Genomic DNA, 57,671 nt, shown 5'->3' with positions numbered 1-57,671 from the left:
ATGTTGCATGATAGTAAGGATATGCCAAAATTTCAAATTATCATAGACCAGAAAAGTATTGAGAAATATGGTGGAAACAAAATGTATTTTGCTCCCCCGATTGACTATGACAAAGTAATGAAAAAAGTTCCGTATGGTAAAGTGATTACGGTTGGAAAAATACGAGAACACTTTGCAAAATTGAGTGGTGCAGATTTTACAGAGCCGATTACAGCGGGTATATTTGTTTCTATTGTAGCGTGGGCGAGTTATCAGCGTTCCGAAGATGAAACACCCTATTGGAGAACATTAAAAGCAAACGGAGAATTAAATGCTAAATATCCAAATGGTATTGAAGCACAGAAAGAAAAATTAGAAGCAGAGGGACATACCATTATTCAAAAGGGGCGTAAAAATATACGATACTATGTAAAGGACTATGAAAATTCTCTTTTTGATTTGAAATAGGCAAATTCTATTTCACAATTTCATATCTCTATACACAAAGCAGTTAGTCTTAGGATTGACTGCTTTTTTCATACCTAAATTTCAGATTGGAGTGATGAAATGGTGTTTGTTAGAGCTGTTCAATAAGATTATCGGTGCATAAAATTTTATTGTAGTGCTGATATAGGAATGGTATAATTTTCAAGAAAGGTAATCAAATAATGATTATCTAAAATGACAAAGATAAAAACGCAAAGCATTTTATTATGTGAGAGCTGGTAGGTAGCCCAGCCGTCCTATGTTTATAGGGTAAGTAACCTGCCCCTCCGGGTTGTCCGTTCTTTGTTTGGAAATAAACAAGGAGGGATTGATATGAAGACAATAAAATGTAAATTGACTGTGTATTTTGCAGAACCTTTTTGGGTTGGAGTTTTTGAAAGAATTTGTGATGGAAAACTTTCCGTAGCAAAGGTAACATTTGGTGCAGAGCCAAAAGATTACGATATTCAAGAATTTGTGTTGAAACATTATTATGATTTACAATTTAGTCCAGCAGTTGAAACGATTGTAAAAAAGGATAAGAAAAATCCTAAAAGAGTTCTTAGAGATGTAAAGAAACAATTACAGAACAATGGAATTGGGACAAAATCGCAACAAGCTTTAAAATTACAACATGAATTAAAAAAAGAAGAATATAAATCTAATTCCAAACATAAAAAGCAAATGGACGCAGAACAAAAGTTTAAGTTGAAGCAACAAAAGAAAAAAGCAAAACACAGAGGACATTAAATGATGTTGCAATATCATAAACTAAATATTTTATAAGTTCATATCTACACAAAGCAGTTAGTCTTATGATTGACTGCTTTTTTCTTGCCAAAATTTCAGATTGGAGTGATGACATGGTGTCTGTTAGAGCTGTTCAATAAGATTATCGGAGCATAAAATTTTATTGTAGTGCTGATATGAGAATGTTATAATGTGGATATGAAAAAACGATAAACGGTAATTTAAAAAGGGGTTTATGAAACCTTTTGTAAAAACCTATTTGAAAAAACAACAAAAGCAATTTGTTCTGGACTTAAAGAAAGCATTGGAATAATAAAATTCAAGATTGGAGATTTAGAAATGGCTTCAAGTAAAGATTATTTACAATTTGTTTTAGAACAATTATCAGAATTACAAGAAATAACGTATCGTGCAATGATGGGAGAATTTATTATCTATTATCGTGGAAAAATCGTTGGCGGTATATATGATGATAGGTTACTGGTAAAACCAACAAAGTCTGCAATTTCTTATATGCCAACAGTTACTTATGAAATTCCATACGAAAACGCCAAAGAAATGTTATTGGTGGAAGAAGTTGATAATAAAGATTTTCTGACGGGGTTATTTGATGTGATGTATGATGAACTACCAACGCCAAAGCCTAAAAAGAAAAAATAAACAGCTTCTAGTTTACAATTTCATATCCATATACACAAAGCAGTTAGTTTTAGGATTGACTGCTTTTTAAAAAGACACCATTTAGGTGTAATGATGTCTTTTGGGTGTTATTTTATAGGTCATATCAAGGCTCATTCAATCGTGGTAAATTCGTGGTAAAATGAGTTTTTTCTATACTTCAAAATACTTGAAAGTATAGTGTTTATGCGGATAATCGAAAATTAAATATAAAATTTTAATTAAAATAATAAATTGAATCTAAAATTTCTTCAAAGCTTGTGACTCCTTCTAGAACTTTTTTTATTCCATTGTAGGTCATGGACTTGAAATTTTTTTCTTTATTTAAAATATCCAAATCATTTTTGCTGAAATTTTTATTTTCAAAGAAAAGATTTTTGTAGTCATCATCAAAATCTACAATTTCTTCAACGGCTTCTCTTCCTAGGTAGCCATCGTGACATTTATCACAAGATGACGCTTCATAAATATAAGTGTTTTCATCTATATCAAAATAATTTTTTACAAAATTATATTCTTTTTTGGAAATTTTTCTTTTTTCTTGCATGAACAAAGTTTTCTAACAAGCCTTTGGCTTGCTAGGGTATTTACAGATTGTTTTATTAGATAATCTTCAACTCCCAAATCACGAAGTCTATTTATTGATGCAAAACTATTGTTTGTGTGAAGAGTTGTTAAAACTAAATGACCGGTTATGGCAGCCCTTACTGCCATTTTTGCAGTTTCTTTATCCCTAATTTCTCCAAGCATAATAATATCTGGATCTTGCCTTAAAATTGACCTGAGAGCATTTTGAAAAGTTAGACCGATTTTTTCATTAATTGAAATTTGATTAATTCCCAAAATATTTATTTCAACTGGATTTTCAATGCTAATAATATTTCTTTTTTCATCATTTAATTTATTTAATAAAGAATAAAGGGAAGTAGATTTTCCAGAACCAGTTGGACCAGAAAAAATTATCATTCCTGATTTATTTTTGATTGAATTTTCCAAAATTTTTTTTGAATCATCAGAAAATCCCAATAAATTTTGAGATTTTTTAAAATTTTCAATCGATAAAATTCTTAGAACCAATTTTTCTCCGACTATAGTATTTAAAGTGGAGATTCTAAAATCAATTTCTGGAAATTTTTCTAATTTTAAATAACCGTCTTGAGGTCTTCTTTTTTCTGAAATATCTAATTTGGAAGATAATTTAATTCTAGTTAAAAGTTTAATATAAGAAGGATAGTCCATCTCACTTATTATCCTAAGTTTTCCATCTATTCTAAATCTTATTCTTGAAAATTTTTCATCCATTGGCTCAATGTGTATATCACTTGCATTTAATTTTAAAGCTTTTTCTACAAGCTCATTTATATACAAATCTATATTTGAATTTATCAAATTATTATCCATCACACACTCCAATATTTATCATCCAAAGACCTATATCTTACAGCTTCAAGGAGATGTCTTGCCTCGATTTTTTCGCTACCATCAAGATCTGCTATTGTCCTACTCATTTTAATAATTTTATTGTAAGATCTTACAGAAAAATTATATTTTTCAAAGGCTTTTTGTCCGATTTCCTTTACATTTTTATCAAGTTTTATATATTTTTTCATAAGTCTTGTAGACAAAGAGCCGTTTGTTGAAATTTTTTCATTTTCATATCTTTTTATTTGAATCTCTCTTGCTCTTTGTACTTCTTCTCTCATTTCTTTTGAAGATTTTGTTTTTATATTATCGTCCAAATCTTTGTATTTTACAGGTTTTATTTCTATATGAATATCAATCCTATCAAGAATTGGGGAAGATAATTTTGATAAATATCTTCTTATTTCATTTTGAGTGCAAGTGCATTCTTTTAAAGGGTTTCCAAAATTGCCGCAAGGGCAAGGGTTCATGGCAGCAATTAAAATAAAATCAGACGGATATTTTATACTTGCCATTGACCTTGAAATATTTATTTCCTTATTTTCCAAAGGCTCTCTCAAAGCTTCTATGGTTTTTTTGGAAAATTCTGGAAATTCATCTAAAAATAAAACTCCCTTGTGGGCGAGAGTTATTTCTCCTGCTTTTGGAATATTTGCTCCTCCTCCAATCAAAGAAACTTCACTTGCTGAATGGTGGGGAGATCTAAATGGTCTATTATTTATCAATTTTCCGCTTTCAAGAAGTCCCATCACTGAATAAATTTTTGTAACTTCAATTTTTTCTTCAAAATCCATATCTGGTAAAATTGATGGTAAATGTTTGGCAGAAAAAGTTTTTCCACTTCCAGGTGGTCCAATCATCAATAAATTATGGCCGCCAGCTGCTGCAATTTGTAGGGCCCTTTTTAATGAATCTTGTCCCTTTATATCAGAAAAATCAAAAGGATATGTAATTTTTTCATTTGTATTTGATAATTTTATTTTATAGGGAGATTTTTTTGTATTTTCGTTAAGGTATGAAACTAATTCTTCTAAATTTAAAAATGGAAAAATATTGCAATCTTTTATTATTGCACATTCGTCCTTATTTTCATTTGAAATTATAAAATTTTTAAAGCCTTTTTCTCTCATAGAAATTACCATGGCAAGAGCGCCTTTTATAGGAACAATTCTCCCATCAAGAGAAAGCTCTCCTATAAAAATAAAATCATCTTTTGAATTTTCGATCACTCCCATACTTTTTAAAAGAGAAATTGCAATTGGCAAATCTAGTTGAGTTCCTTCTTTTTTTATATCTGCTGGAGATAAATTTATGGTAATTCTTCCTTGGGGAAATTTAAAACCAGAATTTATAAGAGCGACCCTAATTCTATCTTTGGATTCTTTTATAGATGAATCGGGAAGACCGACAATATTAAAAGCTGGCATGCCAGAAGTTATATCAGATTCAACTTCAATTGCCTTTCCATCAAGTCCCAATAGACTTACTGTATTTGTTTTTGAATACATTTTATTCTCCTAAACCCAAAATTTTTTGATATTTTTTAAAATCTTCGTGACAATCTGCACAAAATTCTCTATAAATTCCATTTTTATCAGTAAATCCTAATTTGTGACAATGAAGTAGTTGATGGTCTAAATTAAATTTGTGTTTTACATTTCCATAAACAGGATCTCCCAAAAGTGGATGATTAATGTGGGTCATGTGAACCCTAATTTGGTGAGTTCTTCCAGTTAAAATTTTTATTTTCACCAAGGAATATCCATTATTTTCTGAAATAACCTCATATTTACTAATAGCATCACGACCAGAATTTCTTACTGCCATTTTTCTGCGATTATTTGGATCACGATCCATAAAAGTTTGAATTGTTCCAGATTTTTTTTGAAAAATTCCATTGCAAATTGCCAAATATTCCTTGTCAATTTTTCTTGTTTCAAAAAGATTTTTCAAATATTTGTAAGATGAATTATTTTTTGCAATTACCATAAGACCCGTTGTATCCTTATCAAGTCTGTGAACAATTCCTGGTCTGTCATCGCCTCCGATATGTGATAAATTATCGTAGCCAAAATAATCCAAAAGCCCATTTACCAAAGTTCCACTTACAATTGAACCTGCTGGATGAACAATTACATTTTCATCCTTATCAATAATTGCATAGTCTTCATTTTCATAAATGATTTTTAAATTCATTTTTTCAGCTTCGATTTTTTCTTTTTCAAATAATTTGTCAGAAATTTCTATTTCATCTTCTAAAATTAATTTGTAGGAAGGTTTTATTTTTTTATTATTTACTTTTATTTTTTCATCCTTGATAAAATCTTTTACCTTTTCTCTTGGAATTTCTTCAAAAATATCTGAAAGATATTTATCAATTCTAATTTCTTTATTTGCTTTAATTTTCATAATTAAATTATAGCATTATGAAAAAATATATACAAAATCCTAATTTATTTACAAAGAAAAAATCATTTTAGCTTTTTATATTTAAGAATAATTCTTATGGTATAATCATATAGAGATAAAATTAGAAAGAAGGGTGTATGAAAGAGAAAGAACTTAATCATCTTGCCATTATTCTTGATGGAAATGGTAGGTGGGCTAAAAAAAGAAATTTGCCAAGATCTATGGGCCACAAGGAAGGTTCTGAAAATGTTGTGGATATTGCGCTATATGCTAAAGAAAAAGGCATAAAATATCTAACTCTTTATGCTTTTTCTACAGAAAATTGGAAAAGACCACAAGTAGAAGTCAATTATTTAATGAAATTATTGGCAAAATTTATAAAAGATAAGACAAAATTACTCATGGAAAATGAAGTAAAATTAAATATTATTGGAGATATATCAAAACTTCCAGAAAAAACTATAAAAGCTTGCCTTGATGTTTGTGAGCTTACAAAAAATAATGACAAGCTCGTTTTAAATATGGCTATAAATTATGGGGGCAGAATGGAAATTGTAAAAGCCTTCAAAGATATGGCAAAAGATGGAATAGATTTTGAAAATATAAATGAGGATGATATTTCAAATTATTTGTATACGGCAAATATGCCAGATCCTGATCTTTTGATTAGGACAGGAGGAGATCTTAGGATTTCAAATTTTTTAATTTATCAAATGGCCTACACAGAATATTATTTTACAGATATTTTGTGGCCAGATTTTTCAAAAAAAGATTTGGATGTGGCAGTTGATTCATATTTTGGACGAGATAGAAGGTACGGTGGATTAAATGAACTTAGCTAAAAGATTATTTGGTGGAGGAATAATTCTTTTTATATTAATTGCAATTACTTATCTTGGTGGAATTTATTTTGCAATTGGTTTTGGGATTTTTTCGTGTATTGCTGTAAAAGAATTGGTAAATGCATTAAAAAATTTGTCATACAATGTTCCTTTAAAATTTGCTATGGTAATAAATTTATTTTTTGTTATAAATGCCTTTAGCAATCATCAAAATTTATTTATGTTTGGTTTTACATCTATACTCATAGCAATTTTTGTATATATGATTTTTAATAAAAAATATAGGATGGAAGACTTTTTTGCACTTTTATTTGTAGTAACCTATGTTTCTATTTTTATGTCAAGTGCGATAAGAATTAATAATAAAATATATCTTTATATGCTTTATATAATTGCTTGGGGCTCAGATACTTTTGCTTATCTTACAGGCTCAACTATTGGCAAACACAAAATCAAATCATTAGAATCTATTTCTCCTCACAAAACCATAGAGGGATTTATTGGTGGAGTTTGTGGAGCTGTGATTTTAAATTTGATTTATGTAAATTATGTAAAGCTTGACAAAAATATATTATTAGTAATTATTTTTACAATAATTGCTGCATTTTTGTCAGAAACTGGAGATTTGGTAGCATCATTTATAAAAAGAAAATGTAATATAAAAGATTATGGAAATTTAATTCCAGGTCATGGAGGGATTTTGGATAGATTTGATTCAATCTTATTTATCAGCCCTTGCCTTTATTTATTTACATTAATATAAGTTAGGAGAAAAATGAAATCAGTTATTATATCGATTATAATGTTCTTATTTTTGATTTTAATTCATGAATTTGGACATTTTATTATAGCAAAAAAAAGTGGAATTAGGGTTAATGAATTTGCCATTGGCATGGGCCCTAAAATTTTTTCAAAACAAAAAGGAGAAACTCTTTATTCTGTAAATCTTTTTCCAATTGGTGGATATTGTGCTATGGAAGGAGAAGATAGCGAAAGTGATGACGAAAGATCATTTGACAAGGCACCAGCCTACAAAAGATTTTTTACAATTCTTGCAGGACCATTGACAAATTTGATTTTTGCAGGATTAATATTTGCTTTTGTATCTTTTAATACAGGAACTGCATCAACAAGTATTGGAAATTTTACAAAAAATTCGCCAATAAAAGCTCAAGGCTTTAAAGTCAATGACGAAATTGTAGAAATTGACGGAAATAAAATAAATAATTTTAATGATATTTCAAAAAATTTAGAAAATTATTATCAAAAACATGGGAAAAATGACAAAATATCATTAAAAGTAAAAAGAGATAATAAATATATAGAAAAAAATGTCAAAGTAAAATTTGAAAACAAAAGACCTCTTCTTGGTTTTATTCCAAAAAATAAAGACGTAGGATTTTTTGAATCAATTAAAATTGGTTTTAAAGAAGTTGGCTCAATGATTGTTTTGATGATAAATGTTCTTAAAAGTTTATTTACAGGAAAATTAGGATTTTCTGCTTTGTCAGGGCCTGTTGGTGTTGTAAAAGAAATGGGAAGACAAGCAAATCTTGGAATTATGAATTTATTATTCTTTTTGGGATATATAAGTGTAAATTTGGGATTTTTTAATTTGCTTCCAATACCAGCTCTTGATGGGTCAAAAATATTTACTTCCTTATTCGAAATGATTACAAAAAAGACAGTAAATAAAAAAATTGAAGAAAAATTTACAATTGGAGGATTTGTTCTCTTGTTAGGACTAATTCTTTTGGTTACGATTAAGGATTTAATTAGCTTATTTTAAAGGAGTAAAAATTGAAAAAAACTAGAAAAGTTTATGTAGGAGATGTTGCCATAGGAGGAGGATCTCCTATTTCTATCCAATCAATGACAACAAAAGAAACGAAAAATATTAAAGAAGTCGTAAAACAAATTAATGATTTTGAAAAGGCAGGTTGTGATATTTCAAGATCTGCTATAAATTCTCTTGAAGATGCAAGGGCAATTTCTGAAATTAAAAAGAAAACCAATCTTCCTTTTGTCGCAGATATACAATTTGATTATAAACTTGCTCTTGCGGCTGTAGAAAATGGCTGTGATTGTTTAAGAATAAATCCAGGAAATATTGGAGGAAGTGACAAGGTAAAAATTTTGGTTGAAAAATGTAAGGAAAAAAATATTCCAATAAGAATTGGTGTAAATTCTGGTTCTGTGCATAAGGATATGATTGAAAAATATAAGGGAGTAAATGTTGATAGCCTTGTTTATTCTGCCCTTGATGAAGTAAAAGTGTTAGAAGATTTAGACTTTCACGACATAGTTATTTCTATAAAATCATCAGATGTAAATACAATGATTGATGTAAATAGAAAAATTTCTTACCTTTGCGATTATCCACTTCATTTGGGAGTTACAGAAGCAGGTCCTCTTTATCAAGCTTTGGTTAAATCATCAATTGGCATGGGATCACTTTTAAAAGATGGAATTGGAGATACAATTAGGGTTTCAATAACTGGAGATCCACTCCAAGAAGTAAAGGCTGGAAAAACAATTTTAAAATCTCTAGGACTTAGACGAGATGGAGTAGATTTGGTTTCTTGCCCAACTTGTTCAAGAACAAGTGTAAATTTAGATGAAATTGTAAACGAGGCAAGCGAAAGACTTGATAAATTGAATTTAAATTTAAAAGTTGCCATAATGGGTTGTCCTGTTAATGGACCAGGAGAGGCAAAAGAAGCAGATTATGGAATAGCTTGTGCAAAAGGCTATGGATTTTTATTTAAAAAAGGAATTACAATAAAAAAAGTAAAACAAGAAGAAATAGTTGACAGTTTGATTGAAGAAATTTTGAAAGATGAAAAAAATGAAAATTAATCTAAAATCTATTATTGAAATTGACAAAGATTATTATATAAACAAGGCGATTTATTCAAAAAAATTAAATAAATTGAAATTAAATATTCTAGGAGAATATGATGAAAATATTGAAAAAAAACTTGAATCATATTTTTCTTATGTTAATTTGTCATTGCAATTTGAAAAGGAAAATAAAAAAGAAACAAATTCCATAGATGATTTTTATGAAAGCCAACCTCTTCCAGATTATTATGAAACAGGTTATGAAAATCCAGAAAATTTGGGCGAAAATAATGAAGAAAAAAATCAAGAAAGTAAAGAGTCTTCATTAAACAATCAAGATATATTTGATTTGCCAAAAATTAAAGAAGAAAAGAAAGAACCTTCAAAAAATCAAGAAGAAGAAAAAGCATCAAGCCTTAGAGATTTAAAAAAAATCGAGCTTGAAAATATGATTGAAAATGCTAGAAATAATAAGAAAAATTCTGAAAAAAAAGAAATAAATCAAGCAGAAATTTTAAAATATGGCAGAAATATAAATGGAGATTTATTTAAAATTGAAGAAATTTATGACAAAAAAGGCATGAATCTTTCTATAAAGGGAGAAATATTTGGCATTGATGTTTTTGAATCAAAAAGAGGAAACTTTATTTATTCTTTTGACCTTGAAGATGAATCTGATGCCATAGCTTGCAAGATGTTTGTTCAACCAAGAAATAAATCAAAACTTGAAAATTTTAAAGAAAATATGATAGTTCAAGTTCAAGGTGTTCTAAACTATGATAGCTTTTCACATGAAGATGTTTTTACTGTAAACTCTATGGTGGAATGTGAAAAAAAAGAAAGACTTGACACTTATCCTAAAAAAAGAGTTGAGCTTGAAATTCATACGAAAATGACAAACCTTGATGGATTTGTTGATATGGATGAGCTAGCAAAAAAATTAAAAGCTTGGGGCCATAGTGCTTGTGGAATTACAGATACAGAAACCCTACAAGCTCTTCCAGATATGTATGATAAGCTTGGAAAAAATGATATAAAAATGCTAGCAGGTGCAGAGCTTTTGTTGGTTGATAAAAATTTAAGAATTTTAACTAACAACTACAATAAAAAAATAAATGATATAAGCGATTTAAAAAATCAAAGATTTATTGTATTTGACTTGGAGACGACTGGACTTTCAAAATATATAGATAAAATCACAGAAATTGGTGCGGTAAAAATTGAAAATGGAGAAATTGTTGAAGTTTTTAATGAGCTTGTAAATCCAGAAAAAATGATTCCTCAAAAGGTTGTAGAGCTTACAGGAATTACAAACGAAATGGTAATGGATAAGCCAAAAATTGATAAAGTTTTGCCAAGATTTTTAGAATTTTCAAAAGATTCATATTTTGTAGGACAAAATACAGATTTTGATATTGGTTTTATAACAGAAGCTTGTCAAAAATTATCTTATAAATTTGAGCCAGTTTATTTGGATACTTTGCCAATGGCAAGAGCAGTTTTTCCATATATGGGAAGATTTTCTCTTGATAAACTTGCAAAAAAATTAGGAGTTGGACCTTTTAACCATCACAGAGCAAGCGATGATGCAATGACAACTGCCAAAATTTTTATTAAATTATTTGAAAAAATTAAGGACAAAAATAAAGACCTTAGCCTTGAAAAAATTAATTCAATAAAAACAAAATGGCCTATAGCTCGTCACGAAAATTTCTCATCAATTATTTTTGCCAAAAATTATCATGGACTTAAAAATCTTTATAAAATAATTTCAGAATCTAGGATGAAATATTTTAATTTGGAAGCAAAAACGCCTTTTGATTTGGTAAAAGAAAACAAAGAAGGTTTGATAATAGGATCTGGTGGAAAAGATGGTCTTTTGTTTAAGGCTATAAGAGATGATTTTTCTGAAGAAAAAATAGAAAAAATTTGCGAATTTTTTGATTTTTTCCAAATAGAGGCGATAGGAGTTTTTGCTGATGATTTGGAAAATGGATCTATAAGAGATAAAAATCAAATTATAGAAATAAATAAAAAAATAATTGAGCTTGGAAAAAAATATAATAAATTGGTTGTAGCAACTGGCTCTGTAAGATATATGGAAAAGAAAGATTATATTCTTAGAAATATTCTTCACAAGGGACAATTTTTCCATTACAAGGAAAATAATCCTCTTTATTATTTAAAAACAACCAATGAAATGCTTGATGAATTTTATTATTTAGATGATCAAACGAAAATTGAAGTAGTAATTGATAATACAATTAAAATTGCTGATAGTTTGGAAAGTATTATGCCAATTCCTCACGAAACTTTTCCACCAAAAATTGAAGGCTCTGATAAAAAATTAAAAGATACAACTTATGAAAAAGCAATCTCAATTTATGGAGATCCTCTTCCTGATCTTGTAAAAACAAGACTAGATAAGGAGCTTGATTCTATAATTTCAAACGGTTATGCAGTTTTATATATAATTGCAAAAGAGCTCGTGGAAAAATCAAATGAGGATGGATATTTGGTTGGATCAAGAGGTTCTGTTGGTTCATCTTTTGCAGCAACCATGGCAAATATTACAGAAGTAAATCCGCTTGCTCCTCATTATGTTTGTCCATCATGCAAGCATTCAGAATTTATAACAGATGGTAGCGTTGGAGCTGGAATAGATTTGCCAGATAAAACTTGTCCAAAATGTGGGGCAGAGATGAACAAAGACGGCCACGATATTCCTTTTGAAGTTTTCTTGGGCTTTGAAGGAGATAAGGAACCAGATATTGATTTGAATTTTGCTGGAGAATATCAACCAACTATTCACAAATATACTGAAGAATTATTTGGAGAAGGAAAAGTTTTTAGGGCAGGAACAATTGGAACTATAAAAGATAATACTGCTTTTGGTTATATCAAAAAATATATGGAAGATAATGACCTAAATCTTTCTAATGCACAAATTAGAAAATATCAAAGAGGACTTTACGATGTAAAAAGAACAACAGGTCAACACCCAGGTGGTCTTATGATTGTGCCAAATGATAAAAATATTTACGATTTTTCTCCAGTCCAATATCCGGCAGACGATGGAAAAGACGATATTAAAACAACGCACTTTACTTACAATATGATGCATGGAGTAATTTTAAAACTCGATTTATTGGGCCACGATGTTCCTACAATTATTAGAAGTCTTCAAGATTTAACAAATACAGATCCTTTGAAGCTTCAAATGGATGATGAAAATGTAATGAATATTTTCTCTTCAACAAAACCATTAAATATAAAATATGATTTTTCAAATAACGAAATTGGGACTTTAGGAATTCCTGAATTCGGAACTTCTTTTGTAAGGGGAATGTTAAAAGATACTTTCCCAACCAAATTTTCTGAAATGACAAGAATTTCTGGACTTTCTCATGGAACTGATGTGTGGCTAAATAATGCCCAAGATTTAGTTAAATCAAAAACAGCAGGTTTTGATCAAATAATTTCAACTCGTGATGACATAATGAATTCTTTGATTAATCTTGGACTTGATAAGAAAAAATCTTTCCAAATAATGGAAAAAGTAAGAAAGGGAAAAACTTTATCAGAAGAAACTTTGGCTTATATGAAAGAAAATAAGGTTCCTGATTGGTACATTGATTCTTGTTTGAAAATAAAATATCTTTTCCCAAAAGCTCACGCAGTTGCTTATTGTTTGATGAGTTATAGGATTGCTTATTACAAAGTTTATTATCCAAAAGCTTTTTATGCAACATATTTTTCTACAAAATTAAATGATTTTCAATATTCAGTAATTGTAAAAGGATTAAAATCAATCCAATATGCTTTAAATGAAATTAATCAATTAGAAAAACCAACGCAAAGAGAAAAAAATCTAAGATCTTTGTTGGAAGTTGCTGAGGAGATGGCTGCAAGAGATATAAAAATTAAAAAAGCAGACTTATATAAGTCAGAAGCTGTTAAATTTATTTTGGATGAAGACGGAGAAATTTTGCCTCCGCTTTCAGCAGTTGATGATGTTTCAGAAGCTATGGCAAAAGATATAGTTATTGAAAGAGAAAAAGCGAAATTTATTTCGGTTGAAGATTTGAAAAAAAGAACTTCACTAAACAAAAATGCTTTGAATTCTTTAAAAAATTTGGACATAATTGATGGATTGCAAGAAGAAAATCAAATGTCTTTATTTGATTTATAAATTAAAACTCTAATAGAGATTAAATCTTTATTAGAGTTTTTTTATTATATTTTTTTAAATAACAATTTATGCATATATATAACAATGAAAATTAACTAATTATCAAAGTTAAGCGACTTGTGTAGGATTTTTATTATTTTTATTAAAAAATCTTACAAAATTTAAAATTTTTGATATAATACAAGCAAGCGGAAAAAAATCTATTAGGAGTAAGTATGAAAAATAAACATAGGGGAGAATTACTTTTACTATTGACTTCCTTTATTTGGGGATTTGCTTTTATTGCCCAAAAATTAGGAAGTGATTACATAGAACCATTTACCTTTAATTTTTTTAGAAATTTGACAGCTGGAATTTTTTTATTGGCTTATTCATTTTTTAGAAAAAATAAATCGAGAAAAAAAGTAGATAGTATTACAAAAACTGCAACAATCAGAGGTGGAATTGCCACAGGTCTTGTTATGGCAGTTGCAGTTAGCTTTCAACAAACTGGAGTTTATTTTACAACAAGCGGTAAGGCAGGTTTTATTACATCACTTTACGTTGTCATAGTTCCGATTTTTGCAATTTTTATGGGAAAAAAAGTTTCCAAAAAAACTGCAATTTCTATAATACTTGCTCTAGTTGGTTTATACTTATTAACTGTAAGAGTTGATGATGGATTTTCTATAAATAAGGGAGATATTTTAATTTTTGTTGGATCCTTATTTTTTGCTTTTCATATTTTATTTATTGATAAATTTTCTATAAGAGCTGATAGTGTAAAAATGTCTATGATTCAATTTTTTGTAGCAAGTTTAGTATCTTTGCTTCTTATGATTTTATTTGAAAAACCAAATTTTGATTTATTAATGAAAGGCATGCTTGCTATTTTGTATCTGGGTATATTTTCATCAGGTTTGGGTTATACTCTCCAAATTGTCGCCCAAAAAGATACTGATCCTACGATTGCTAGTTTGATTTTATCTTTGGAATCAGTTTTTGCTGCATTTTTTGGATTTTTATTTTTGAAAGAAAGACCAGTAGATAGGGAAATTTTTGGTGGAATAATTATGTTTATTGCAATAATTTTATCTCAAATTCCTGAACAAAAAATAAAAAAATTTTTTAAAAAGTAATGCAAAAATCTCTAGTTATTTAAAATAAAATGCTAGAGATTTTAATTTTGTATTTTTATTAAATTTTATTTTGTAAATTTATTTTAAAATTGAAAGTTAAGTCTTTTATAGTATAATAATTTTAAGCGAAGAGTGGACAAATCCACTCTTTTAATATGTAAAGGGGAAGTTATGGATATAATACGCAAATTAAAAGAAAATTTGGAAAGTGATATTAATGGGCTTGGTTATGAGCTTGTTGATATTGAATTTGTTAATGAGGGTAAAAATAAAATATTAAGGTTTTTTATTTACAAAGATGGAGGAATCACAATTGATGATTGTGAAAAGACTTCTAATTTTTTAAGCGAAAGATTAGATGAAATTGATCTTATAAAATCTTTTTATTATTTGGAAGTATCTTCTCCTGATCTTTCAAGACCATTAAAGACTGATAGAGATCTTGAAAGAAACAAAGATGAGCTTTTAGAAATAAAGCTTAAAAATGGCGAGAAGTTTATAGGAAAAATTAAAGAAATAAAAGAAAATTCCTTAATTTTTACACTTGAAAATGAAGAAAAAGAAATTGAAAAGAGTGAAATTAAGACTATTAAAATTGAGATAGTCTTCTAGGGGGACAAATGAATAAAGAATTTATAATTGCCTTAGAGGAGCTTGAAAAAACTAAAAATGTTGACAAGAGAATAATCCTTGAAGCATTGGAAAAAGCTTTGGTGAAATCTTACCAAAAAAACTACGATAATAATGAAAATGTTGATGTAAGCATTGACGATGAAACTGGAGAAATCGAAGTATATTCTCTAAAAAATGTAGTTGATGAAGTAAATGAACCGATAGCTGAAATTTCTAAGACAAAAGCAAAAGAAATTGACCCTAAACTTGATTTTGGAGATATTTGTAGGGTCAAGATTGCACCGAAAAATTTTGGAAGAGTTGCAGCTCAAACTGCAAGGAATATTGTAATCCAAAAAATTAGAGATGCCCAAAGAGATTCAGTTTATTCTGAATATTTGGATAGGGCAAATGAAATTATAACAGGCGTTGTACAAAGAGAAGATAAGTTTAATGTCTATATAAATCTTGATAAAATTGAAGGAATTATTCCATTAAAAGAGCAAGTAGAAAATGAAACTTATACTCCAAACCAAAGAATAAAAGTTTTAATTAAAGAAGTAAAAAATACAACAAAAGAGCCACAAATTATTTTATCAAGAAAAGATAAGGCCTTGGTTGTAAGATTATTTGAGCTAGAAGTTCCAGAAATTACAAATGGAATAATTGAAATTTATGGAATAGATAGAGAAGCAGGTTCAAGAACAAAAATTGCAGTGTTCTCAAATGATCCAGAAATTGATTCAATTGGAGCTTGTATTGGCTTTAAAGGAAGTCGTGTAAATTCAATAGTAGAAGAATTGCAAGGAGAAAAAATTGATATTATAAATTACGATAAAGATATAAAAGTATTTATAAAAAATTCCTTATCTCCTGCAGAAATTAATGAAGTTTATATAAATGATAAGAAAAAACAATCCTTGGTTGTTGTAAGAGAAGATCAATTATCTCTTGCCATTGGAAAAGAAGGACAAAACGCAAGACTTGCAGCAAGACTTACAGGCTGGAAAATTGATATAAAAAGTCAAGAAGAATTCGACCAATTAAGCCAAGAAGAAATTGATGAAATACTTGGGCTTAACGAACAAACAGACAAAGATTTAGAAAATATTGAAGAAAATTCAAAAGAAGATATTTTAGAAGATGAAAATGCACAACAAGGCGAAAATTTAGATATAGATAAAGAAAATATAGAAGATTTATCAAACGACCTTGACCAAATTATTAAAGAAGATATTGAAGAAAGTGATGAATAATAACTTATTAATAATGGTGAAAAGATGAAACAAAGAAAAATACCACAAAGAAAATGTATAGTTTGTGGAGAAAACAAAGACAAACACGAATTGATTAGGATAGTAAAAAACAAAGAAGAAGGAATTATCCTAGATCCTACCGGCAAAAAAAATGGTAGGGGAGCTTATATTTGTAAAAATGAAATTTGCATAAACGAAGCCAAGAAGAAAAGAAAATTAGAAAAAGTTTTTAAAACTGAAATTAGTGATGATCTTTATGAGGAGATAATTGCTATGAAATAAAAGAGGTGATTAGATGGCTAAAAAATTAAGAATTTATGAATTAGCAAAAGAACACAAAAAAAGTACGAAAGAAATGCTCAGTCTACTAAAAGACGAATTTGGACTAAAAATAAAATCCCACATGTCAGTTTTAAGTGGAGATGAACTTGCAATAGTTGAAGAATATTTTGGGGAAGATAAAAAAATAAAAGAAGAGAAAAAAGAAATAAAAGCAGAAAAAAAATCAGAAGAAAAATCTTTGGAAGATAAAAATTCAAAAAATAAAAAAGACAAAAAGTCATCAAAGAAAAAAGAAAAAAAGAAAAACAAAAATAAAAAGCAAAATAAAAGATCAAAAAAATCAACCAAAAGAGAAGTAAAAGCAGAAAATAATGATGATGGAAATATTTATATTCCAGAATCAATTTCAGTAAAATCTTTTGCGGAAAAAATCGATGAAAATGCCAACCAAGTTATTATGAAACTTATGGGACTTGGAGTAATGGCTGGTTTAAATGATCAAATAGAATTTGAACAAGCAGAGCTTGTTGCTCTTGAATTTAATAAGGAAATTGCAAAAGAAGTTAAGCTTGATGAAATTGAAATTCAAGAAAAAGATTTAGATTTCGAAGATGACGAAAAAGATTTACAAACTCGTCCACCAGTAGTTTCAGTAATGGGACACGTTGACCACGGAAAAACTTCAATTCTAGATGCAATTAGAGATACACAATTTGCATCTGGAGAAGCTGGAGGAATTACTCAACACATTGGTGCTTCAACTGTAAAAATAAATGATAAAGAAATTGTATTTTTGGATACACCAGGCCACGAAGCTTTCACTCAAATGAGAATGAGAGGAGCTCAATCAACTGATATAGCAATTTTGGTTGTAGCTGGAGATGATGGAGTAATGCCACAAACAATTGAGGCGATTAATCACGCAAAAGCTGCAGAAATTCCAATAATTGTTGCGATAAATAAAATGGACAAAGAAGAAAGTGATCCAAATAGAGTAAAACAAGAACTTACAGAATATGGTTTAGTTTCAGAAGACTGGGGCGGAGATACAATCATGGTAGAAGTATCTGCAAGAACTGGCAATGGAATTAAAGATTTGTTGGAGATGGTTTTACTTGTTGCAGAAATGAGAGAATTAAAAGCAAATCCAGACAGAGCTGCGGTTGGAATTATAATTGAAGCTCAACTTGATAAGGCAAGAGGTTCTGTTGCAACTGTTCTTGTTCAAAAAGGAACTCTTCACGATAAAGATTATGTAGTTACTGGTTCGTCATCAGGAAGAATTAGAGCTATGTTTAATTCAAAAGGAGAGCCAATCTCAAAAGCAGGTCCATCAATGCCAGCCCAAATTTTAGGACTAAGCGATGTGGCAGAAGCAGGAGATAAAATTTTTGCTGTAGAAGATGAAAAAACTGCAAGAGCTTATGCAGATCGAGCTAAAGAGCAAAAAAGAGAAGAAAGACTAATTCAAAAATCTAATACTAACCTTGAAGATATGTATGAAGGCATCGAAGATGGAGAATTAAAAGAATTAAATATTATAGTAAAAACTGATGTAAAAGGAACAGTAGATGCAGTTTCAAGTTCATTCTCAAAACTTTCAAACGAAGAAGTTTTTGTAAATGTAATTGCAGGAGCTGTTGGAGGAATTTCAGAATCAGATGTTCTTCTTGCTCAAGCATCAAATGCTATAATAATTGGATTTAATGTTCGTCCAACTCAAGGTGCTCTTCAAATGGCAGAAGAAAATAATATAGAAATAAGAACTTATTCTGTAATTTATGAAGCGATAGAAGATGTAGAAAAAGCTCTCAAAGGAATGCTTGATCCAGAATTTGAAGAAAAAGTTTTAGGTCGTGCAAAAGTTCAAGAAACTTTCAAAATTCCAAATGCAGGAATGGTTGCAGGTGTTCTTGTAACAAGTGGTTCAATTCCAAGAAGAGCAAAAATAAGATTATTAAGGGACAATGTTGTTATCTTTGATGGAGAAATTGAATCTATGAAAAGATTTAAAGATGATGCCAAAGAATTAAACAATGGCTACGAAGGTGGAATTGGCCTTGAAAAATTCAACGACATCAAAGAAGGCGACGAGCTTGAAGCCTACGAAATGATAGAAAAAGAAAGAGAATAGAATGGACAAAAGAAGAACCTTAAAAATATCTTCACAAATGCAAAAAGAATTATCAAAAATTTTGGCAGAAGATATTAATGATCCAAGATTATCAGATAATGTAATAGTTTCTATAACTGAAGTAGAAGTTACAAATGACTTATCCTATGCTGATATTTTTGTTTCAGTTTTGGGAGATGAAAACAAAAAAGAATCTGTAATAGAAGCTCTCGATCAAGCAAAAGGATATATGAAAAAATTAATTGGCGAGAGAATGAGATTAAGATCTATGCCAGAATTTAGGTTTAAATATGACAATTCTATCGAACATGGCGTGTATATGGATAAGCTAATTGCTGAAACCATAAAAAGGGATGAAAAAAATGCCAAAAATCGAGAAGATTAGCCAAAAAGAATTAGAAAATTTTAAAAAATTTATTGATGAGGCTGATACAATTGCAATTTCAGCCCATATAAATCCTGATGGAGATGCCCTAGGATCAGCTCTTGGTCTTAGGAAATCTCTTGAGCTTTATGGAAAAAAATCTGATGTAATAAAAATAAGTGAAGTGGATGATTATTTAAATTTTTTACCACAAATTGATTTTTATAAAAATCCTAGCAAAAAAGAATATGATTTGTTTATTATTGTTGATTGTTCAGAATTTGATAGGATTGATAAGGCAATAGAAATTTGTAAAAAATCTAAAAAAGTTCTTGTAATTGACCATCATGAAGGTGGCTCAATCAAAACGGATTTAAATATAATTCATTCAGATTCTCCTGCAAGCTGTGAGCTTGTTTATGAAATTATAAAAAGATTGAAGCTTCCGATTGATAAAGAAATAGCTACACTTTTGTATGCTGGCTTGGTTACGGATACTGGTAGATTTTTATATTCAAATATAAGTGAATTAACTTTTTATACTGCAGCAGATTTGTATAAAATCGGAGCAGATTTTGAAATGATTTATAAAAATCTTTACCAAAATAAAGAAATTTCAAAATTACAATTTGAAAATCATCTTTTAAACAAGGTAGAATTTAAAAAGCCTTATGCCCTTGTTGGAGTAAGCCAAAAAATATGTAAGGATTTTGGTGTACAAATGGGTGATAGTGAATCGGTTGTAAATATGCTTAGAGATTTAAAAGGAATTGAAGTAGCTTGTCTTGTAAAAGAATATGGAGAAAATGAATTTAAAATTTCTTTAAGGAGCAAAGATTATCTTGATGTTTCTAAAATTGCAAGAGATAATGGTGGCGGTGGTCACATTAGAGCTTCTGGATTTACAATAAATACAGATTCAATGGATAAGGCTATAAATATAATGAGAAAAATTTTAGAAGAGGCAATAAATGACTAGCGGAATTTTGTTAATTGATAAAAGTACAGGAATGTCATCAGGAAAATGTGTATATCAAGCAAGAAAAAAACTAGGCATAAAAAAAATAGGCCATGCAGGAACTCTTGATCCTATTGCAACTGGTCTTTTGCCACTTTTAATTAACAAAGCAACAAGAGTTTCAGATTTTTTAATGGATGAGGTTAAAATCTATGAGACTCTTGCATTTTTTGGGCAAAAAACAGATACACAAGATATTACAGGGGAAATTTTAGAAAAATCTTCAAAAACTTTTGAAAAAAAAGATTTGGAAAAGGCAATAAAAGAAAATTTTTTAGGAGAAATTTTACAAACTCCTCCCATGTATTCAGCTTTAAAACAAAATGGCAAAAAATTATATGAGCTTGCAAGAGAAGGAAAAATTGTAGAAAGAAAACAAAGAAGAATTAAAGTTTATGATTTTGAAATCCTAGATTTTGATTTTCCTTATGCAAGATTTAAAATAACTTGTTCAAAAGGAACTTATATAAGAAGTCTTGTAAATGATTTGGGAGAAGTTTTAAAAACATTTGCTACGGTAAAAGAACTTAGAAGGCTTAAAGTTGGAAATTTTGATGTAAAAGATGCTATAAAAATTGAAGATTTTGAAAATAAAGATGTTGATGAGCTTATAAAAAAGCTTATTCCAATTGATGATGCCCTAAATCAATATGAAAAAATAATTTTGGATAAGTCTTATTACAAACAAGCTACAAATGGGATGACTATGAAAATTGATCTTGGAAAAAATTTTGATGGACTTATTAGAGTTTATGTAGAAGATTTATTCATTGGTCTTGGAGAATATAAAAATAAAAACAAGACTTTGAAGTTAAAGAAGGTGTTTTATGAAGGATAATATAAAAATATTCGACTTGGATTTTAATGAATTTGACTTATCGCCAAAAGCAGTAAGCCTTGGAAATTTTGATGGAGTCCACAAGGGTCATCAAAAACTTATGAAAGAAAATATAAAAATTTCAAAAGCAAAAAATCTAATGCCATCTGTATTATTATTTAAAGAAAACACCAAAAATATCCTAAATGGAGAAAGAGAATATCTTACAAGTCTTGAAGATAAAATAGAAATTTTGAAAAATTTGGGCATAGAATGTTTTTGTCTTTTGGAATTTTCAGATAAATTTAAAGATCTATCTCCTTACGAATTTATTGAAAAAATTTTATATAAAAAATTAAATACCAAATATGTAATAGTTGGAGATAATTATAGGTTTGGGAAAATGGCAAAAGGAGATATAAAAACTTTAAAAAAATGCGAGGAAGATTTTGCCTACAAAACAAAAGTAGTAGATTTTGAGCTTGATGATGGAAAAATTATAAATTCCACAGACATAAGACAAATGGTAAGAGAAGGAAAAATTGAAAAAGCCAACAAAGACTTGGGACATCCTTTTAAAATGCAAGGAAAAGTTATAAAAGGCGCCCAAAGAGGAAGACTTTTAAATTTCCCAACAGCAAATCTAAAGCCCTCATTTAAATATGTTACAGCAAAATCTGGAGTTTATTTTACCAGAGTAAATATAGACAGGGATTTTTATTATGCCCTAACAGATATAGGAACAAATCCAACATTTGAAAATAAAAAAATGAAAATCGAAACCTATATAATGGATTTTTCAAAAGATATATATGGGAAAAATATAAGCATAGAATTTTTAGAATTTCTAAGACCTGATTATAAATTTAATTCTCCTGAAGAATTAATCGCACAAATGGAAAAAGATAAAAAAACAGGAAGAAAATTAATAGAAAAATATAGAAAAGAGTAGGAAACTGCTCTTTTTTTGTGCTCAAATTTATTTTTAATCCTATTGGGTATTTATAATATAGAATTTAAAATTGTAATTTGAAAATTTTAAAAAGGAGATTATTATGAGTAGTTCCAAAAAAGTATTTGATAGACTTAATAAATTAAATATAAAATATGATATGGTAGAACATCCTCCAGCTGAAACTACAGAAGAAGCTGATAAATATATTGAAGGAAAAGAAGGGGCAAGGACAAAAAATCTTTTTTTGGCTAATAGAAAAAATAGACAATATTATTTGATAGTTATGGATGATAAAAAAATGATTAGCTTAAAAGATTATAATAAATTATTAAATGAAAAAGGAATGCACTTTCTTGATCCGAAAAAAGTTTATGAAATAATGGAGCAAGAAGTAGGAATTATATCAGTTTTTGGTTTGATGAATACAAATGAAAATATAAAAGTGTTCTTTGATAAAGATATGATAGAAGAAAATGATCTTATGACCTTTCATCCAGACGACAACACCAAAACTCTTTTTATAAAAAATGAAGATATTTTCAAATTAGTAAAAGATTCTGGATATGATTATGAAATTTTTGATTTTAAAGCAGGAATTAATGAATTAGATTTTTAAAAAATTGGGATTAATTTTATTTTTAAATAAGAAAAATTAATATGTAATTTTTTCTTTGCAAAAATAAAGATATTTGGTATAATATCAAAGATACCTTAACTATGGACTAAGTTTCCTCGGACTATTTCATGGTTATGGCGAATAAATTTTAGGAGGATTTTATGTTAAATAAAGATCAAAAAACAGAAATTATTAAACAATTTCAAAAAGACGAAAAAGATACTGGTTCACCAGAAGTTCAAATTGCTATTCTTACTCAAAGAATCAAAGAACTTACTGAACATTTAAAAGCAAACAAAAAAGACCACTCATCAAGAAGAGGACTTTTCAAAATGATTAGACGTAGAAAAGGACTTTTAAATTACTTAATGGAAAATGATATTGAAAGATATCGTGAAGTTATTGAAAAACTTGGTTTAAGAAAATAGTTAAATATGACGGGACTTATCCCGTCTTTTTTGTAGTTAGGAGAAAAAATGGAAAAAACTTATGAATATAAGTCACAAAATGGTTCCGATCTTTCTATAACAATCGGAAAAGTTGCTGAGCAAACTAATGGAGAATGTTTAATTAGAACAGGCGATACAATTTTATTAGTTACTGCTGTTGCAAGTGACAAGCCAAGAGAGGGAATTGATTTTTTCCCACTTATTTGTGATTATCAAGAAAAACTTTATGCAGTTGGAAAAATTCCTGGCGGATTTATAAAAAGAGAAGGTAAGGCATCAGACAAGGCTATTTTGATTTCTCGTCAAATGGATAGACCTTTAAGACCTTTGTTTCCAGAAAATTTTTACAATGATGTTCAAGTAATTGCTACACCATTTTCTGTAGATGAAGATAATGAACCTGATTGTATGACAACAATTGGTGCATCTATTGCTCTTGGAATTTCTGATATTCCTTTTTATGGACCAGTTGCTGCTGTTTCTGTTGGATATGTTGATGGAAAATTTATTGTAAATCCAAATAAAGACCAAAGAGAAAAGACTTCTTTGAATTTAACAGTAGCAGGTACTGCTGATGCTATTAATATGGTTGAAGCTGGTGCAAATGAATTATCAGAAGATGAAATGCTTGAAGCTATGATGGTAGCTCATGCAGAAATTAAAGAAATTTGCGCTTTTATCCAAACAATTATTGATGATATTGGCAAGGAAAAAATGGAAGTTTGTGAAGAAGTTGAAACTGAAATTCAAAGAAAAATTAAAGATAAATACACACAAGATATTAAAAATTCTATAAGAACAACTGATAAGGTTCAAAGAGAAGATGATATTAACGAAATAGAAGAAAAATGTAGGGAAGATTTCTTAGAGGAATTTCCAGAAAGTGAAGATGAAATTCACAAAACTGTAGATTCTATTATGAAAAAAGAAGTTAGAAGAATGATTTCAATTGATAAAATTAGACCTGATGGACGTAAGATGGATGAAATTCGTCCTTTATCTGCAGAAGCTGGACTTTTGCCAAGAGCTCACGGTTCTGGATTATTCCAAAGAGGTCAAACTCAAGTTTTATCAGTTCTAACATTAGGATCTCCTGGGGAAGAACAAGTAATTGATTCAATGAACAGAGAAGAAATTACAAAAAGATATATTCATCAATATAATTTCCCACCATTTTGCGTTGGAGATATTAGACCACTAAGAGGACCTGGAAGACGTGAAGTTGGACATGGACATTTGGCTGAGAGAGCTTTAATTCCAGTTTTGCCTGATACAAATGATTTTCCTTACACAATAAGAGTAGTAAGTGAAGTTTTATCATCAAACGGTTCATCATCACAAGCATCAATTTGCGGTTCGACTTTATCACTAATGGATGCAGGAGTTCCAATTAAAAAACCTGTTGCAGGAATTGCTATGGGCTTAATCAAAGAAGAAAATTCAATTTCAATTCTTACAGACATTCAAGGACTTGAAGATCATCTTGGAGATATGGACTTTAAAGTTGCTGGAACAAAAGATGGAATTACTGCTCTTCAAATGGATATGAAAATTTCTGGAATAAATAAAGAAGTTTTACAAGAAGCCTTGGCTGATGCTCATAAGGCAAGACTTAAAATTCTTGATGTAATAACATCAGCAATCGACAAGCCAAGAGAAGACTTATCAAAATATGCTCCAAGAATTTTTTCAATAGATATTGATCCAGAAAAAGTTAGGGATGTAATTGGTGCCGGCGGAAAAACAATCAACAAAATAATTGATGCAACTGGTGTAAAAATTGAAACTGAAGACGATGGACACATAACAGTTGCAAGCAATGATGGAGAAAGCGGAAAAAAAGCTATCCAAATGATTAAATCAATTGTAACTGATCCAAAAGCTGGCGATATTTATGAGGGCGAAGTAAAAAGAATAATGAACTTTGGTGCCTTTGTAGAAATTGCAATTGGCAAAGAAGGACTCTTACACATATCTCAAATTGATACAAAAAGAACTGAAAAAGTTGAAGATGTTTTAAAAATTGGAGATAAGGTAAGGGTAAAAGTTACAGAAATTGATAGGCAAGGAAGAATCAATCTTTCAAGAAAAGCCCTATTAATTGAAGAAGAAAAAAAACAATCTAAAGAAGACTAAGTCTTAAAAGATTTTATAAACTAACTACAAAAAATTATGGTTAAAATGAATTAATTATTTTTCTTGTGCGAAAATTTTTAATTCATTTTGTACCATAAATAAAATTTTGTAGAAGTTAAAAGAAGGCTGCCATTTATTAGGCAGTTTATTTATTTTCTCCTTTGTTATATAATCTATGTGAGGTGAATATGGCAAATACAAATTCAAATAGAAAAAGAAAAAAATCTAAATATTCAAAAAAATCTGCAAATAGAAAATTTAATAAGAAATCATTTTCTATATTTTTTATGTTTATCTCTCTAATAGGATTTATATTTTTAATTCTTCCAAATACCGGAAGATTGGGAGATTTTATTACATATACAAATTTTAGAATTTTTGGATTTATGTCTTACTTTGTTTTTATTTTTATTTTTATAAGTTTTTTATTTGTATTTATGGATAAATTCAAAAAAAATCTTAGGATATTTAATATTTTATTTATCCTGATTTTATTAACCATGGCAATTTTATCTATGAAATTTTTGGATAAAACTTTGTCCCTATCAATTAAAAATGCTGAAAAAATGATAAGAGAATCTGGTGGTATTTTGGGAGTAAATATTAGTTTTTATCTAGAAAGGCTTATAGGTAGTGCAGGAATAATAATTTTATATATTATTTTTTGGATTTCTTTAATTAAAAATTTATTAGGCATATCTTATAAGGACTTAATTACGAAGACCAAAGAAAAAACTGTAATTTTTGGAAATTTTATGGGAAAAAACTATATGAAAATTTCCAACAAAATAAAAACTTATTTTAGAGAAAAAAAGCTTAAAAAAATTAGAAATAATAGAGAAAACAAAAAAAGAGAAGAAATAGACAAAGAAGAAGATTTAAGCAAAAATAAAATTATAAAGATTGAAGAAGAAGTAGAAAAAGAAAATAAGGATGATTTTGACCAAAGGTTTGAAAAGGCAAAAATAAATTCCTACAAATCAAAACAAGTCGATTTATCAGATTTTGACCAAACTTTTAAGGAAGAATATACTTTAAATTATAAATTCCCAAAACTAGATCTTCTTGATGACAGGGATGATGATAGCGAGCTTGACCAAAATGATATAAAAGATAAAGCAAGAAGAATTGAGGAGTGCTTGGATTCTTTTGGTATAAAATCAAAAGTTGTTCAAATTAATATTGGACCAAGCGTAACTTGTTTTGAATTAAAACCTCAAAGAGGTGTAAAAGTTTCAAAAATTTTAAATTTATCTGATGATTTATCCCTTGCACTTGCAACAAGCGATATAAGAATTGAAGCGCCAATTCCTGGCAAAAGCCACGTTGGAATAGAAGTTCCAAATTCACAAAAAGAAGTTGTTGGCTTAAAAGAAATGATTGCAAGCGAAGAGTTTATGAAAAGCTCTAAAGAACTTCCTTTTGTTTTGGGAAAATCTATATCAGGCTTGCCAAAAGTTTCTGCAATAGAAAAAATGCCCCATCTTCTTGTGTCGGGTGCGACAGGATCTGGAAAAAGTGTTTGTATAAATACGATTATAATGTCAATTTTATATAAGCATTCGCCAGATGAAGTTAAATTGCTTTTGATAGATCCAAAAATCGTAGAGCTTTCAATTTATAATGGAATTCCTCATTTAATTATGCCAGTTATAACTGATCCAAAAAAAGCATCGTCTTCATTATTTTGGGCAATTAGGGAAATGGAAAGACGTTATAAATTATTTGAAGAAAATCATGTAAGAGATATTTCATCATACAGAGATTTATCAGAAATTGATGAAAATATAGAAAAACTTCCTTATGTTGTTATAATAATAGATGAGTTATCAGATTTAATGATGACAGCTGCAAGTGAAGTTGAAGATTATATTACAAGACTTGCTCAAAAATCTAGAGCTTGTGGAATCCATTTGATAATTGCAACTCAAAGGCCAACAGTTGATGTAATAACTGGAACAATCAAGGCAAATATTCCATCAAGAATTGCTTTTGCAGTTACAAGTCAAATTGATTCAAGAACAATTCTTGATATGAGCGGAGCAGAAACTTTGCTTGGAAAAGGAGATATGTTATTTTCTCCATCAGATGCAATGAAGCCTATGAGAATTCAGGGAGCTTTTGTATCGGATTCTGAAGTTTTGAGAGTTGTAAATTATATAAAACAAACTCGCGAAGAAGAATACGATAAAAAAGCTATGGAAACTGTTGAGGAAAAAACAAAAATTGTTGAAAATGATGATGAAGATGAATTGATTGATGAGGCAATAGAAATTATTATAAATGAAAACACTGCTTCAGTTTCTCTTTTGCAAAGAAAATTAAAAGTAGGATATGCTAGAGCTGGGAGAATAATTGACCAATTGGAAGCTCGTGGCGTAATCGGTGGTTACGAGGGCAGTAAGCCTAGAAAAGTTTTGGTAGATCATAGCTATTTAGAAGGAGAGTAATATGAATATAGCAAATAAAGTTACAACCGTAAGAATGATTTTGGTGCCAGTATTTGTGGTATTATATTTAATTTTTGGTAGAATGTATAATGTTGCTGCAATTTTATATGCAGTTGCATCATTGACAGATGCTCTTGATGGACATCTTGCAAGAAGTAGAAATTTGGTTACAACTTTTGGGAAATTTATGGATCCATTAGTAGATAAAATTTTGACTATGGCAGGATTTGTTTTATTGACAGCAACAAATATAATCCCAAGCTGGGCAGTTATTTTAATAATTTCAAGAGAGCTAATTATTACAGGACTTAGAACTCTTGCAGCAAGTAACAATATAACAATTGCAGCAAGCAAGGGCGGAAAAGCAAAAACAATGAGCCAATGCGTATCTACTGTAATGCTATTATTAAATAATCCTACATTAAATTCAATAGGTCTTGTTTTATTTTATGTAGCAGTTGTATTGACAGTGCTTTCAGGAATTGATTATTTAGTTAAAAATAAAAAAGTTTTAAATTTAGACGATATATAAATTTTAAAGAAAATTTTTTAGATTTTTGAAGACAAGTTTTATTTTTTAATTTATAAAATAGGAAGGAAAATATATGGCTAAAGAAAAAGAAAAAACACAGATAATGATAAAGAAAAAGCCCTAAGCCAAGCTTTTAAAAATATTGAAAAAAAATATGGTAAGGGTGCTATTATGAAAATGGGCGAAGCTCCAAAGGTTGATGTAACTGTAATTCCAACTGGCGCAATAAATCTTGATATTGCTCTTGGAGTTGGTGGACTTCCTAGAGGAAGAGTTATAGAAATTTTTGGACCAGAATCTTCTGGTAAAACAACTCTTACTCTTCACTGTATTGCTGAAGATCAAAAATTGGGAAATACTTGTGCCTTTATTGATGCTGAGCATGCTATGGATGCAGAATATGCAAAAAAATTGGGAGTAAATATTGACGAATTAATTTTATCTCAACCAGATACAGGAGAACAAGCGCTAGACATTGCAGAATCTTTGGTAAGATCTGGTGCGGTTGATTTGATTGTTGTCGATTCAGTTGCAGCTCTTGTTCCAAAAGCAGAAATTGAAGGACAAATGGGAGATAGCCACATGGGTCTTCAAGCAAGACTTATGAGCCAAGCTTTGAGAAGATTGACTGGAATTATTTCAAAAACAAATACCACAGTTATTTTTATAAATCAATTGAGAGAAAAAATTGGAGTTATGTTTGGTAATCCTGAAACAACAACTGGAGGTAAGGCTCTTAAATTTTATTCATCAGTAAGACTTGATATTAGAAGAATAAAAGGAATCCAACAAGGCGATGATTATATAGGAAATAGAACTAGGGTAAAAGTTGTAAAAAATAAGGTGGCTCCTCCTTTTAAAGTTGTAGAATTTGATATTATGTATGGACAAGGAATTTCAAAATCTGGAGTAATTTTGGATTCTGCAGTTGATGAAGACATAGTAGAAAAAGCAGGAAGCTGGTATTCTTATAATGGAGAAAAACTTGGTCAAGGTAGGGAAAATGTAAAAACATATCTTGAAGAAAACGAAGACATTCTCCACGAAATTGAAGAAAAATTAAGAGAAAATATAAATTCTGACAAAAAAGATTCAAAAGAATCTGAAAATGTTGAAGAAAATTTTGAAAACGAAGAAGAATAAAAAAAATCGCAAGCTAGTAGAAAATTCTATTATCTTGCGATTTTTTATTTATAAATTCTTAAAAAATTATTTATCGAATAAGCTTAATTGAGTATGATTCTTTTTTGATAAATTTGATAGGGAAATTCCTATAAGCCTTAAATTTTCGTTTGAAATAATTTGATCTAACAAGTCCTTGGCAATTTCTGCAATATCTTCTTTTTTTGATATTGGAGAAAGTAGGGTGTAGGATTTTGTATGAGTTTTAAAATATTCTGTTTTTATTTTTAAATTTACAGTGTAGGCTTTTATATCTTTTGCTTTCAAATCTTCTTCGATTTTTTGGGAAATTTCGTCTATATAAGCGTATAAAATTTTTAAATCTTTGGTATTTTTTCTAAAGGTAAATTCTCTGCCTATTGATTTTCTTTTTGTATTTGTTTGAACTTTTCTATTATCTTCGCCTCTTATAACCTTATAAACATATCTTCCTTGCTTGCCAAAAAGTGATTGTAGAAATTCTTGGTCAAGTTTTAATAAATCTTTGATTTTATAAACTCCAATATCTTTTAATTTTTGAACAGACTTATTTCCAAGTCCGTGAACTTTTTTAATATCTAAATTTTTTAAAATTTCAGGCACTTCTTCTTTGCTTATTTCTTTTATGCCCATCGGTTTATTCCAGTCGCTTGCAAGTTTTGCCAAAAATTTATTGTAAGAAATTCCAATTGATACTCCAATTCCCGTTTCTTTTAAAACTTGATTTTGAATTTTTTGTGCTAAAATTTTTTTATCTTCATTATTGTCTATAAAAATATATGCCTCATCAATTGAAACCTGTTCTATTGTATGTGAATAAGATTCTATAATATCAAAAACTTCTTTTGATTTTTTCTTGTAATATTTTCTGTCAACTTTTACCATAATTAAATCTGGACAAAGTTGTTTGGCAATAAAAACTGGCATGGCAGAATGGATTCCATACTCTCTTGCCTTATAATTTGCTGTTGTAATTATTGATTTATTTGAAAGACCGCCGACAGCCATTGGGAAATTTTTTAAATTTGGATTTCTAAGCTCTTCGCATGATGCGTAAAAGGCGTCGCAGTCTATATGAAAAATTTTATTCATAATATCACCATTACAATTATACTCATAATAAAAAATAAATGAAATTGTTTTATTATGGACTAAATGGGTCTTTATTTGTTATAATTAATTAAGGTGATTTAATGAGAATAGATAAATTTTTAAAAAATTCAAGAATAATTAAAAGAAGGCAGGTTGCAAAAGACGCTTGCCTAAATGAAAGAGTAAAAATAAATGGGAATATTGCCAAGGCAGGAAGTGATGTAGAATGTGGAGATATAGTTGAAATTTGCTTTGGAAAAAGTAATTTAAAAGTAAAAGTTCTTGACTTGATTGATGGTGCTAAAAAAAATGACGCAAGTGAAATGTATGAGGTTATAGATGAATAAATGTGAAAAATACCTTAAAAATAGGTCAAAAAAGAATAAAAGATTTTTGATGGGAAGTATCCTTGTTTTTGTATTGGTATTTATTTTGTCAAAATCATTTAATAGCAAAGTAAATGCACAAATTGTGGATTTAAATGCTAATATTAAAACAACAAACAGCAAAATTTCTAGCATAAGAGGAGAAATTGACTCTATAAAAGAAGACTATGAAAATAGAAATACAGATGAGTACAAGGAAAAAATAGCTAGAGAAAAATTAGGTATGATTAAGAAAGACGAATATGTGTACAAAGACGAAAATAATAAATAAGTTTAAGTCCACAATAGAAAAAAATAATCTAATAGAAAAAAATGATACCATAATTGTTGGAGCAAGCGGTGGTCCTGATAGCCAATTTTTAATTTATTTGTTAAATGAAGTAAAAGATTGCTACAAAATAAATATAGTTCTTGCCCACCTAAATCATCTGCATAGGCTTGATGCAAATGAAGATGAAAAATTAGTTATAAAAACTGGAGAGAAATTGGGATTTAAAACATTTATAGACCATAAGTCTATGGATGATTACGCAAAAAAAGAAAAAATTTCAGCGGAAAATGCTGGAAGAATCTTAAGGTATAATTTTTTTAGGTCAATAAAAAATAAATACGAAAATGCAAAAATAGCAGTTGCCCACAACAAAGACGATCAGGCAGAAACGGTTCTTATGAGAATAATAAGAGGATCAGGTCTTGATGGACTTAGGGCAATGGATTATAAGAACAAAGATATAATTAGACCAATGATGGACTTTACTAAAAGTGAAATTCTGGAATTTTTAGATGAAAATAAAATTTCCTATCACATAGACTATACAAATTTGGAAACTGATTATACCAGAAATAAAATTAGACTTGAAATAATACCAGAAATCGAAAAAATAAATCCGAATTTCAAAAACTCTTTAGTTTCCTTATCAGAAATTGCAAAAAGTGATTATAAAATTTTAAGAAAAGTTGAAGACAAAAATCTAGAAAAAATTCTTATAAAAAAAGATACAAACCATATTTCTTTTGATAAAAATGAATTTGAAGATATTTCAGATGCGTTGAAGGCAAGGCTTATAAGAAGGACTATAGAATTTTTATATGGAAATATCAATGATTTTTCTAAAACAAATATAGACGATTTTATAAAAATAAGGTCATTAGAAAATGGGAAAAAAATTATTAAAGATGATTTAATCTTTGAAAAAAATTATAGGTCTTATGATTTTTACATAAAAAGAAAAACTATTGAAAAAAATTTAAAAGAAATCTATATGAATTCAAATGATAAGAAAATTTTTGGAAATTATAAATTTAAAACAGCTCTTGTTTCTTATGATTTTTATAAAAATTCTAGCAAAAAAAATAGAGTTTTTTATAGTTTGGAAAATTTAGATGATATTTCAATAAAAATCAGGTATAGAGTAAATGGCGATTATTTTACCGCCATGAAAAATGGAAAAAGAAAAAAACTCAAAGATTTCTTTATTGATGAAAAAATTGATAGAAAAGATAGGGACAAAATTCCACTTTTATTTATAAACAACAAGCTAGCATGGATTGTTGGGAAAAGAAGAAGTGAGGATTTTAAAGTAAAATATGACGATACGAATATTTTAATGGTAAGTGTGGAGGAGTTATGAAAATTGATTTAGAAGATGTAATAGACCAAGTACTAATTGATGAAGAAAGTTTAAATAAAAGAATAAAACAGCTTGCAGGTCAAATAAACGAATATTATTTAGACAAAAACGAGCTTGTACTTGTGGGAATTCTAAAAGGTTCAATTATGTTTATGGCTGAACTTGCCAAAAATATTAAATTAGATTGTACTTTAGAATTTATGGATGTTTCATCTTACGAAAATGGCACACAATCTTCAGGAAATGTAAAAATAATAAAAGATTTGGATACAGATATTACTGGAAAAGAAGTTTTATTAGTTGAAGATATAATTGATACAGGAAGAACATTAGATGCCTTGAAAGAGTCTTTAATAAAAAGAGGAGCAAATTCTGTAAAAATTATAACCTTACTTGATAAACCAGAAAGAAGAGAAATAGAAATAAAACCAGATTGGTCTGGCTTTAAAATTCCAAATGAGTTTGTAGTTGGCTACGGACTTGATTATATGCAAATGTATAGAAACCTACCCTTTATTGGGGTTTTAAAAAGAGAAGTTTATGAGTAAAATAAAGATAGAAAAATGTTAAAATCTTATTAAATTTGGCTTTATTTCATTTTTTGAAAAAAGCCTTATTTTTTGAGTTTAAATAAAAATAGGAGGTAATATGAAACAATTTGACAAATTTATTATATTAATTTATGTAGGACTTATAGCATGGCTTGGATTTAAATTATTTAAAAGCAAAAAATCAGTTAAAAATTTACAAGGCGATGTAAAAAGTTTTGGAAAAAGATCATCAACTATGGAATATATTTTGTTTGGGCTTTTAATTGTAACAGGAGCTATAAATTTATTTCAAGGAATCAGAATGAAAAATCAAACAGGTCTTATGACAGCATCTGTAATGATAGTTATGGGATTAGTATTTTTCCTAAATACAAAAACAAAAATTTATATTGGAGAAAATGGAATCTTATTAAACGATTCATTTTATACTTACAAAGAATTAAAAAAATGGGGATTTGATAAAGAACGTGGAAATTTGGTAGTAATTACTAGAAAAGACCATCAAGATAATCAAGAATCAGTTCAAGTAAAATTTGAAGATATTGAACAAATAAATACCCTAATAAGAAAATATAAATTAGGTAAATAATCTTGAAAAATCAAACAAGATGATGTATCATATTAGAGTTAATGTTGAGATTATAAAAATTTAGGAGAATATATGCTACTTGTAGTAGATGTCGGCAATACAAACACTGTGATTGGCGTTTACAATAAAAAGAAATTAAAAACAAAATTTAGAATTACAACAAATCAAATTGTAACAAGCGATGAAATAGTTCAAATTCTATATAATTTTTTGGCAATTCATAAAATTGATAAAGATAATATAGAAGATACAATAATATCATCAGTAGCACCCGATGTTTTATATTCATGGCAATCTGCAAATAGAAAATTTTTTGGAAGAGAAGCTATGATTGTAGGAATAGGCACAAAAACTGGAATTGATATAAAATATGATAATCCAAGAGAAGTTGGTGCTGACAGGGTAGTAGATGCTGTAGCAGCTTACGAAATGTATGGAGGACCTACTATAGTAGTTGATCTTGGAACTGCATCAACCTTCGATGTTGTAAATAAACATGGACAATATTTGGGAGGATCTATTGCACCAGGACTCAAAACAAGTCTTGATGCATTAATAGATAGAACAGCTCAACTTCCAAGAATTGAATTGCATGATCCATCATCAGCCATTGCAAAAAATACATCAGAATCAATAAATGCTGGAATGGTTTTTGGATATATTGGTTTGATTGATGGAATAATTGAACAGTTGATAAAAGAAATTATTAAAAAAGAAAATATCACAAAAGAAGAAATAAATATAGTTTCAACTGGAGGATATTCTGAATTATTGGCATCAGAGTCCAGATACATCGAAATCGTAGAAAATGACCTAACCTTAGAAGGTTTAAGATTGATTTATGAGAGAACAATTAAAAAATAAACAAATAATGTTGGCACCCTTGGCTGGAGTGAGTGATGTTGGTTTTAGGTTGATTGCAGAAAAATACGGAGCAGACAAAACCTTTACAGAAATGGTTTCAGTAAATGCTCTTTATTATGACAATAAAAAAACTGACGATTTGTTATTTATTTCAGAAAACGAAAAAAATTGTAACATACAAATTTTTGGTTCAAAACCTGACATAATTGAAAAAGTAGTAAAAGATAAAATAAATCCAATTGAAAAGTCAAAAGAAATTTCTTTTAATATGGGCTGTCCTGTAGCAAAAATCACAAAAAACGGCGAAGGAAGCGCCCTTATGGCAAAGCCAAAATTAGTTGAAGATATTTGTAAGACTTTGAGAAAATCTACTGACAAAAAAATAAATATCAAATTTAGATTAGGAATTGATGGCAAAAATTTAAATTATTTAGAAATAGGAAAAATTGCCCAAGATGCTGGAATAGATTATGTGATTTTGCACGCAAGAACAAAAGAACAGATGTATTCAGGAAAGGCTGATTGGAATCATATAAAAATATTAAAAGAAAATCTCTCAATTCCAGTTATAGCAAATGGAGATATATTTTGTGTAGAAGATTTTGTAAAAGTAATTGATAAAACAAAAGCTGATGGGGTAATGCTTGCAAGGGGAGCAATGGGCAATCCTTTTTTATTTAAAGAAATAAAAGATTATATAAATAAGGGATTTTATGAAAAGCCATCTTCCAAACAAATAATTGACCAACTTATAGAACAATACAAATTAGAATTAAAATATAAAAAAGAAAAATTAGTAGTAACGCAAATGAGAAAACACCTATCATGGTATATAAAAGGACTTAAAAACTCAAGCAAAATCCGTGATTTGGTTAATAAATTAAATACAATTGAAGAAGTGATGGATGCCTTAGAAAAATATAAATCCACACTGAAAGGATGATAAAATGACAGAACAAAAAGAAGTAATTCTATCAAAAGAATACCTACAAAAATTACAAGACGAACTAGAATATTTAAAAACAAAAAGAAGACCAGAAATAGCAGAAAAAATTAAAGAAGCAAGATCTTTTGGAGATCTTTCAGAAAATGCTGATTACGATGAAGCTAAAAACGAACAAGGCGAAGTCGAATCAAGAATTGCAAAAGTTGAAGATATGATTAGACATGCCAAAACTTTTGAAGATTCTACAAATAAAGATGAAGTTAGCGTAGGAAGTAAAGTTTTAATTCACGATGAAGAATTTGATGAAGATTTGGAATATAAAATAGTAGGAACAGCTGAATCAAATCCACTTGAAGGATTTATTTCAAATGAATCTCCTGTCGGAGAAGCTTTACTTGGAAAGAAAAAAGGCGATAAAGTAGAAGTTGTTACACCAAATGGAAAATGCTACTATACTATTAAAGAAATAAAATAGGAGTAAATATGGCTAATAAAAATCAAGATCTTAATGAAATGCTTCAAATTAGGAGGGAAAAGCTTGAAAAATTAAAAGCTGAAGGAAAAAACCCTCACGCTATTGTAAATTTTAGAAATAGAAGCTTATCCGAAGATATAAAAGATAATTTTGAAGAATTTGAAGGAAAAATCGTAAGAGTTGCTGGAAGAATTATGGCAAGACGTGGCCATGGAAATATGAGCTTTATGGATGTTCAAGATTCTCTTGGACAAATTCAAGTTGTAAACCGTAAAAATATCATGGGAGATAATTTCAAAGAAACAAAAGGATATGATATTGGAGATATAATAGGAATAGAAGGAAAAGTTTTCAAAACAAATCAAGGCGAAATTTCTATAGAAACAGAACACGCAGATCTTTTGACAAAATCTTTGCAAATTTTACCAGAAAAATGGCATGGACTAAAAGATCCTGATATAAGATACAGGCAAAGATATGTAGATTTAATTGTAAATCCAGAAGTAAAAGATGTTTTTGTACTTAGAAGTAAAATAATATCTGAAATTAGAAAATTTTTAGAGAATAGAGGATTTTTGGAAGTTGAAACACCAATATTAAATACAATTGCAGGTGGAGCAAGTGCAAGACCATTTATAACCCACCACAATAGTTTGGATATTGGAATGTATTTAAGAATTGCATCAGAGCTTTATTTAAAAAGATTAATTGTTGGTGGATTCGATAAGGTTTATGAAATAGGTAGAATGTTTAGAAACGAAGGCATGGATGCAACTCATAATCCAGAATTTACAACAATGGAATTATATCAAGCCTATGGCGATTTTGAAGACATGATGGAAATTACAGAAACAATGGTAGAAGAAGTAGCAAACAAAGTAAAAGGAACTACCCTTGTAGAATTTGATGGCAAAGAAATTGAATTAAAAACTCCTTGGAGAAGAATTTCTATGATTGATGCTGTAAAAGAATATTCTGGAGTAGATTTTAATGAAATTACAGAATACGAAGATGCAGTAAAAATTGCTAAAGAAAAAAATGTAGAAGTAAAATCAACAAGAGGCGAAATAATTGCAGAATTTTTCGATGAATTCGTTGAAGATAAATTAATTCAACCTACATTTGTAATTGATTATCCAGTAGAAATATCTCCACTTGCAAAAAGAAAAAATGATGACGAAAGCTTAACTTATAGGTTTGAAGCTTTTGTAAACGGAGCAGAAATTGCAAATGCCTTCTCAGAATTAAACGATGCAGTTGATCAAAAACAAAGATTTTTAGATCAAGTTGCAAAAAGAGAATCAGGCGATGATGAAGCACACATGATGGATTACGATTTTGTAAATGCTCTTGAAGTAGGAATGCCTCCAACAGGTGGACTTGGAATTGGAATTGACAGATTAATAATGATATTAACAGGTCAACGTTCAATAAGAGACGTATTACTTTTCCCAACAATGAAGCCAATAGGCTTAGAAAAGGCAGAAAATAGCGATTCATCAAAAGAAACTTACGAAACTTACGACAAACTTACGACAGAAAAAATCGACTTTTCAAAAGTGAAAGTTGAACCATTATTTGAAGATATGGTTGATTTTGAAACTTTCTCAAAATCTGATTTTAGAGTTGTAAAAGTTAAGAACTGCGAAGAAGTTCCAAAGTCAAAAAAACTTTTGAAATTTACATTAGATGATGGTTCTGAAAAAGAAAGAGTTATTTTATCTGGTATTAAGGAATATTACAGTGCAGAGAGCTTAATTGGAAAGACACTACTTGCTATCTGTAATCTTCCTCCTCGCAAGATGATGGGAATCGACTCAGAAGGTATGATTATATCTGCAATTTGTGAGTACGACGGAGAAGAAAAACTTAACTTAATAATGTTGGATAATAATATTCCAGCAGGATCAAAATTATATTAAAAGAACACGCTAATTATGAAACTGGGGTTTGTAATGAATCCCAGTTTAATTTTTATAATTGGATTAATAGAATTATTAAGCTATACAATAGAATCAGTTTAAAGAAAAATAAATATTAGATAATCACTGGCGATAGAAATTAAAAACTATATCGTCTTTTTTTATACTGAAAATTAGGAAATAAGGTCTACAAGAATTTTATAGTTAAATCATTTAACAAAATAGAAAATAAGAAAGAAAACGAGAAGGAATAATATGGAATTTTTTACAGCTGGAGTTGGAGTGTTAAAGACACTTGTAACTGCAATTGGTGCAGGATTAGAAGATGGTAATACAAACAATTTAAATAAAATAACCAAATCTTTTTATTAAGAATAACAATAGCAGGACTTGTAATAATGCCATTGCAATGCTAGGGCTTGCGAAGATTGTGGTACTAGTTTCGTATCATTAATATGAAATTAAAAGACCAATTAAAATAATATTACTGATTGTTATTCAAAAATTAGTTAAAAATTATGTTATTTTTATAGTTTTGTTATATTTACCTCTTATAATAGAATCATCAAAGGAGGAAATTATGTCCGAAAAAGTACTTGAAATAAAAAATTTATTTAAATCTTATGGTAAAAGAAAGATTATAAATAATTTGAATATGACTGTGTTTAAAGGAGATGTTTATGGTTTTCTTGGAGCAAATGGAGAGGGGAAAACAACTACTATTAGAATGATTACATCATTAATTAGGTCTGATTCTGGAGAAATTTTAATAAATGAAAAGTCTGTAATAAAAAATAGAGATCAAGCAATTAAAAATATAGGTGCTATGGTAGAATCTCCTAAGTTTTATGAAAATCTATCTGGATATGAAAATTTAAAATTGATGGCAAAACTAATTGATGGCACTAGTGATAAAGATATTGATAAATTACTTGAATTAGTAGGTCTAAAAGATAGGAGCAAAGATAAATTTGCTTCATACTCCATGGGTATGAAACAAAGACTTGGCATTGCTAATGCCTTATTAGGAAATCCATATTTAATAATTTTAGATGAGCCTACTAATGTACTAGATCCGTATGGTATGAGGGATATAAACGAACTTATAGTATCTTTGGCAAAAACTTCTAATAAAACTTTTATAATCTCATCCCATCTTCTCCATGAAATGGAAGGTATTTGCAATAGAGTTGGAATTTTACATGACGGAAAATTATGTATAGAAGGTGATGTAAAAAAATTAGTTTCAGGAAATAATGTATCTAATCTTGAAGAACTGTTCTTTGATAAAGTAGGTGGGAAAAATGAAAGCATTAATTATTAATGAATTAGAGAAAATCATAAAATTAAAGATAGGATATGTATTTTTATTATCAGCTGGACTCTTAATTTGGATGAATATTACCATGTATGATCCAAAAGAAGGTGTTTGGAATATTGATAGTTTTTATACCTTTCCTGCTAGCCTTTTAGATATTTATATGCAAATATTAATATTTTTCATACCAATTTTAGCAAATGCCTTAGTAACAAAGGACCTAGTAGCAGGCACAATGAAATTGAGCATATTGAAAGAACCGTCAAGAATTAAAAATTTAGTCAGCAAACAAATCGCCTTTATTATATTTTGCATAATGGCAACTACAATTTTTATTCTTTTGTCCTATTTATTTGGAATACTATATTTTAAAAACATGAGTGATTTATCTTTAATAAGACCAGGATTTACAAAAGCTAGTGATTTAATCTATACATTCTTAACTTATGGGAGGATTCTTTTACCAACAATTACCTACGGCTTATTAAGTATGTCAATAGGATTATTTATAGAAAATGTAAGCCTAGCAAATATCATTTCTATTGTTGGTCTTATATTTTTCTTTAATACAAGTATGGGAGAAAAATTTACAATGATAAAAAATGTATCAGCTAATGAATTTAATATTCTAATATTAGCAAGCGGGATATTATTAGCTTTATTTTTAATAATAAGCAATATTTATTTAGAAAAGAAAGATATTTTATATTAGGGTGAGATATGAAAAAATTTATAGATTTTGAGTTATATAAACAAAGGAAAAATAAGTTTTATTATCTATTTTTTCTAATAATTTTAATTTCTCATATAGTAAAAGCGAATCAATTTATTCATACGGATATGAATTGGATGTCATTTCCCTTAGTTTCAGTTCCGGATACAGTTTTGTTTTTAGTCTTATTTGTGATTTATATATCATCAGACTTAACAGCTATAGAGTTTGAAAAAGGTCTTATCAAATTATCAATAATGATAAATGGAGATCGAAAAAATTTAATAAAAGCAAAAATATTAACTATAATCATGTGGCTAATAGCCTTAGTGATTATTGATATAATGTCATCTTTTCTAGTTGGTAAAATAATGCTTAATGATGGAACAGTTTTGATTTCCGATAGAAAAGCTATTTTGCTTGGAGGAGTAAAGTTAGAGGGAATAAGAGGCTTTGTTAGTGTATTTTTTAGTGAAATTTCTATTATCTTGCCACTAATATGTTTAGCTATGTTTATTGTATATGCTGGTCTTGTTTTAAAAAATGCTTCAAGTGTTATGGGAATGGGATTTTTATATTATATTCTAAGCTTAATAGGTCCTGAAAAATTAAAATATTTATTTTTAGTAAGACATGTTTATAAAATACCATCTCTTTTAATAAAAGGGGAATTTGGTATTGAACTTAGCTTGTATATTGCAATATCTTTAATAGGTATATTAATCTTATATTTTGTCAATATTTCCTATTTTAAAAGGGTAGAAATATTAAAATAGGAGAGGATAGGATGAGTAGAATTTTAATCGTAGAAGATGAACTTGACTTGGCAAATATAATAAAAGATTATCTAGAAAAAGAGCTATATGAGGTAGAAATTTGTACAGAAGGTGATAAGGCAATAGAAATTTTTGATAAATTTAAGCCGTCCTTGGTAATATTAGATTTAATGCTTCCAGGTATGAATGGTTATGAAATCTGCCAAAATATAAGAATAAAATCTACAATACCGATTTTGATTTTGTCAGCAAAAATTGATGAATTTGATAAGGTAAAGGGACTTGATCTTGGAGCTGATGATTATATTACCAAACCCTTTAGGCCAAGAGAATTACTTGCAAGAGTTAATGCTCAACTTAGAAGAAGCCAAGTTTTTAATAAGGAAAATCTTGAAATAATAGACCTAGAAAATATCAGAATATATACTAAAGAATATAAGGTAGAAAAAGATGGTAGAGATCTTGATTTAAGTAGAAATGAATTTGAACTTTTGATATTTTTATCTAAAAATCCAAGACAAGTTTTTAGTCGAGAACAACTATATGAGAGAATCTGGGGCTTCGATAGTTATGGAGATTTAAATACTGTAACCGTTACTATAAACAGACTCCGTCAAAAAATCGAAGATAATCCAAAGAATCCAAAATATATATTAACAGTTTGGGGAGTAGGTTATAAATTTGAAATCTAAATCACTTAAAAAAAACTTAATAGTATTTGTCATAACAATCATTCTAATACCAATTTTATTTTTGTTGGTCTTAGGAATACCAGAAAAAGAACCTAAAAGTATTTTATTATCCATAACATCAATTTTTTTCTTGATTGCTATAGTAATTGCCATCATATTGACTATATTTTTAGCTTACGTCGATAAGATTATTATAAAGCCTATATATAATTTGCTAGATAATTTCAAAAAGTTATCTAAAGGGGAATATGATTTATATATAGAAAATGATAGGGTGGATGAAATAGGAGAATTATTGGATAATTTTAATAAATTGGTAGCATCCTTAAAATCATATAGGGAAAGAGAAAATAAAGCAAAGGAAGAAAGAGAAGAGCTGATATCATCTATAAGCCATGACTTATCAACTCCCTTATCTGTAATACAAGCCCATATAGATGGAATAAGTGACGGCGTTGCTGATAGCCAAGAAAAAAAAGATGAATATATAAGGATAATAAACAAAAAGATTAAACAATTGAATAATAGAATCAAACAACTAAAAGATTATTCATCATTTGGTATATATGACAAAGAAATAAATAATATCAGAGCTAGAGAATCTTTGGATAGAATTGTAGATGAATTAAATAAATCATTTACAATTGAAATAGAAAATTTCTTTTATAAAAATTATATAAAAGAAAGTACAGTTATAGGTTTATCTGATAGGATGCTTGAAATCATATTAGAAAATCTGTTTTCAAATTCTATAAAATATAGAGGAGAAAATCCATTGGAAATTGATATAATTGCAAAAGAAAACCCAGATACAGTTATAATAGAATTTAAAGACAATGGAAAGGGCATAGAGAAATCAGAATTAGATAAGATTTTTAATCCATTGTACACAGTGGATAAAGCTAGGTCAACTGATAAAGAATCAATGGGATTAGGCTTATCAATAGTAAAAAAAATACTTAATAATGCGGGAGGAGATATAAGAGTAAGAAGTGAGTTTGGACAATATACAGTATTTTTTATAGAGATACCTATAGCTTGCAAAATTGAAATGGGTGTAAAATAAAAATAAATAGGATAAATAACCTAGGCGATAGAAAATTAAAATTCTATCGTCTTTTTTTTGAAAAATTTCAAATACTTGCAAAATAAAATTTTGCTTGTAGATGGAATTTAAAGGATAATTTATTTAAATTAAATTTTTAAACTATCTTTTTGTAGTTTTTGATCGTTAAACATTACAAAGGGCAAGATTTATTTGAGGAGAATTGTTAGGCATGAGCGTAGATTTTTTATTGATATATAGGGCAAAAAATGGCGATAGTGATGCTTTTGAAATTATAATACGAAAATATTATGGAAATATATTTAACTATTGCAAATATCATGCTTTGGATATAAATACGGCTGAGGACATAACACAGGATGTATTTTTAACTTTTCTAAAAACGATTAATCATTATAAACATAAGGGCAAACTTTTAAATTATTTATATACAATTGCTCGTAATAAATGTATTGATGAAAAAAAGAAGACAAGCAATAAAGATCTTTATATTGAAGATTTTTCTGAAAATATATTTTTGGAATTTACAGAATCTGATAGGAAAATAGAATATTTAGATGTTAAAGAAGCTGTTAAAAAATTGCCATCAGATATTAAGGATGTAATAATTCTATATTATTTTTTTGATAGAAAACAAAAAGAAGTTGCAAAGATTTGTGGCATTTCATTAGAATTAACAAAATATAGGCTTAGGAAAGGCAAGGATATGATAAGAAAGTATGTAGAAGGTGAAAGATGAAAAAAATAGACAAGTATGATAAAAAAATGGAAAAAATACTAAGAAATATAGGGGAATTTGAGGAAAAAAAGCCTTCCAATGAAGCAATTGACAAATTAGTTTTTAAAGCTAAAGAATTTATTAATAGTGAGGAAAATGAAAATAGAATTGGCTTTATTGAATTTATTGCCTTGCAGATTCAAATTATGAAAAAAGAGTGGTTATTTGCACAAATGCTTTTGCTTTTTTTTGCAGGATATTGGCTTTCTATTTCAAAAGAAATAGTTTATATGCAAAGGGGATTGAGTGTTTTGGCGGCACTTTTTGTAATATTTATAATTCCAGAACTTTGGAAAAACATTGAAAATAAATCGATGGAAATTGAAAAAAGCTCACTTTTTGATTTGAGAGGAGTATATGCCGCTAAATTAATAGCCTTTGGACTTATTGATACAGGAATTTTAACTGTGTTTTGTATTTATGCGGTAGAAATTCAAAAAATATTGGTCGTAGATCTTTTGGGGCAGTTTGTATTTCCGATTATGATTTCATCAATCATTTGTATGATGGCTTTTTCTAGAAAAAGATATTTAAATCAATTTGTGACAATGATTATTTGTTTGGCTGCCAATATGGGATGGATGTTAATAATTTTGAATGATAATCTCTATTTAAAAATAACACCAATAGTATGGATTTTAATCTTTATTATGTGTGCCTTATTATTATTTTATTTTATTCAAAAAGTTTTACACGATAACACTGAATATTTGGAGGGAAAATTTAATGAGCTTAGTTTTGAATAATGTTAGAAAAAAATTTGGGAATATGGTGGCAGTCGATGGTATTTCAATTGAAATGGAAAATGGCTTATATGGACTTCTTGGCACAAATGGAGCGGGAAAAACTACCCTTATGAGAATCTTATGTACAGTTTTAAAACCCAGTGATGGAAAAATATATTATAATGGCGAGGATATATTTGAAATGGATGGTAGGTATAGAAATATTATTGGCTACCTTCCGCAAGAATTTGGTTTTTATCCAAACCTTAGTGTCAAAGATTATCTTTCTTATATAGCTTCTTTAAAAGGATTAAATAAAAGATTGACTAAAGTGCGTATTGAAAAATTATTAGAAATTACGGGAATGCAGATTCATTCGTCAAAAAAAATGAAAAAATTATCGGGTGGAATGAAAAGGAGAGTTGGAATTGCTCAAGCCTTATTAAATGATCCAAAAATACTTATACTTGATGAGCCAACTGCAGGACTTGATCCAATGGAAAGAATTAAATTTAGAAATTTAATAGGAGAGCTTTCCAAGGATAAGATTGTTCTTTTATCTACCCATATAGTTTCTGATATTGAAGCTATTGCAAAACATATATTTGTCATGAAAGATGGAAAAATTATAAAACAAGGAAGTGCTTTCGAATTATGTTCAAATATTTCTTATAAAGCATGGACTTATCGTTGTAAATCCGATCAAGCAGATAAAGTAATAAGCAAATTTAAGGATTCGATTAGTTTTGTAAAAGAGAGTGGAGAATATGTTGAAATGAGAATTTTATCAGAAGATAATCCCGACAACAATGCAAAATGCGTTGAAATCACTCTAGAAGATGTTTTTTTCTATTATTTTAGAACAGAAAGTGGAGATAAATATGATAAGGCATGAGATAAAATTATTACTTAGCAATCGTATGAATAAAATTTTATTAATATTTTTGTTTGCTATAGCAGTTTCTTTTAGCATATTTGCAGTATGGAGCATAAGTTTTGTGGATAATAATGGAAATACCCATAATGGAATATTTGCACCAAGAAAATTATGCGAGAAAAAATCTAAATATGCGGGTAAATTAAATCCTGATGTATTTGAAGATGTGATAAAAAAAGATAAAAAAATTAAGGCTATTTATAAAAATCAAATTCCAGAAAAAATATATGCTACAAATACGCAAGAGTATATGGATATAAAAGATTTTATGGTAAGCACTTTGTCCTATGGAAGTGAAATGGATTATGAAAAATTTGATTTTTTAGAAGTCAGCAAAGCAAAAAATATTTACCATATTAGGAAAGAAAATATAAAAAAATTGGTAAAAGGATATGGAGTTACTGAGAAAAAAATGAAATATTTGAAAGAAAAATTTTCAAAAAATAAAACTCCTTTTTATTACGAACCTGCCGATTCGTGGATAACTATGGGCTTATATGCAACAACCTACTCATTAATATTGATTATTGGCATATCATTTCTTGTATCAGGAATATTTACTGAAGATTTTAAATTGAAAGCTGATTCGATTTTTTTTAGCACAAAATTAGGAAAAAATAAGGGAGTTAAGATAAAAATAGGAACAGGCTTATTGATGACAACAATTATATATTGGGCATTAATGCTAAGTCTTTGCATAATATCTTTTACGATAATGGGTGTAAGCGGAGCAAAATCGCCCATTCAATTAGAATACAGTTATTGTATTTATAATTACACTTTTTTTGAAAGATATTTGCTAATAATTATTGGAGGATATATTGGAAGCATTTTTGCAAGCGTATTAACAATGCTAACATCATCCAAAACACATTCGTCACTTCTAAGCCTGTGTATTCCAATAATATTATTCGTAGTATCGCCATTTATTGGAAGAGTCTTGCCATTTGAAAATTTATTTAAAATAACACCAGATCAGTTAGTAAATATATATAATTGCATAAAACTACCAATATTATATGAAATTTTTGGTCATATATTTATGCAAATACCAATGATAATTATATTATATTTGCTAATTTCAATAATATTGATTCCATTTATATATTTCACATTTAGAAAATATGGGCAAAAATAGATAAAAAAATTTATTAATATAATTTTTAAAAGGTTGATAATAATCAGCCTTTTTTTATTGGAAAAATTTAAATATTGATAATTTTTTCTTGGAAAAAGCTATTAATGAGTATTTATGATATAATTAATTCTATAAAAACTTAGAGATTTAAAAATTTGGAGAAATTTATGAGAACTTATAGTAATAGAGAAGAATTGAAAGCTGAAATTGAGAAGAAATTTGAAAAATATATTTCGGAATTTGATGATATTCCAGAAGAATTGAAAGATAAGAGAGTTGAAGAAGTTGATAGAACTCCAGCTGAAAACCTTGCTTATCAAGTTGGATGGACTACATTGGTTTTAAAATGGGAAGATGATGAAAAGAAAGGTCTTGAAGTTAAGACGCCATCTGAATATTTTAAGTGGAATCAACTTGGGGAATTGTATCAACATTTTACGGATACTTATGCTCATTTATCGTTAAAAGAATTAAGGGAAAAATTAAGTGAAAATATCGAAGATATTTATAAAATGCTTGATTCATTGAGTGATGATGAATTATTTAAACCACACATGAGAAAATGGGCTGATGATGCAACAAAAACGGCTGTTTGGGAAGTTTATAAATTTATTCACATCAATACTGTTGCACCTTTTGGAACTTTTAGGACAAAAATTCGAAAATGGAAAAAAATAGCTCTATAAAATGTGAGTTGTAGGAGGATTTATGGTAAAAAATATTATTTTTGACCTTGATGGAACAATTTCAAAATCTGCTAGCGGGATTTTGAATGCTTTTGAATATGCTTTGGAAAAAATGGGCAAGTCTTATCAAAGAGAAAAGTTATATGAATACATTGGTCCACCTTTGAGAGATTCTTTTGTAAAAGAATTGGGAGAGGATTTGGCTGATGATGGAGTTTATTATTATAGAAAGTATTACTTTAAAAACGGTCTGTTTGAAACTTCTCTTTATGAGGGAGTTAAAGAATTAATAGAAGATTTATATGATAAAGGCTTTAATATTTATCTTGCAACAAGCAAGGGCGAAGAATCTTCTAAGAAAATTTTAGAATATTTTGGAATTTTGCAATATTTTTCTTATATTTCTGGTTCTTCTAATGATAAAAATACAAAGAAAAAGGTAATTGAACATCTACTTTTTGAAAATGATTTAAAAACTAATGAATCTATTATGATAGGCGATAGGTCTTATGACATAGATGCGAGCAATGAATTATCCATAAAATCAATTGCTGTAGCTTATGGTTATGGAAAAAAAGAAGAATTTGAAAATGCAAATTTTATTGCAAATAAAGCAAGTGATATAAAAAAAATAATAATGGAAAACTAGACTAAACCCTTAAATCAAAAAGATTTAGGGGCTATTTTTATAAAGGAGAAAACAATGCTTGATAGGAAATATTTTAGGAAAAATACCCTAGATCTTGCCAATGATTTGCTTGGAAATATTTTAGTTAGAAAAATTGATGGACAAATTATAAGAGCTAAAATCGTGGAATCAGAAGCATATCTTGGAGTAAATGATAGGGCATGCCACACTTTTTTAGGAAAAAAAACTGACAGAAATAAAATTATGTATATGGATGCAGGCACTTTGTACGTTTATCAAACTTATGGGATTCATTTTCTTTTAAATATTTCAAGCGTGAAAGAAGGAGTACCAGAGGCAGTTTTGTTGAGAGCAATTGAGCCATTGGATAATTTCGATTTGATTTCAAAAAATAGGTTTGGAAAAAATTATCAAGACCTATCGATTTATCAAAGAAAAAATTTAAGCAATGGCCCAGCAAAACTTACAAAAGCCTTAAAAATTGATAAAAATTTTAATGGAAAAGATATTTTTTCCAAAGATTTTTATATGGAAGAAGGCAAGAAAGATTTTGAAATAGTAAAAGCAAAAAGAATTGGCATAGATTATGCCAAAGAGGCGAAAGATTACCTGTATAGATTTTATATAAAAGATAATCCTTATGTGTCAAAATTAGAAAGTTAGATATAAAAAAGGGACTGTTGTAGAATGATGATTATTCATAATTTTACAACAATCCCTTTTAAAATTACATATCAAAATAAGTCCAAGACAAACAATTTTCTATAATTTCAAAATTTATTATTTTATTTTCAAAAATTTCTCCGTCTATATTTGCTAAAATTTTTTCATCTGATTTTATTTGTCCTTTTTTTACCTTTATTTCATCCAAATATTTTGAATTTTCTAAAAGTCCATGTTTGTATCTTATTATCAAAGATGGCAACAAGAGACTTGGAAGTTTTTTCGCATAAACTAAATTTAAAATTCCATCATCAATTTTTGCGCTTGGGGCAGGATTAAATCCTGAGCCATAATAGCCACCGTTGCAGATAGCGCTAAGCAAAAATTCATCTTCAAGTTTTATTTGCTTGTAATCTTTGTCATATAAAGTTAATGATAAATTTTGGTAAGACAAATATTTTAATGCCTTAATGACTCCGAAAAAATATGCTTTTTTCCCTAAAGATGGGTTTTTATCTAAATATTCGTAGGCTTTTTCTAAAACAACTGTATCAAAACCTAGGGATAAGACGTTTATTCCGACTTTATCATTTACTTTAATTAAATCAATCTTTTTTTCTTTTAAATTTAATAAACTTTCTACTTTGAAATTTTTGTATGAAAAATTTTTGGAAAAGTCGTTGCCAGTTCCCATAGGAATTAAACCAAGACTTGTATTTGCCAAATCATTTTCATAAATCACATTGCAAATTTCATTTAATGAGCCGTCGCCTCCCCCAACTATTATTGTTTTTTTGTAATTTTTATATTTTTCAATAAAGGCTTTGGCTGCATCAGTTGCGTGGTCTTCATAAGAAGTCCTAATTATTTGAACATTTTCTTCAAAATCTTTTTTATTATAAATTTTTTCTATATCTTTTTCATTAATATCGAACTCGGTTTTTCCTGCCATGGACGATAATATAAATAGCATTTTTATCATAATTTATCCTTCATTTAATAATTATATCACTATTAAATGATTTATCGAGAAAATGTTATAATTGATTTGTAAATAGAAAGGATATTTTATGAATTTTGTTGATTATTTAAAAATGGAATATGTGAAAGATGATGATGGAGAAATTATTACAAGAGTTCCTATTGAAGAGTATTGTTTGAATATAAATAAAATTGTTCATGGTGGTTTGACTATGACTTTGATTGATACGGCTTGTGGCAAAAAAGCGTCGGAATATTTTGATGGAGAATTTGTAACAAGCGATGGATATGTAAATTTTCTTAGACCAGCAAGCAAGACTTCTTATCTTTATGCAAAATGTAAGGCGAAAAAAATTGGTAGGAAATTAGCTAATATTGATTGTGATGTTTTTGATGATGAGAAAAATTTAATTGCTATTGGTAGATTTACTTTTATGAAATTATGATTTGTTTTTATATTTAAACTATTTTTGAAATTTGTTTTACAAATAATAAATTTATGATATAATGAAACAAGTTCAATAGTACGCCGACGCCTTGGCGTACTAAAGTAAAAAGGAGTTAAATATGAACAAAGAAAAAAAATTCTCATCGAGGTTGGGTTTTATCCTGACAGCTGTAGGTAGTGCCGTTGGAATGGCAAATGTGTGGGGCTTTCCTTATAAGTTCCAAGAAGGTGGAATATTTTTCTTATTATTTTATTTAGTTTTTGTAGCTCTTTTTGCTTATGTGGGTTTATCAAGTGAATTTGCAATAGGTAGAAGAGCTGAAACTGGAACTTTGGGCTCTTATGAATATGCCTTAAATTCAAAAAATAATAAGAAAGAGCATTCTTTTATTAGTAAAAATATCGGATTTTTGCCTTTATTGGGTTCTTTATTTATAGCTATTGGCTATGCTGTTATAGTTTCTTATGTTTTAAAAGCTTTAGTAGATTCTTTGACTGGAGAACTTTTAGTTGTAAATAGTAAAAAGTGGTTTGAATCTTTTTCTAATAAAGATTACTCTGTTGTTATTTATCATTTTATAATAATTTTGGTAACACTATTAACTTGTTTGAAGGGTGCAAATACCATAGAAAAATCTAATAAAATTATGATGCCTGCATTTTTTATTTTATTTTTAATTATTGCAATTTTTATTTTAACTTTGCCAAATGCTCTTGAAGGTTATAAATATATGTTTAGGTTAGACTTTGACAAATTGTCTTTAAAAACTATAGAAAATGCAATGGGACAAGCTTTCTTTTCTCTTTCTGTAACAGGAAGTGGAATGATTGTGTGTGGCTCTTACCTTGATAAAAATGAAGACATTTTATCAGCAGCAAAATCTACTGCATTTTTTGATACCTTGGCAGCTTTGTTGTCATCTTGTGTAATTGTTCCATCTATTTTGGTTTTTGGTCTTTCACAAGCTGGTGGGCCTGGACTTTTATTTGAAGTTTTGCCAACTATATTGCAAAATATAAAAGGTGGAAGAATTTTTGCTATAATTCTTTATACTGCGGTTGTATTTGCTGGGATTTCTTCTTTACAAAATATGTTTGAAGTTATAGCGGAATCTCTTATGCACAGGTATAACAAAATTAAAAGAATTACTGCTTTGACTATAATAGGTATTGTAACATTTTTGATTGGTGTAAATATGGAAGCTATTAGCAAATGGGGCCCATGGATGGATCTTGTTTCTATTTATATAATTCCAATAGGAGCATCAATTGGAGCAATTTCTTGGTTTTATTTTTGGAAAAAAGATGAAATTTTGGAAGAAGTTAATAGTGGTGCAAAGAAAAAAGCAGGAGAAGGATGGCACAAGCTTGGAAAATATGTTTATGTTCCAATAGCAATTGTTTTATCAATTTTAGCTTTAGTATTTAAAGTTACTTTTTAAAATTTATGGAGAAAAAAATGGAAAATAATTCGAAATTTAGTAACAAATGGGGATTTATAATGGCATGCGTTGGAAGTGCAGTAGGACTTGCCAACGTATGGGCTTTTCCCTACAAAATTGGAATGAATGGGGGATTATCATTTTTGATTCCTTATTTATTCTTTGTATTTTTGTTTGGTCGTGTTGGTCTTTCTGCAGAAAGTGCAGTAGGAAGAAGATATAAAGCAGGGCCAATGGGAGTTTTTAGAGAAGTTTGGAAATCTAGAAATAAGGAAGGAGTAGGAAGAATAATAAGGTGGATTCCTTTAGTTGGTGTAGTTTTATTAGCTATTGGATATACAGTTGTTATTACTTATGTACTTAAAGCTCTTCTTGATTCAATTACTGGATCACTTTTGACTCAAGATCCGAATGTATGGTTTGAATCAATTTCTACAAATGATTTTGCACTTGCAAAAGAACATTTCTTATTAGTTATTATTGTATTTTTGACCTTAGCTTATGGGACAAAAGGAATAGAAAAAACAAATTCTTTTATGATGCCTCTATTTTTTATTTTATTTATAATTCTTGCAGTAAGAATTGCATTTTTAAATAAGGCAGTAGAAGGATACAAATTTATTTTTACTTTAGAACCAGAAAAATTATTGGATATAAAATTGTGGATAGGTGCAATGGGACAAGCATTTTTCTCCCTATCAATTGTTTCAACGGTAATGGTTGTTTATGGTTCTTATCTTCCAGATAGTGAAGATATAGTTCATTCATCAACAATCACATCAAGCCTTGATACAGTTGCAGCTATGCTTTCAACTTTCGTAATGCTACCAGCAACTTTTGCTTTTGGATTTTCCCAATCACAAGGACCAAAATTAATTTTTGTTGTTTTGCCAAAAGTTTTACAAGAAATAGCTGGAGGAAGAATTTTTGCAATTATTTTGTATATAGCAATAGTTTTTGCAGGAGTATTGTCAGTTCAATCAATGATAGAAACAGTTGCTGAAGCAATAACATCAAAATTTGAAAATTTAAAAAGAATTAATGTCCTACTTGTTCTAATGATTCTTGTATTTGTTTGTGGATTATTTTTACATCCTATAGCAAAATGGGGAGCATGGATGAATTTTGTAACAATTTATATTCTTCCAATATCAGCAATTATAGGAGCCATTTCATGGTTTTGGGTAATGAAAAAAGAAGATTTGATGGATGAAATAAATAAAAGTGCAAAAAGTAAGCACGGTGATGGTTGGTATAATTTAGGAAGATATTTATATGTTCCACTTGCTGTAATTCTTTGTATAATTGCAATAAGATACCAAATTTCCTTCTAATATGACTTTATTTATAGAATAATATATAATTGTATACGATTATATAAATAAAGGAGTAGAAATGAAAAAAATTAAGAGAATATTATCAGTTATTTTAATATTTTTTCTAGCTATTAGTTTTACATCTTGTAAGAAAAATGAAGATAAAACTGATTCTAATTCAAATATTGCAGAAAATATTATAATAAAAGAAAGAAAAAAATCTAACGATGATAGTTCTGATTCAAATAACAAAAAGAAAAATATAAGTAAAATTGAGAAAAAAGACTCAAACACAAATGATTCAGATTCAAAAGTCGAAAAAATAAATATAAAAGCTTTTGGAGATATTATGGCTCACATGGGTCAAGTAAATTATGCAAAAAATTATGGAAAAGGAAATTATGATTTTTCTAGACAATTTGAATATATAAAAGAATTTGTATCAGATTCTGATTTAGCAATTGGAAATTTTGAAACAAGCATAAATTCTGATAAACAACCTTCTGGTTTTCCACAATTTACAAGCCCAGCTGAATATTTGAAAGATATAAAAGATGCGGGTTTTGATTTACTTTCAACAGCTAACAATCACACCCTAGATTCAGAAGAAAAAGGAATCTATGATACAATGGAAGCCATGGATAAGGAAGGAATCGCTCACTGCGGAACAAGAAAAGCAGGAGAAAGTAGGATAAAATATATTCAAGTAAAAAATATGAAAATAGGATTTTTGGCTTACACCTATGGAGTTAATGGTTTAGAAAGTTTAGTAGTAAATCATAAGCCAAATGAAATTATAAATTATTTGGATGAAAAAATAATAGAAGAAGACATAAAAGAAGCTAGAAAAAATTCGGATTTTATTATAGTTTATCCACATTGGGGAATAGAATACCAATCATATCCAGCCCAAGAACATATTACTTTGGCAAGAAATATGATAAAGTGGGGAGCAGATGTAGTTATTGGAAATCATCCTCACGTTGTTCAACCAGCAGAAAGATATAAAGCTGAAAATGGAAAAGAAGGATATATTGCTTATGCTTGTGGAAATTTTGTATCAAACCAATCCTTGGAGGCTTTGGGAGATATTAGAACAGAACAATCAGTTGCCTTTGATATAAATGTAGAGAAAAATACAAAAACTGGAAAAGTAAAATTAGGAGAAGTTAATTTTTATCCGATTTGGGTTGGACATATTAATGATGAATATGGAAAACTTTCAAGAGTTTACAGAACAAAAGATTTTCTTGAAGGAGGAAAATATTTTGATAAGGTTGACGAAAATCAAAGAGCAAGAATTTTAAAAGCCGATCAAATGGTTAAAGAAACCATAAATACAAAAGTACAATAGAGACTGCTTAGCGCAGTCTTTTTTATTTTTCTTCTTTGTGATATTATATTTGTAAAAATAAAGGGGAAAGTATGAATTTTATAACAAAAATAGATATTTCATTATTGAATTTAATTCAAAATATAAAAAGTCCCATCTTGGATAAAATAATGACAACCATTACTGCTCTTGGGAATATGGGAATTTTTTGGATTTTATTGATTTTGATTTTTTTAACTACAAAAGAATATAAAAAAATGGCTAGGCTTATGATTGTTTGTTTTTTATTTAATGCCTTGGTTGTAAATTTGATTTTAAAACCTGCTGTTGGAAGGATTAGACCTTTTGAAATTGTTGATGGAATTAAATTGTTAGTTTTAAAACCTCAAGATCCATCATTTCCATCTGGGCATTCGTCAATTTCTTTTTGTATGCTTACAGTAATATTATTATTTTCAAAATCAAAAACAATTAATATACTGGCAAGCATTTTGGCAATCCTGATTGCTTTTTCAAGATTATATTTGTATGTTCATTTTCCATCAGATGTTTTTTGTGGAATTATTATAGGAGTATTGACAAGTTTAATTGCTTTGAAATTTTGTTTTTCTAAAAGTGGGATGAAACTAATTAATAATTTAAAAATTTTGGGAAATGATTTTAATGATTTGAGAAAAATGTAAAAAAATTTGCATAAGGCGATTAATGGTGTTATAATAATTAGGTAGTGTTAATGCTGGTGTGTCGGAATTGGCAGACGAGACAGACTCAAACTCTGTTGTTCTCCGGAACGTGTGGGTTCAAGTCCCACCACCAGCACCATTAATTTTTTTATTTTTTTCATATTTAAGCTATGCAAAATTGCATAGCTTTTTTTGATGCCTTTTTAAATTTTTTATTTTAAAATTTTAATTTTCAAATTTTTAATCAGCAAATTTTTCTACTTATTTTTTTGTGAAAATTAAAATGTGTTATACTTATAGAAAGGAGAAATATATGAGTAAAAAAGTAATGCTAATTGACGGATCTAGTTTGATTTTTAGAGCCTTTTTTGCCCTTCCGAATCTTACAAATGCTGACGGTGTTATGACAAACGGTGTTTATGGATTTTTAACCATGTATTTTAGGGCTGTTGAAGAATATAAGCCAGATTATATTTTGGTTGCTTTTGATAAGAAAACAAAAACTTTTAGGCACAAAGAATTTGAAGATTATAAAGCAAATAGGGATAAGGCGCCAAACGAATTGAATTATCAATTTGGAATTTTAAAAGACATTCTTGATTCATTAAATGTAAAGTATTTGGATATAGATGGTTATGAGGCTGATGATATTGTTGGAACTTTTTCTACAATTGCAAAGGAAGAAGGTCTTGAAACTGTAATTATTACAGGGGACAAAGATTATTTTCAACTTGTAAATGATAAGGTTGTGGTTTTTCTTACAAGAAAAGGAATTTCTCAGATGGAAGAAATTACTGAAAAATCTATTGAAAATGATTATGGTCTTAGTCCAAAACAATTAATTGATGTTAAAGGTCTTATGGGAGATAAGTCTGATAATATTCCTGGTGTTGATGGAATTGGCGAAAAAACTGCTATTAAATTTATAAAAAAATATGGGTCTATGGAAGGCTTATATGAAAATTTGGATGATATTAAGGGCAAAAAAACTAAGGAAAATCTAGAAAATTTAAAGCAAATTGCCTTTTTGTCCAAAAAAATTGGAACAATTGTTACAAATGCTCCAGTTGGGATGAAAATTTCAGAATTAAAGGTAAAAGAACCAGATTTGGATTCTTTGAGAGAAAAATTTTCAAAATATAATTTCAATAAATTTATGGAAAAATTTGAAGATACTAGCGAAGAAAGAAAAGATGAAATAGAATTTTCTTATTCATTTTCTGATGATTTTTCTATAATAGATGATATTGAAAAAGATGGGGTATTTTATTTTAAAAGCATTTTTGAGGGGGATAATTATATTCACTCTAATGCCTATAAAATAGTAATAAAAACACCTTCATCAAAAACTTATATTTATAATCCCGATGAAAAATTTGTAGAAAAATTCAAAAAATATTTTGAGGATGATAATATTAAAAAAGTTTCTTTTGATATTAAAGAAGATATTGTCTTGTTTGATAAGCTTGGGATAAATATTTCTTTGCCTTATGATGATACTATGCTTATGCACTATCTAATTGATCCTTCAAGGTCATCTTATGATTTAAAAACATTTAGCCAAGCATTTTTGAAATATGAAGTAGAAAATGAAGAAGATTTGCTTGGTAAGGGAAAAAGTAAAAAATCTTATGAGGATTTGGATTCTGATAATCTTGGCAAATATTTGGCATCTATTGTAAATGCAATTGAAGATAGTCTGGATATTTTAACCCAAAAATTAAAAGAGCTTTCTATGTTTGATCTTTATAAGGATTGTGAAATAAAATTATCCAAAGTTCTTGCGGATATGGAAATAACAGGTTTTGTTTGTGATAAAAATGAGCTTGAGAAAATTAAAGATGAAGTTTCTCTTGAACTTGGAGATTTAGAAAAAATAATCTATGAACTTGCTGGTAGTGAATTTAATATAAATTCACCAAAGCAACTTTCAAAAATTTTATTTGAAGATTTGAAACTTCCTATAATTAAAAAAACAAAGACTGGATATTCAACAAATGCTCAAGTTTTAGAAAAATTAAGAAAAAAACACCCTATAATCGAAAAAATTGAAAGATATAGGGAAATGTATAAATTAAAATCAACATATCTTGAAAGTCTTGAAGAATGTATTGACAAAGATGGAAGAATTAGGTCAACATTTAAGCAAAATGTAACAGCAACAGGTAGACTTTCTTCAACAGAACCAAATTTACAAAATCTTCCAATTAGAACCGAAGAGGGCAGAAAAATCAGAAAAGCTTTCAAAGCTGATGATGAGAAAGTATTAATTGATGCGGACTATTCACAAATTGAATTAAGAGTTTTGGCTCATCTTGCAAATGATAAAAAAATGCAAGAGGCTTTTTCAAAAGATATTGATATACACACAAAGACTGCATCAGAAGTTTTTTCTACTCCAATTGATGAGGTTACAAAATTACAAAGAAGTGAGGCTAAAGCAGTAAATTTTGGAATAATCTATGGTATAAGCGATTATGGACTTAGCCAAAATTTAAATATACCAAGAAAAAGAGCCAAGGAATATATAGAAAATTACCTTGACACCTATCCAGAAATCAAAAAATACATGAAAGATATTGTAAAAAAAGCCAAAGAAGATGGATATGTAAATACAATATTTAATAGAAGAAGGTATGTTCCAGAAATAAATTCTAAAAATTTCAATGTAAGAAGTTTTGGAGAAAGGGTTGCTTTAAATACACCAATTCAAGGAACAGCTGCGGACATTATAAAATTTGCCATGATAAATTCATACCAAAATTTGCAAAAAGCAAAAATAGATGCAAAAATAGTTTTACAAATTCATGATGAAATAATCATAGAAGCAAGTAAAAAAGATTTGGAAAAAGCAAAAGAGATTCTTAAATCATCTATGCAAGATGCCGTAAATTTAAATGTTCCACTTTTGGTTGACATAGATAGCGGAGAAAGTATGTATGAGTCAAAATAAAATTGTTATAACTGGAACAATTGCAAGTGGCAAATCTTCTTTATCAGAAATTTTGAGAAAAAAAGGCTATCAAGTTATTGATAGCGATGAAATAAATAAGAAATTACTAGAAAAAGACCAAATAAATTACAAGGAAATTTTATCATCAAAAGCTTTTGACGAGGCTTTTGATGGAGAAAATTTAGATAAGAAAATCTTAGCAAAAATAATTTTTAATAATTCTCAAAAAAGAGAATTGATAAATAAAATTACTCATAAAAATATCATTGCTTATATAAATAATTTGATAAAAGAAAGTAATGAGAAAAATATTTTTGTAGAAATTCCCTTGTACTTTCAAATGAAAGAAAAATTTCCTTGTGATTATGTATGGCTAGTTATTGCAGATAGAGAAATTCAAATAGAAAGATTAATGCA

Annotated in this window: 57 protein-coding genes, 1 tRNA gene and 1 pseudogene (2 of these 59 only partly in view); 53 read left to right on the top strand and 6 right to left on the bottom strand. The window is 28.4% G+C overall.

The annotated features are described in order from the left end of the window. The 3 genes from HGAG_RS04160 to HGAG_RS04150 form a co-directional block, all read left to right on the top strand. Nucleotides 1-447 carry the 3' portion of an MGMT family protein gene (locus tag HGAG_RS04160; RefSeq protein ID WP_002322212.1) on the top strand. Its footprint begins 33 nt before the window's first position, so only the last 447 of its 480 coding nucleotides appear in the window; its start codon lies off the left edge, out of view; the stop codon is at nt 445-447. Between the two features lie 351 nt (nt 448-798). Next, nucleotides 799-1,215 carry a YjdF family protein gene (locus tag HGAG_RS04155; RefSeq protein WP_005428613.1) on the top strand — a complete coding sequence of 139 codons (417 nt, stop codon included), beginning with the start codon at nt 799-801 and terminating at the stop codon, nt 1,213-1,215. 339 nt (nt 1,216-1,554) lie between these two features. After that, a complete protein-coding gene (locus tag HGAG_RS04150) occupies nt 1,555-1,875 on the top strand; it encodes a TfoX/Sxy family protein (protein WP_004612621.1) in 321 nt (106 codons plus the stop codon). A 235-nt stretch (nt 1,876-2,110) separates the two neighbouring features. Here HGAG_RS04150 and HGAG_RS11975 read toward each other — a convergent pair whose 3' ends face one another. From HGAG_RS11975 to HGAG_RS04135, 4 genes are read right to left on the bottom strand one after another with little or no spacing between them, the layout of a single operon-like run. Then, nucleotides 2,111-2,440 carry an ATPase, T2SS/T4P/T4SS family gene (locus tag HGAG_RS11975; RefSeq protein WP_244263812.1) on the bottom strand — a complete coding sequence of 110 codons (330 nt, stop codon included), beginning with the start codon at nt 2,438-2,440 and terminating at the stop codon, nt 2,111-2,113. Then, nucleotides 2,395-3,294 (bottom strand): GspE/PulE family protein, encoded by a 900-nt coding sequence (locus HGAG_RS10560; RefSeq protein WP_244263811.1) that lies wholly within the window; start codon nt 3,292-3,294, stop codon nt 2,395-2,397. Before HGAG_RS10560 ends, HGAG_RS11975 begins: the two co-directional genes overlap by 46 nt. Continuing rightward, nucleotides 3,294-4,823 carry a YifB family Mg chelatase-like AAA ATPase gene (locus tag HGAG_RS04140; RefSeq protein ID WP_019118047.1) on the bottom strand — a complete coding sequence of 510 codons (1,530 nt, stop codon included), beginning with the start codon at nt 4,821-4,823 and terminating at the stop codon, nt 3,294-3,296. The genes HGAG_RS10560 and HGAG_RS04140 overlap by 1 nt, the downstream gene beginning before the upstream one ends. 1 nt (nt 4,824) lies before the next feature. Beyond that, a complete protein-coding gene (locus tag HGAG_RS04135) occupies nt 4,825-5,724 on the bottom strand; it encodes an RluA family pseudouridine synthase (RefSeq protein ID WP_019118046.1) in 900 nt (299 codons plus the stop codon). Between the two features lie 137 nt (nt 5,725-5,861). Between HGAG_RS04135 and HGAG_RS04130 the strand changes: the two genes are divergently transcribed. The 20 genes from HGAG_RS04130 (at nt 5,862) to recA (ending at nt 29,484) form a co-directional block, all read left to right on the top strand. Continuing rightward, nucleotides 5,862-6,566 (top strand): isoprenyl transferase, encoded by a 705-nt coding sequence (locus tag HGAG_RS04130; protein ID WP_019118045.1) that lies wholly within the window; start codon nt 5,862-5,864, stop codon nt 6,564-6,566. Next, the gene (locus HGAG_RS04125; RefSeq protein WP_019118044.1) at nt 6,553-7,329 is read left to right on the top strand and encodes a phosphatidate cytidylyltransferase; all 777 of its coding nucleotides are present in this window, start codon (nt 6,553-6,555) and stop codon (nt 7,327-7,329) included. The genes HGAG_RS04130 and HGAG_RS04125 overlap by 14 nt, the downstream gene beginning before the upstream one ends. A gap of 12 nt (nt 7,330-7,341) precedes the next feature. Beyond that, complete coding sequence (locus HGAG_RS04120; RefSeq protein ID WP_019118043.1) at nt 7,342-8,355, top strand: M50 family metallopeptidase; 1,014 nt, start codon at nt 7,342-7,344, stop codon at nt 8,353-8,355. An 11-nt stretch (nt 8,356-8,366) separates the two neighbouring features. After that, entirely contained in the window at nt 8,367-9,425 is a 1,059-nt protein-coding gene (gene ispG, locus HGAG_RS04115; RefSeq protein ID WP_019118042.1) for a flavodoxin-dependent (E)-4-hydroxy-3-methylbut-2-enyl-diphosphate synthase, read from the top strand. Further along, nucleotides 9,406-13,602 carry a PolC-type DNA polymerase III gene (locus HGAG_RS04110; RefSeq protein ID WP_019118041.1) on the top strand — a complete coding sequence of 1,399 codons (4,197 nt, stop codon included), beginning with the start codon at nt 9,406-9,408 and terminating at the stop codon, nt 13,600-13,602. The genes ispG and HGAG_RS04110 overlap by 20 nt, the downstream gene beginning before the upstream one ends. A 215-nt stretch (nt 13,603-13,817) precedes the next feature. Beyond that, on the top strand, nt 13,818-14,720 hold the full coding sequence (locus tag HGAG_RS04105; protein WP_019118040.1) for a DMT family transporter: 903 nt from the start codon (nt 13,818-13,820) through the stop codon (nt 14,718-14,720). Between the two features lie 171 nt (nt 14,721-14,891). Continuing rightward, nucleotides 14,892-15,332 carry a ribosome maturation factor RimP gene (locus HGAG_RS04100; protein WP_019118039.1) on the top strand — a complete coding sequence of 147 codons (441 nt, stop codon included), beginning with the start codon at nt 14,892-14,894 and terminating at the stop codon, nt 15,330-15,332. Between the two features lie 8 nt (nt 15,333-15,340). After that, entirely contained in the window at nt 15,341-16,588 is a 1,248-nt protein-coding gene (gene nusA / locus HGAG_RS04095) for a transcription termination factor NusA (protein WP_019118038.1), read from the top strand. Between the two features lie 24 nt (nt 16,589-16,612). Next, the gene (rnpM, locus tag HGAG_RS04090; protein WP_019118037.1) at nt 16,613-16,870 is read left to right on the top strand and encodes an RNase P modulator RnpM; all 258 of its coding nucleotides are present in this window, start codon (nt 16,613-16,615) and stop codon (nt 16,868-16,870) included. A gap of 13 nt (nt 16,871-16,883) precedes the next feature. Then, on the top strand, nt 16,884-19,004 hold the full coding sequence (gene infB, locus HGAG_RS04085) for a translation initiation factor IF-2 (RefSeq protein WP_019118036.1): 2,121 nt from the start codon (nt 16,884-16,886) through the stop codon (nt 19,002-19,004). 1 nt (nt 19,005) lies between these two features. Next, entirely contained in the window at nt 19,006-19,389 is a 384-nt protein-coding gene (gene rbfA, locus HGAG_RS04080) for a 30S ribosome-binding factor RbfA (RefSeq protein WP_004838374.1), read from the top strand. Beyond that, nucleotides 19,367-20,347, top strand: coding sequence for a DHH family phosphoesterase (locus HGAG_RS04075; RefSeq protein ID WP_019118035.1), 981 nt, complete (start codon nt 19,367-19,369; stop codon nt 20,345-20,347). The genes rbfA and HGAG_RS04075 overlap by 23 nt, the downstream gene beginning before the upstream one ends. After that, nucleotides 20,340-21,224, top strand: coding sequence for a tRNA pseudouridine(55) synthase TruB (gene truB / locus HGAG_RS04070; protein ID WP_019118034.1), 885 nt, complete (start codon nt 20,340-20,342; stop codon nt 21,222-21,224). Before HGAG_RS04075 ends, truB begins: the two co-directional genes overlap by 8 nt. Continuing rightward, nucleotides 21,214-22,155 carry a bifunctional riboflavin kinase/FAD synthetase gene (locus HGAG_RS04065; protein ID WP_019118033.1) on the top strand — a complete coding sequence of 314 codons (942 nt, stop codon included), beginning with the start codon at nt 21,214-21,216 and terminating at the stop codon, nt 22,153-22,155. Before truB ends, HGAG_RS04065 begins: the two co-directional genes overlap by 11 nt. A gap of 103 nt (nt 22,156-22,258) precedes the next feature. Beyond that, nucleotides 22,259-22,774 carry a YbaK/EbsC family protein gene (locus HGAG_RS04060; RefSeq protein ID WP_019118032.1) on the top strand — a complete coding sequence of 172 codons (516 nt, stop codon included), beginning with the start codon at nt 22,259-22,261 and terminating at the stop codon, nt 22,772-22,774. A 161-nt stretch (nt 22,775-22,935) separates the two neighbouring features. Further along, nucleotides 22,936-23,202, top strand: coding sequence for a 30S ribosomal protein S15 (gene rpsO, locus HGAG_RS04055; RefSeq protein ID WP_004838379.1), 267 nt, complete (start codon nt 22,936-22,938; stop codon nt 23,200-23,202). A gap of 48 nt (nt 23,203-23,250) precedes the next feature. Next, nucleotides 23,251-25,359, top strand: a complete 2,109-nt coding sequence (locus HGAG_RS04050; RefSeq protein WP_019118031.1) for a polyribonucleotide nucleotidyltransferase — start codon at nt 23,251-23,253, stop codon at nt 25,357-25,359. 188 nt (nt 25,360-25,547) lie between these two features. Next, nucleotides 25,548-27,809 (top strand): DNA translocase FtsK, encoded by a 2,262-nt coding sequence (locus HGAG_RS04045; protein WP_019118030.1) that lies wholly within the window; start codon nt 25,548-25,550, stop codon nt 27,807-27,809. A gap of 1 nt (nt 27,810) precedes the next feature. Further along, nucleotides 27,811-28,341, top strand: a complete 531-nt coding sequence (gene pgsA, locus HGAG_RS04040) for a CDP-diacylglycerol--glycerol-3-phosphate 3-phosphatidyltransferase (RefSeq protein WP_004838382.1) — start codon at nt 27,811-27,813, stop codon at nt 28,339-28,341. A 141-nt stretch (nt 28,342-28,482) separates the two neighbouring features. Next, nucleotides 28,483-29,484: a recombinase RecA gene (gene recA / locus HGAG_RS10555; RefSeq protein WP_051008243.1), complete on the top strand. Its 1,002-nt coding sequence runs from the start codon at nt 28,483-28,485 to the stop codon at nt 29,482-29,484. Nucleotides 29,485-29,550: 66 nt separating this feature from the next. Here the strand turns inward: recA and HGAG_RS04030 are convergent, their stop codons facing one another. Further along, nucleotides 29,551-30,594: a DNA polymerase IV gene (locus HGAG_RS04030; RefSeq protein WP_019118028.1), complete on the bottom strand. Its 1,044-nt coding sequence runs from the start codon at nt 30,592-30,594 to the stop codon at nt 29,551-29,553. A 101-nt stretch (nt 30,595-30,695) separates the two neighbouring features. On the opposite strand from HGAG_RS04030, the gene HGAG_RS04025 reads away from it, so the two are divergent. The 22 genes and pseudogenes from HGAG_RS04025 to HGAG_RS03920 all read left to right on the top strand — a co-directional run bounded on the left by HGAG_RS04025 (nt 30,696) and on the right by HGAG_RS03920 (nt 48,098). Next, on the top strand, nt 30,696-30,941 hold the full coding sequence (locus HGAG_RS04025) for an RNA-binding S4 domain-containing protein (protein ID WP_004838385.1): 246 nt from the start codon (nt 30,696-30,698) through the stop codon (nt 30,939-30,941). Further along, nucleotides 30,934-31,251: an FtsB family cell division protein gene (locus tag HGAG_RS04020; protein ID WP_019118027.1), complete on the top strand. Its 318-nt coding sequence runs from the start codon at nt 30,934-30,936 to the stop codon at nt 31,249-31,251. Before HGAG_RS04025 ends, HGAG_RS04020 begins: the two co-directional genes overlap by 8 nt. Continuing rightward, on the top strand, nt 31,223-32,611 hold the full coding sequence (tilS, locus tag HGAG_RS04015; protein ID WP_019118026.1) for a tRNA lysidine(34) synthetase TilS: 1,389 nt from the start codon (nt 31,223-31,225) through the stop codon (nt 32,609-32,611). Before HGAG_RS04020 ends, tilS begins: the two co-directional genes overlap by 29 nt. Then, the gene (gene hpt, locus HGAG_RS04010) at nt 32,608-33,159 is read left to right on the top strand and encodes a hypoxanthine phosphoribosyltransferase (protein ID WP_019118025.1); all 552 of its coding nucleotides are present in this window, start codon (nt 32,608-32,610) and stop codon (nt 33,157-33,159) included. The genes tilS and hpt overlap by 4 nt, the downstream gene beginning before the upstream one ends. A 100-nt stretch (nt 33,160-33,259) precedes the next feature. After that, entirely contained in the window at nt 33,260-33,751 is a 492-nt protein-coding gene (locus tag HGAG_RS04005) for a DUF5673 domain-containing protein (protein WP_004838389.1), read from the top strand. A 72-nt stretch (nt 33,752-33,823) separates the two neighbouring features. After that, nucleotides 33,824-34,615: a type III pantothenate kinase gene (locus tag HGAG_RS04000; RefSeq protein WP_004838390.1), complete on the top strand. Its 792-nt coding sequence runs from the start codon at nt 33,824-33,826 to the stop codon at nt 34,613-34,615. After that, complete coding sequence (gene dusB, locus HGAG_RS03995) at nt 34,593-35,558, top strand: tRNA dihydrouridine synthase DusB (protein WP_019118024.1); 966 nt, start codon at nt 34,593-34,595, stop codon at nt 35,556-35,558. Before HGAG_RS04000 ends, dusB begins: the two co-directional genes overlap by 23 nt. A gap of 4 nt (nt 35,559-35,562) precedes the next feature. Further along, nucleotides 35,563-36,036, top strand: a complete 474-nt coding sequence (gene greA, locus HGAG_RS03990; protein ID WP_019118023.1) for a transcription elongation factor GreA — start codon at nt 35,563-35,565, stop codon at nt 36,034-36,036. Nucleotides 36,037-36,044: 8 nt separating this feature from the next. Then, nucleotides 36,045-37,958 carry a lysine--tRNA ligase gene (gene lysS, locus HGAG_RS03985; RefSeq protein ID WP_019118022.1) on the top strand — a complete coding sequence of 638 codons (1,914 nt, stop codon included), beginning with the start codon at nt 36,045-36,047 and terminating at the stop codon, nt 37,956-37,958. Between the two features lie 170 nt (nt 37,959-38,128). Continuing rightward, nucleotides 38,129-38,212: pseudogene (locus tag HGAG_RS11470) on the top strand (single-stranded DNA-binding protein); the annotation flags it as partial. Nucleotides 38,213-38,538: 326 nt separating this feature from the next. Further along, nucleotides 38,539-39,282: an ABC transporter ATP-binding protein gene (locus HGAG_RS03975; RefSeq protein WP_019118020.1), complete on the top strand. Its 744-nt coding sequence runs from the start codon at nt 38,539-38,541 to the stop codon at nt 39,280-39,282. Next, nucleotides 39,263-39,988: an ABC transporter permease gene (locus HGAG_RS03970; protein WP_019118019.1), complete on the top strand. Its 726-nt coding sequence runs from the start codon at nt 39,263-39,265 to the stop codon at nt 39,986-39,988. Before HGAG_RS03975 ends, HGAG_RS03970 begins: the two co-directional genes overlap by 20 nt. A gap of 8 nt (nt 39,989-39,996) precedes the next feature. Further along, nucleotides 39,997-40,764 carry an ABC transporter permease gene (locus HGAG_RS03965; RefSeq protein WP_019118018.1) on the top strand — a complete coding sequence of 256 codons (768 nt, stop codon included), beginning with the start codon at nt 39,997-39,999 and terminating at the stop codon, nt 40,762-40,764. Between the two features lie 11 nt (nt 40,765-40,775). Further along, a complete protein-coding gene (locus HGAG_RS03960) occupies nt 40,776-41,456 on the top strand; it encodes a response regulator transcription factor (RefSeq protein ID WP_019118017.1) in 681 nt (226 codons plus the stop codon). After that, complete coding sequence (locus HGAG_RS03955; RefSeq protein WP_019118016.1) at nt 41,446-42,522, top strand: HAMP domain-containing sensor histidine kinase; 1,077 nt, start codon at nt 41,446-41,448, stop codon at nt 42,520-42,522. The genes HGAG_RS03960 and HGAG_RS03955 overlap by 11 nt, the downstream gene beginning before the upstream one ends. Nucleotides 42,523-42,733: 211 nt before the next feature. Further along, nucleotides 42,734-43,261, top strand: a complete 528-nt coding sequence (locus HGAG_RS03950; protein ID WP_019118015.1) for an RNA polymerase sigma factor — start codon at nt 42,734-42,736, stop codon at nt 43,259-43,261. After that, complete coding sequence (locus tag HGAG_RS03945; RefSeq protein WP_019118014.1) at nt 43,258-44,046, top strand: hypothetical protein; 789 nt, start codon at nt 43,258-43,260, stop codon at nt 44,044-44,046. The genes HGAG_RS03950 and HGAG_RS03945 overlap by 4 nt, the downstream gene beginning before the upstream one ends. Next, nucleotides 44,027-44,920, top strand: a complete 894-nt coding sequence (locus HGAG_RS03940) for an ABC transporter ATP-binding protein (RefSeq protein ID WP_019118013.1) — start codon at nt 44,027-44,029, stop codon at nt 44,918-44,920. Before HGAG_RS03945 ends, HGAG_RS03940 begins: the two co-directional genes overlap by 20 nt. Further along, the gene (locus HGAG_RS03935; protein ID WP_019118012.1) at nt 44,907-46,100 is read left to right on the top strand and encodes an ABC transporter; all 1,194 of its coding nucleotides are present in this window, start codon (nt 44,907-44,909) and stop codon (nt 46,098-46,100) included. The genes HGAG_RS03940 and HGAG_RS03935 overlap by 14 nt, the downstream gene beginning before the upstream one ends. A gap of 167 nt (nt 46,101-46,267) precedes the next feature. Continuing rightward, nucleotides 46,268-46,786, top strand: a complete 519-nt coding sequence (locus HGAG_RS03930; RefSeq protein ID WP_019118011.1) for a ClbS/DfsB family four-helix bundle protein — start codon at nt 46,268-46,270, stop codon at nt 46,784-46,786. Between the two features lie 22 nt (nt 46,787-46,808). Next, complete coding sequence (locus HGAG_RS03925; RefSeq protein ID WP_019118010.1) at nt 46,809-47,435, top strand: HAD-IA family hydrolase; 627 nt, start codon at nt 46,809-46,811, stop codon at nt 47,433-47,435. Nucleotides 47,436-47,489: 54 nt separating this feature from the next. Then, nucleotides 47,490-48,098, top strand: coding sequence for a DNA-3-methyladenine glycosylase (locus HGAG_RS03920; protein WP_019118009.1), 609 nt, complete (start codon nt 47,490-47,492; stop codon nt 48,096-48,098). A gap of 64 nt (nt 48,099-48,162) precedes the next feature. Here the strand turns inward: HGAG_RS03920 and HGAG_RS03915 are convergent, their stop codons facing one another. Beyond that, complete coding sequence (locus HGAG_RS03915) at nt 48,163-49,080, bottom strand: diacylglycerol/lipid kinase family protein (RefSeq protein ID WP_019118008.1); 918 nt, start codon at nt 49,078-49,080, stop codon at nt 48,163-48,165. Between the two features lie 88 nt (nt 49,081-49,168). On the opposite strand from HGAG_RS03915, the gene HGAG_RS03910 reads away from it, so the two are divergent. The 8 genes from HGAG_RS03910 to coaE all read left to right on the top strand — a co-directional run. Continuing rightward, a complete protein-coding gene (locus HGAG_RS03910) occupies nt 49,169-49,525 on the top strand; it encodes a PaaI family thioesterase (protein WP_019118007.1) in 357 nt (118 codons plus the stop codon). A 121-nt stretch (nt 49,526-49,646) separates the two neighbouring features. Next, nucleotides 49,647-50,969: a sodium-dependent transporter gene (locus tag HGAG_RS03905; protein ID WP_019118006.1), complete on the top strand. Its 1,323-nt coding sequence runs from the start codon at nt 49,647-49,649 to the stop codon at nt 50,967-50,969. 17 nt (nt 50,970-50,986) lie between these two features. Then, entirely contained in the window at nt 50,987-52,303 is a 1,317-nt protein-coding gene (locus HGAG_RS03900; protein WP_019118005.1) for a sodium-dependent transporter, read from the top strand. A gap of 61 nt (nt 52,304-52,364) precedes the next feature. Beyond that, on the top strand, nt 52,365-53,639 hold the full coding sequence (locus HGAG_RS03895; protein ID WP_019118004.1) for a CapA family protein: 1,275 nt from the start codon (nt 52,365-52,367) through the stop codon (nt 53,637-53,639). A gap of 71 nt (nt 53,640-53,710) precedes the next feature. Beyond that, the gene (locus HGAG_RS03890) at nt 53,711-54,301 is read left to right on the top strand and encodes a phosphatase PAP2 family protein (RefSeq protein ID WP_019118003.1); all 591 of its coding nucleotides are present in this window, start codon (nt 53,711-53,713) and stop codon (nt 54,299-54,301) included. A 52-nt stretch (nt 54,302-54,353) separates the two neighbouring features. Continuing rightward, a tRNA-Leu gene (locus HGAG_RS03885) sits at nt 54,354-54,440 on the top strand. Nucleotides 54,441-54,614: 174 nt separating this feature from the next. Beyond that, nucleotides 54,615-57,254 (top strand): DNA polymerase I, encoded by a 2,640-nt coding sequence (gene polA / locus HGAG_RS03880; protein ID WP_019118002.1) that lies wholly within the window; start codon nt 54,615-54,617, stop codon nt 57,252-57,254. After that, nucleotides 57,241-57,671, top strand: partial view of a dephospho-CoA kinase gene (gene coaE, locus HGAG_RS03875; protein ID WP_019118001.1) — the 5' portion only. The gene runs 160 nt beyond the window's last position; only the first 431 of its 591 coding nucleotides appear in the window; the start codon lies at nt 57,241-57,243; its stop codon lies beyond the right edge, outside the window. Before polA ends, coaE begins: the two co-directional genes overlap by 14 nt.

The organism is Anaerococcus obesiensis ph10, assembly GCF_000311745.1.
Lineage (GTDB): Bacteria > Bacillota > Clostridia > Tissierellales > Peptoniphilaceae > Anaerococcus > Anaerococcus vaginalis.
Note: the sequence above shows the minus strand (reverse complement) of the source record. Positions and strands in the feature narration are given on the sequence as shown.

What these genes read in the sequence shown, in the direction of transcription:
- HGAG_RS04155 (WP_005428613.1), top strand. Translation starts at nt 799, where the DNA reads ATGAAGACAATAAAATGTAAATTGACTGTGTATTTTGCAGAACCTTTT.
- HGAG_RS04150 (WP_004612621.1), top strand. Translation starts at nt 1,555, where the DNA reads ATGGCTTCAAGTAAAGATTATTTACAATTTGTTTTAGAACAATTATCA.
- HGAG_RS11975 (WP_244263812.1), bottom strand. Translation starts at nt 2,440, where the DNA reads ATGCAAGAAAAAAGAAAAATTTCCAAAAAAGAATATAATTTTGTAAAA.
- HGAG_RS10560 (WP_244263811.1), bottom strand. Translation starts at nt 3,294, where the DNA reads ATGGATAATAATTTGATAAATTCAAATATAGATTTGTATATAAATGAG.
- HGAG_RS04140 (WP_019118047.1), bottom strand. Translation starts at nt 4,823, where the DNA reads ATGTATTCAAAAACAAATACAGTAAGTCTATTGGGACTTGATGGAAAG.
- HGAG_RS04135 (WP_019118046.1), bottom strand. Translation starts at nt 5,724, where the DNA reads ATGAAAATTAAAGCAAATAAAGAAATTAGAATTGATAAATATCTTTCA.
- HGAG_RS04130 (WP_019118045.1), top strand. Translation starts at nt 5,862, where the DNA reads ATGAAAGAGAAAGAACTTAATCATCTTGCCATTATTCTTGATGGAAAT.
- HGAG_RS04125 (WP_019118044.1), top strand. Translation starts at nt 6,553, where the DNA reads ATGAACTTAGCTAAAAGATTATTTGGTGGAGGAATAATTCTTTTTATA.
- HGAG_RS04120 (WP_019118043.1), top strand. Translation starts at nt 7,342, where the DNA reads ATGAAATCAGTTATTATATCGATTATAATGTTCTTATTTTTGATTTTA.
- HGAG_RS04110 (WP_019118041.1), top strand. Translation starts at nt 9,406, where the DNA reads ATGAAAAAAATGAAAATTAATCTAAAATCTATTATTGAAATTGACAAA.
- HGAG_RS04105 (WP_019118040.1), top strand. Translation starts at nt 13,818, where the DNA reads ATGAAAAATAAACATAGGGGAGAATTACTTTTACTATTGACTTCCTTT.
- HGAG_RS04100 (WP_019118039.1), top strand. Translation starts at nt 14,892, where the DNA reads ATGGATATAATACGCAAATTAAAAGAAAATTTGGAAAGTGATATTAAT.
- nusA (WP_019118038.1), top strand. Translation starts at nt 15,341, where the DNA reads ATGAATAAAGAATTTATAATTGCCTTAGAGGAGCTTGAAAAAACTAAA.
- rnpM (WP_019118037.1), top strand. Translation starts at nt 16,613, where the DNA reads ATGAAACAAAGAAAAATACCACAAAGAAAATGTATAGTTTGTGGAGAA.
- infB (WP_019118036.1), top strand. Translation starts at nt 16,884, where the DNA reads ATGGCTAAAAAATTAAGAATTTATGAATTAGCAAAAGAACACAAAAAA.
- rbfA (WP_004838374.1), top strand. Translation starts at nt 19,006, where the DNA reads ATGGACAAAAGAAGAACCTTAAAAATATCTTCACAAATGCAAAAAGAA.
- HGAG_RS04075 (WP_019118035.1), top strand. Translation starts at nt 19,367, where the DNA reads ATGCCAAAAATCGAGAAGATTAGCCAAAAAGAATTAGAAAATTTTAAA.
- truB (WP_019118034.1), top strand. Translation starts at nt 20,340, where the DNA reads ATGACTAGCGGAATTTTGTTAATTGATAAAAGTACAGGAATGTCATCA.
- HGAG_RS04065 (WP_019118033.1), top strand. Translation starts at nt 21,214, where the DNA reads ATGAAGGATAATATAAAAATATTCGACTTGGATTTTAATGAATTTGAC.
- HGAG_RS04060 (WP_019118032.1), top strand. Translation starts at nt 22,259, where the DNA reads ATGAGTAGTTCCAAAAAAGTATTTGATAGACTTAATAAATTAAATATA.
- rpsO (WP_004838379.1), top strand. Translation starts at nt 22,936, where the DNA reads ATGTTAAATAAAGATCAAAAAACAGAAATTATTAAACAATTTCAAAAA.
- HGAG_RS04050 (WP_019118031.1), top strand. Translation starts at nt 23,251, where the DNA reads ATGGAAAAAACTTATGAATATAAGTCACAAAATGGTTCCGATCTTTCT.
- HGAG_RS04045 (WP_019118030.1), top strand. Translation starts at nt 25,548, where the DNA reads ATGGCAAATACAAATTCAAATAGAAAAAGAAAAAAATCTAAATATTCA.
- pgsA (WP_004838382.1), top strand. Translation starts at nt 27,811, where the DNA reads ATGAATATAGCAAATAAAGTTACAACCGTAAGAATGATTTTGGTGCCA.
- HGAG_RS04030 (WP_019118028.1), bottom strand. Translation starts at nt 30,594, where the DNA reads ATGAATAAAATTTTTCATATAGACTGCGACGCCTTTTACGCATCATGC.
- HGAG_RS04025 (WP_004838385.1), top strand. Translation starts at nt 30,696, where the DNA reads ATGAGAATAGATAAATTTTTAAAAAATTCAAGAATAATTAAAAGAAGG.
- HGAG_RS04020 (WP_019118027.1), top strand. Translation starts at nt 30,934, where the DNA reads ATGAATAAATGTGAAAAATACCTTAAAAATAGGTCAAAAAAGAATAAA.
- tilS (WP_019118026.1), top strand. Translation starts at nt 31,223, where the DNA reads ATGTGTACAAAGACGAAAATAATAAATAAGTTTAAGTCCACAATAGAA.
- hpt (WP_019118025.1), top strand. Translation starts at nt 32,608, where the DNA reads ATGAAAATTGATTTAGAAGATGTAATAGACCAAGTACTAATTGATGAA.
- HGAG_RS04005 (WP_004838389.1), top strand. Translation starts at nt 33,260, where the DNA reads ATGAAACAATTTGACAAATTTATTATATTAATTTATGTAGGACTTATA.
- HGAG_RS04000 (WP_004838390.1), top strand. Translation starts at nt 33,824, where the DNA reads ATGCTACTTGTAGTAGATGTCGGCAATACAAACACTGTGATTGGCGTT.
- dusB (WP_019118024.1), top strand. Translation starts at nt 34,593, where the DNA reads ATGAGAGAACAATTAAAAAATAAACAAATAATGTTGGCACCCTTGGCT.
- greA (WP_019118023.1), top strand. Translation starts at nt 35,563, where the DNA reads ATGACAGAACAAAAAGAAGTAATTCTATCAAAAGAATACCTACAAAAA.
- lysS (WP_019118022.1), top strand. Translation starts at nt 36,045, where the DNA reads ATGGCTAATAAAAATCAAGATCTTAATGAAATGCTTCAAATTAGGAGG.
- HGAG_RS03975 (WP_019118020.1), top strand. Translation starts at nt 38,539, where the DNA reads ATGTCCGAAAAAGTACTTGAAATAAAAAATTTATTTAAATCTTATGGT.
- HGAG_RS03970 (WP_019118019.1), top strand. Translation starts at nt 39,263, where the DNA reads ATGAAAGCATTAATTATTAATGAATTAGAGAAAATCATAAAATTAAAG.
- HGAG_RS03965 (WP_019118018.1), top strand. Translation starts at nt 39,997, where the DNA reads ATGAAAAAATTTATAGATTTTGAGTTATATAAACAAAGGAAAAATAAG.
- HGAG_RS03960 (WP_019118017.1), top strand. Translation starts at nt 40,776, where the DNA reads ATGAGTAGAATTTTAATCGTAGAAGATGAACTTGACTTGGCAAATATA.
- HGAG_RS03950 (WP_019118015.1), top strand. Translation starts at nt 42,734, where the DNA reads ATGAGCGTAGATTTTTTATTGATATATAGGGCAAAAAATGGCGATAGT.
- HGAG_RS03945 (WP_019118014.1), top strand. Translation starts at nt 43,258, where the DNA reads ATGAAAAAAATAGACAAGTATGATAAAAAAATGGAAAAAATACTAAGA.
- HGAG_RS03940 (WP_019118013.1), top strand. Translation starts at nt 44,027, where the DNA reads ATGAGCTTAGTTTTGAATAATGTTAGAAAAAAATTTGGGAATATGGTG.
- HGAG_RS03935 (WP_019118012.1), top strand. Translation starts at nt 44,907, where the DNA reads ATGATAAGGCATGAGATAAAATTATTACTTAGCAATCGTATGAATAAA.
- HGAG_RS03930 (WP_019118011.1), top strand. Translation starts at nt 46,268, where the DNA reads ATGAGAACTTATAGTAATAGAGAAGAATTGAAAGCTGAAATTGAGAAG.
- HGAG_RS03925 (WP_019118010.1), top strand. Translation starts at nt 46,809, where the DNA reads ATGGTAAAAAATATTATTTTTGACCTTGATGGAACAATTTCAAAATCT.
- HGAG_RS03920 (WP_019118009.1), top strand. Translation starts at nt 47,490, where the DNA reads ATGCTTGATAGGAAATATTTTAGGAAAAATACCCTAGATCTTGCCAAT.
- HGAG_RS03915 (WP_019118008.1), bottom strand. Translation starts at nt 49,080, where the DNA reads ATGATAAAAATGCTATTTATATTATCGTCCATGGCAGGAAAAACCGAG.
- HGAG_RS03910 (WP_019118007.1), top strand. Translation starts at nt 49,169, where the DNA reads ATGAATTTTGTTGATTATTTAAAAATGGAATATGTGAAAGATGATGAT.
- HGAG_RS03905 (WP_019118006.1), top strand. Translation starts at nt 49,647, where the DNA reads ATGAACAAAGAAAAAAAATTCTCATCGAGGTTGGGTTTTATCCTGACA.
- HGAG_RS03900 (WP_019118005.1), top strand. Translation starts at nt 50,987, where the DNA reads ATGGAAAATAATTCGAAATTTAGTAACAAATGGGGATTTATAATGGCA.
- HGAG_RS03895 (WP_019118004.1), top strand. Translation starts at nt 52,365, where the DNA reads ATGAAAAAAATTAAGAGAATATTATCAGTTATTTTAATATTTTTTCTA.
- HGAG_RS03890 (WP_019118003.1), top strand. Translation starts at nt 53,711, where the DNA reads ATGAATTTTATAACAAAAATAGATATTTCATTATTGAATTTAATTCAA.
- polA (WP_019118002.1), top strand. Translation starts at nt 54,615, where the DNA reads ATGAGTAAAAAAGTAATGCTAATTGACGGATCTAGTTTGATTTTTAGA.